Source organism: Pseudoalteromonas sp. L23 (genome assembly GCF_021728455.1).
GTDB lineage: Bacteria > Pseudomonadota > Gammaproteobacteria > Enterobacterales > Alteromonadaceae > Pseudoalteromonas.
The window spans coordinates 173,015-230,685 of sequence record NZ_JAKKCW010000007.1; the positions used below are offsets into that span (position 1 = coordinate 173,015).

The 57,671-nt window shown below is 41.3% G+C and carries 52 protein-coding genes (1 of these 52 cut by a window edge); 8 read left to right on the plus strand and 44 right to left on the minus strand.

The features are described from left to right. Nucleotides 1-60: 60 nt before the first annotated feature. Nucleotides 61-249, plus strand: a complete 189-nt coding sequence (locus tag L3V43_RS13465; RefSeq protein WP_010606994.1) for a hypothetical protein — start codon at nucleotides 61-63, stop codon at nucleotides 247-249. A 35-nt stretch (nucleotides 250-284) separates the two neighbouring features. On the opposite strand, the gene L3V43_RS13470 is transcribed toward L3V43_RS13465, so the two are convergent. The 12 genes from L3V43_RS13470 to L3V43_RS13525 all read right to left on the minus strand — a co-directional run bounded on the left by L3V43_RS13470 (nucleotide 285) and on the right by L3V43_RS13525 (nucleotide 18,153). After that, nucleotides 285-2,429: a peptidase domain-containing ABC transporter gene (locus L3V43_RS13470; RefSeq protein WP_102057807.1), complete on the minus strand. Its 2,145-nt coding sequence runs from the start codon at nucleotides 2,427-2,429 to the stop codon at nucleotides 285-287. 18 nt (nucleotides 2,430-2,447) lie between these two features. After that, nucleotides 2,448-3,692 carry an HlyD family efflux transporter periplasmic adaptor subunit gene (locus L3V43_RS13475; protein WP_010607022.1) on the minus strand — a complete coding sequence of 415 codons (1,245 nt, stop codon included), beginning with the start codon at nucleotides 3,690-3,692 and terminating at the stop codon, nucleotides 2,448-2,450. Between the two features lie 163 nt (nucleotides 3,693-3,855). Beyond that, complete coding sequence (gene glmU, locus L3V43_RS13480) at nucleotides 3,856-5,214, minus strand: bifunctional UDP-N-acetylglucosamine diphosphorylase/glucosamine-1-phosphate N-acetyltransferase GlmU (protein WP_010607024.1); 1,359 nt, start codon at nucleotides 5,212-5,214, stop codon at nucleotides 3,856-3,858. A gap of 963 nt (nucleotides 5,215-6,177) precedes the next feature. Further along, on the minus strand, nucleotides 6,178-6,321 hold the full coding sequence (locus L3V43_RS13485; protein ID WP_157757260.1) for a hypothetical protein: 144 nt from the start codon (nucleotides 6,319-6,321) through the stop codon (nucleotides 6,178-6,180). 78 nt (nucleotides 6,322-6,399) lie between these two features. Beyond that, nucleotides 6,400-7,326, minus strand: a complete 927-nt coding sequence (locus L3V43_RS13490) for an MvdC/MvdD family ATP grasp protein (RefSeq protein WP_010607025.1) — start codon at nucleotides 7,324-7,326, stop codon at nucleotides 6,400-6,402. A 44-nt stretch (nucleotides 7,327-7,370) separates the two neighbouring features. Further along, nucleotides 7,371-10,220 (minus strand): insulinase family protein, encoded by a 2,850-nt coding sequence (locus L3V43_RS13495; protein WP_237116695.1) that lies wholly within the window; start codon nucleotides 10,218-10,220, stop codon nucleotides 7,371-7,373. A 39-nt stretch (nucleotides 10,221-10,259) separates the two neighbouring features. Beyond that, complete coding sequence (locus tag L3V43_RS13500) at nucleotides 10,260-11,675, minus strand: radical SAM protein (RefSeq protein WP_237116694.1); 1,416 nt, start codon at nucleotides 11,673-11,675, stop codon at nucleotides 10,260-10,262. A gap of 81 nt (nucleotides 11,676-11,756) precedes the next feature. Then, nucleotides 11,757-11,939, minus strand: a complete 183-nt coding sequence (locus L3V43_RS13505) for a hypothetical protein (RefSeq protein WP_010607028.1) — start codon at nucleotides 11,937-11,939, stop codon at nucleotides 11,757-11,759. 619 nt (nucleotides 11,940-12,558) lie between these two features. Then, nucleotides 12,559-13,122 carry a hypothetical protein gene (locus tag L3V43_RS13510; protein ID WP_237116693.1) on the minus strand — a complete coding sequence of 188 codons (564 nt, stop codon included), beginning with the start codon at nucleotides 13,120-13,122 and terminating at the stop codon, nucleotides 12,559-12,561. Nucleotides 13,123-13,222: 100 nt separating this feature from the next. Continuing rightward, nucleotides 13,223-16,159, minus strand: a complete 2,937-nt coding sequence (locus L3V43_RS13515; RefSeq protein ID WP_237116692.1) for a S8 family serine peptidase — start codon at nucleotides 16,157-16,159, stop codon at nucleotides 13,223-13,225. A gap of 292 nt (nucleotides 16,160-16,451) precedes the next feature. Then, nucleotides 16,452-16,670, minus strand: coding sequence for a hypothetical protein (locus tag L3V43_RS13520; RefSeq protein WP_010607031.1), 219 nt, complete (start codon nucleotides 16,668-16,670; stop codon nucleotides 16,452-16,454). A 127-nt stretch (nucleotides 16,671-16,797) separates the two neighbouring features. Further along, entirely contained in the window at nucleotides 16,798-18,153 is a 1,356-nt protein-coding gene (locus tag L3V43_RS13525; protein WP_235368518.1) for a radical SAM protein, read from the minus strand. 1,082 nt (nucleotides 18,154-19,235) lie between these two features. On the opposite strand from L3V43_RS13525, the gene L3V43_RS13530 reads away from it, so the two are divergent. From L3V43_RS13530 to L3V43_RS13540, 3 genes are all read left to right on the plus strand, one after another. Then, a complete protein-coding gene (locus L3V43_RS13530; protein WP_237116691.1) occupies nucleotides 19,236-19,406 on the plus strand; it encodes a hypothetical protein in 171 nt (56 codons plus the stop codon). Nucleotides 19,407-19,420: 14 nt separating this feature from the next. Continuing rightward, on the plus strand, nucleotides 19,421-19,600 hold the full coding sequence (locus L3V43_RS13535) for a hypothetical protein (protein ID WP_227386645.1): 180 nt from the start codon (nucleotides 19,421-19,423) through the stop codon (nucleotides 19,598-19,600). 1,079 nt (nucleotides 19,601-20,679) lie between these two features. Then, on the plus strand, nucleotides 20,680-21,072 hold the full coding sequence (locus L3V43_RS13540) for a hypothetical protein (RefSeq protein ID WP_206473574.1): 393 nt from the start codon (nucleotides 20,680-20,682) through the stop codon (nucleotides 21,070-21,072). 129 nt (nucleotides 21,073-21,201) lie between these two features. On the opposite strand, the gene L3V43_RS13545 is transcribed toward L3V43_RS13540, so the two are convergent. The 26 genes from L3V43_RS13545 to L3V43_RS13670 form a co-directional block, all read right to left on the minus strand. Further along, entirely contained in the window at nucleotides 21,202-21,438 is a 237-nt protein-coding gene (locus tag L3V43_RS13545; protein ID WP_237116690.1) for a hypothetical protein, read from the minus strand. A 220-nt stretch (nucleotides 21,439-21,658) separates the two neighbouring features. After that, entirely contained in the window at nucleotides 21,659-21,871 is a 213-nt protein-coding gene (locus L3V43_RS13550) for a hypothetical protein (protein ID WP_102057812.1), read from the minus strand. 14 nt (nucleotides 21,872-21,885) lie between these two features. Beyond that, the gene (locus tag L3V43_RS13555) at nucleotides 21,886-22,089 is read right to left on the minus strand and encodes a bacteriocin-like peptide (protein WP_088532202.1); all 204 of its coding nucleotides are present in this window, start codon (nucleotides 22,087-22,089) and stop codon (nucleotides 21,886-21,888) included. 899 nt (nucleotides 22,090-22,988) lie between these two features. After that, nucleotides 22,989-23,153, minus strand: coding sequence for a hypothetical protein (locus L3V43_RS13560; RefSeq protein ID WP_206473578.1), 165 nt, complete (start codon nucleotides 23,151-23,153; stop codon nucleotides 22,989-22,991). 609 nt (nucleotides 23,154-23,762) lie between these two features. Then, a complete protein-coding gene (locus tag L3V43_RS13565) occupies nucleotides 23,763-23,930 on the minus strand; it encodes a hypothetical protein (protein ID WP_237116689.1) in 168 nt (55 codons plus the stop codon). Nucleotides 23,931-23,987: 57 nt separating this feature from the next. After that, the gene (locus L3V43_RS13570) at nucleotides 23,988-26,216 is read right to left on the minus strand and encodes a peptidase domain-containing ABC transporter (protein ID WP_237116688.1); all 2,229 of its coding nucleotides are present in this window, start codon (nucleotides 26,214-26,216) and stop codon (nucleotides 23,988-23,990) included. Further along, nucleotides 26,216-27,460: an HlyD family efflux transporter periplasmic adaptor subunit gene (locus L3V43_RS13575; RefSeq protein WP_010604134.1), complete on the minus strand. Its 1,245-nt coding sequence runs from the start codon at nucleotides 27,458-27,460 to the stop codon at nucleotides 26,216-26,218. Before L3V43_RS13575 ends, L3V43_RS13570 begins: the two co-directional genes overlap by 1 nt. Then, nucleotides 27,460-27,804, minus strand: a complete 345-nt coding sequence (locus L3V43_RS13580) for a hypothetical protein (RefSeq protein ID WP_010604135.1) — start codon at nucleotides 27,802-27,804, stop codon at nucleotides 27,460-27,462. Before L3V43_RS13580 ends, L3V43_RS13575 begins: the two co-directional genes overlap by 1 nt. A gap of 166 nt (nucleotides 27,805-27,970) precedes the next feature. Continuing rightward, entirely contained in the window at nucleotides 27,971-28,483 is a 513-nt protein-coding gene (locus tag L3V43_RS13585) for a hypothetical protein (protein ID WP_157782773.1), read from the minus strand. Between the two features lie 18 nt (nucleotides 28,484-28,501). Beyond that, complete coding sequence (locus tag L3V43_RS13590; RefSeq protein ID WP_157782774.1) at nucleotides 28,502-28,678, minus strand: hypothetical protein; 177 nt, start codon at nucleotides 28,676-28,678, stop codon at nucleotides 28,502-28,504. A gap of 218 nt (nucleotides 28,679-28,896) precedes the next feature. Next, on the minus strand, nucleotides 28,897-30,984 hold the full coding sequence (locus tag L3V43_RS13595; RefSeq protein WP_237116686.1) for a winged helix-turn-helix domain-containing protein: 2,088 nt from the start codon (nucleotides 30,982-30,984) through the stop codon (nucleotides 28,897-28,899). 718 nt (nucleotides 30,985-31,702) lie between these two features. Beyond that, entirely contained in the window at nucleotides 31,703-32,119 is a 417-nt protein-coding gene (locus L3V43_RS13600; protein WP_010604138.1) for a F0F1 ATP synthase subunit epsilon, read from the minus strand. Between the two features lie 13 nt (nucleotides 32,120-32,132). Further along, a complete protein-coding gene (gene atpD / locus L3V43_RS13605; protein WP_102057817.1) occupies nucleotides 32,133-33,518 on the minus strand; it encodes a F0F1 ATP synthase subunit beta in 1,386 nt (461 codons plus the stop codon). A 32-nt stretch (nucleotides 33,519-33,550) separates the two neighbouring features. After that, nucleotides 33,551-34,411 carry a F0F1 ATP synthase subunit gamma gene (gene atpG, locus L3V43_RS13610; protein ID WP_017218545.1) on the minus strand — a complete coding sequence of 287 codons (861 nt, stop codon included), beginning with the start codon at nucleotides 34,409-34,411 and terminating at the stop codon, nucleotides 33,551-33,553. A 52-nt stretch (nucleotides 34,412-34,463) separates the two neighbouring features. After that, nucleotides 34,464-36,005 carry a F0F1 ATP synthase subunit alpha gene (atpA, locus tag L3V43_RS13615; RefSeq protein WP_010376884.1) on the minus strand — a complete coding sequence of 514 codons (1,542 nt, stop codon included), beginning with the start codon at nucleotides 36,003-36,005 and terminating at the stop codon, nucleotides 34,464-34,466. Between the two features lie 14 nt (nucleotides 36,006-36,019). After that, nucleotides 36,020-36,553, minus strand: coding sequence for a F0F1 ATP synthase subunit delta (atpH, locus tag L3V43_RS13620; protein WP_010604141.1), 534 nt, complete (start codon nucleotides 36,551-36,553; stop codon nucleotides 36,020-36,022). 16 nt (nucleotides 36,554-36,569) lie between these two features. Then, nucleotides 36,570-37,040, minus strand: a complete 471-nt coding sequence (gene atpF, locus L3V43_RS13625) for a F0F1 ATP synthase subunit B (RefSeq protein ID WP_010376882.1) — start codon at nucleotides 37,038-37,040, stop codon at nucleotides 36,570-36,572. A gap of 49 nt (nucleotides 37,041-37,089) precedes the next feature. Continuing rightward, entirely contained in the window at nucleotides 37,090-37,323 is a 234-nt protein-coding gene (gene atpE, locus L3V43_RS13630; protein WP_010376881.1) for a F0F1 ATP synthase subunit C, read from the minus strand. A 78-nt stretch (nucleotides 37,324-37,401) separates the two neighbouring features. Next, a complete protein-coding gene (gene atpB, locus L3V43_RS13635; protein ID WP_010376880.1) occupies nucleotides 37,402-38,259 on the minus strand; it encodes a F0F1 ATP synthase subunit A in 858 nt (285 codons plus the stop codon). A gap of 15 nt (nucleotides 38,260-38,274) precedes the next feature. Then, on the minus strand, nucleotides 38,275-38,655 hold the full coding sequence (locus L3V43_RS13640) for an ATP synthase subunit I (RefSeq protein ID WP_010604145.1): 381 nt from the start codon (nucleotides 38,653-38,655) through the stop codon (nucleotides 38,275-38,277). Between the two features lie 289 nt (nucleotides 38,656-38,944). Continuing rightward, complete coding sequence (locus L3V43_RS13645) at nucleotides 38,945-39,889, minus strand: ParB/RepB/Spo0J family partition protein (RefSeq protein WP_237116685.1); 945 nt, start codon at nucleotides 39,887-39,889, stop codon at nucleotides 38,945-38,947. Between the two features lie 15 nt (nucleotides 39,890-39,904). Continuing rightward, nucleotides 39,905-40,690: a ParA family protein gene (locus L3V43_RS13650; RefSeq protein WP_010376876.1), complete on the minus strand. Its 786-nt coding sequence runs from the start codon at nucleotides 40,688-40,690 to the stop codon at nucleotides 39,905-39,907. Nucleotides 40,691-40,704: 14 nt separating this feature from the next. Then, nucleotides 40,705-41,325 (minus strand): 16S rRNA (guanine(527)-N(7))-methyltransferase RsmG, encoded by a 621-nt coding sequence (gene rsmG / locus L3V43_RS13655; RefSeq protein WP_010376874.1) that lies wholly within the window; start codon nucleotides 41,323-41,325, stop codon nucleotides 40,705-40,707. Nucleotides 41,326-41,340: 15 nt separating this feature from the next. Further along, on the minus strand, nucleotides 41,341-43,230 hold the full coding sequence (gene mnmG, locus L3V43_RS13660) for a tRNA uridine-5-carboxymethylaminomethyl(34) synthesis enzyme MnmG (protein WP_206473587.1): 1,890 nt from the start codon (nucleotides 43,228-43,230) through the stop codon (nucleotides 41,341-41,343). A gap of 422 nt (nucleotides 43,231-43,652) precedes the next feature. Continuing rightward, nucleotides 43,653-44,090 (minus strand): FMN-binding protein MioC, encoded by a 438-nt coding sequence (mioC, locus tag L3V43_RS13665; RefSeq protein ID WP_010604148.1) that lies wholly within the window; start codon nucleotides 44,088-44,090, stop codon nucleotides 43,653-43,655. A 391-nt stretch (nucleotides 44,091-44,481) separates the two neighbouring features. Beyond that, nucleotides 44,482-45,297: an isocitrate lyase/phosphoenolpyruvate mutase family protein gene (locus tag L3V43_RS13670; protein ID WP_237116684.1), complete on the minus strand. Its 816-nt coding sequence runs from the start codon at nucleotides 45,295-45,297 to the stop codon at nucleotides 44,482-44,484. Nucleotides 45,298-45,536: 239 nt separating this feature from the next. Here L3V43_RS13670 and L3V43_RS13675 point away from each other — a divergent pair, with 239 nt between their 5' ends. Together L3V43_RS13675 and L3V43_RS13680 are read left to right on the plus strand one after the other, a co-directional pair. Next, nucleotides 45,537-45,842: a hypothetical protein gene (locus L3V43_RS13675; RefSeq protein ID WP_102057821.1), complete on the plus strand. Its 306-nt coding sequence runs from the start codon at nucleotides 45,537-45,539 to the stop codon at nucleotides 45,840-45,842. 127 nt (nucleotides 45,843-45,969) lie between these two features. Continuing rightward, a complete protein-coding gene (locus L3V43_RS13680; RefSeq protein WP_237116683.1) occupies nucleotides 45,970-49,557 on the plus strand; it encodes a hypothetical protein in 3,588 nt (1,195 codons plus the stop codon). Between the two features lie 50 nt (nucleotides 49,558-49,607). Here L3V43_RS13680 and mnmE read toward each other — a convergent pair whose 3' ends face one another. Then, entirely contained in the window at nucleotides 49,608-50,972 is a 1,365-nt protein-coding gene (gene mnmE / locus L3V43_RS13685) for a tRNA uridine-5-carboxymethylaminomethyl(34) synthesis GTPase MnmE (protein ID WP_095729468.1), read from the minus strand. A 211-nt stretch (nucleotides 50,973-51,183) separates the two neighbouring features. Between mnmE and L3V43_RS13690 the strand changes: the two genes are divergently transcribed. Next, entirely contained in the window at nucleotides 51,184-53,364 is a 2,181-nt protein-coding gene (locus L3V43_RS13690) for a winged helix-turn-helix domain-containing protein (protein WP_237116682.1), read from the plus strand. A gap of 3 nt (nucleotides 53,365-53,367) precedes the next feature. Here the strand turns inward: L3V43_RS13690 and L3V43_RS13695 are convergent, their stop codons facing one another. The 3 genes from L3V43_RS13695 to L3V43_RS13705 are packed head-to-tail and all read right to left on the minus strand — an operon-like array spanning nucleotide 53,368 to nucleotide 55,252. After that, nucleotides 53,368-54,105 (minus strand): hypothetical protein, encoded by a 738-nt coding sequence (locus tag L3V43_RS13695; protein ID WP_235368506.1) that lies wholly within the window; start codon nucleotides 54,103-54,105, stop codon nucleotides 53,368-53,370. Then, nucleotides 54,105-54,563 (minus strand): TlpA disulfide reductase family protein, encoded by a 459-nt coding sequence (locus L3V43_RS13700; protein WP_237116681.1) that lies wholly within the window; start codon nucleotides 54,561-54,563, stop codon nucleotides 54,105-54,107. Before L3V43_RS13700 ends, L3V43_RS13695 begins: the two co-directional genes overlap by 1 nt. Before the next feature lie 17 nt (nucleotides 54,564-54,580). Beyond that, the gene (locus tag L3V43_RS13705; RefSeq protein ID WP_206473595.1) at nucleotides 54,581-55,252 is read right to left on the minus strand and encodes a cytochrome c biogenesis protein CcdA; all 672 of its coding nucleotides are present in this window, start codon (nucleotides 55,250-55,252) and stop codon (nucleotides 54,581-54,583) included. A gap of 228 nt (nucleotides 55,253-55,480) precedes the next feature. Between L3V43_RS13705 and L3V43_RS13710 the strand changes: the two genes are divergently transcribed. Next, nucleotides 55,481-55,696 carry a DUF1496 domain-containing protein gene (locus L3V43_RS13710; RefSeq protein ID WP_237116680.1) on the plus strand — a complete coding sequence of 72 codons (216 nt, stop codon included), beginning with the start codon at nucleotides 55,481-55,483 and terminating at the stop codon, nucleotides 55,694-55,696. Nucleotides 55,697-55,771: 75 nt separating this feature from the next. On the opposite strand, the gene yidC is transcribed toward L3V43_RS13710, so the two are convergent. Together yidC and yidD are read right to left on the minus strand one after the other, a co-directional pair. Continuing rightward, a complete protein-coding gene (gene yidC, locus L3V43_RS13715; protein WP_237116679.1) occupies nucleotides 55,772-57,406 on the minus strand; it encodes a membrane protein insertase YidC in 1,635 nt (544 codons plus the stop codon). An 8-nt stretch (nucleotides 57,407-57,414) separates the two neighbouring features. Beyond that, nucleotides 57,415-57,671, minus strand: partial view of a membrane protein insertion efficiency factor YidD gene (yidD, locus tag L3V43_RS13720; protein WP_010604158.1) — the 3' portion only. Its footprint extends 46 nt past the window's final position; 257 of the gene's 303 nt are visible here — the last part of the coding sequence; the start codon falls outside the window, past its right edge; it ends in the stop codon at nucleotides 57,415-57,417.

The following is a 57,671-nucleotide window of genomic DNA, read 5'->3' on the forward strand; positions in this document are numbered from 1 at the left end:
GGGGGGTTAAAAGGATTGAAATAAAGGATTGTTATTAACCGCAAAAGTAAGGAACAACAAATGAAATTAGCACTAAACAAAAAGTGTATAAAAGCGCTTTCCAACGACAGCAAATCTATTCCAGCGAATATGACACCTCAGATTGCTGGTGGTAAATCTCCTGCAGCAGCCTTATTCACTGATCGCTACGGTGACTGTTGGACAGGTCGTAACCGCTCTTGCCGTGAGCACACCTGTCAGATCCCATAAAGATACATATCAAGCGAGCTCTGTGCTCGCTTTATTTATTCTGAATCAGATGTTGACGTTTGCTCCTCACCCTCACTATGCATCGGCTTTTTGAGCTTGATTTCTCTGTCAGCCGAGGCGATAGTTTCTTTACGGTGCGCAATGATCACACGGGTAATTTTCAACCGCGATACCGCTTCATTGATATCTTCTTCCAGCCCCGTATCAAGGTGGCTTGTTGCTTCATCCATAAACAGAATCTTAGGGTCTTTATACAGAGCACGCGCCAAGATGATCCGCTGCTTTTGACCGCCGGATAAGCTCGACCCCATATCACCAATCAGGCTGTCATAGCCCATTGGCATATCGCTAATATCATCATGGATAGCTGCTAATTGAGCACAATGCACCACTTTTTCCATATTGATTGGTGAATCAAAAAAGGCAATATTATCAGCCACAGTACCGGATAGGAGCTCATCGTCTTGCATCACCGCAGCTATCTGCTGACGATACTGTCTTGCACCAACTTGGCTAAGAGATATGCCATCCACCAAAACTTCACCACTGGATGGTTTATTTAGCCCCAGCATTAACTTAAGTAACGTCGACTTACCACAACCGGAAGGCCCTGTGATTGCTACTGACTCACCCGCATTGATTGTTAAGTTTAGTTTTTCAATAACATTTGGTGTTGCATCAGAATACGCAAAGGAAACATTCTTCACCTCTATTTTGCCTTCAATATTCAGTTTACGATATTGATCAGGTTGCAACTCTTCTTTGTCTGTTAAAGCAATATCGGCAATGCGGTCAAAATGTAGACCCAGCATTTTAAACTCTATGAGTTTCTCGATTAGGTTAGCGGTTTTATCCATAAATTGACGCTTGTAAGACATAAAAGCAAACAGCATCCCTGTGCTAAATCCACCAGCAATAACGAGATGTGCAGCTAAATAAACGACGATGATATTCTCAACACCAAACAGTGCTCGGTTAATCGCGTCATAACCAATTTTAAAATTGCCCAAGCGGATATTGTGGTTAATCGCACTAGCGTAACGATTTTGCCACTGCCCTTCTCGCTTAACCTCTGAACCAAACAATTTAATCGTCTGAATTCCGCGTACCGTTTCCATAAAGTTGGAGTTTTCTTCAGCGCGCGCCATAATTTCCTGCTCACTGATATTGCGAAATGGTTTATACATAGCAATTCGGATAATCGCGTAAGCAATAACGGCGATAACTACGACGGCAGATAGCATGGGGCTATAGAAGAAGATCATCGCTAGAGTGATTATCGCCATTAAACCGTCAATGATGGCTTCGATTACTCCTGTTGTAAGTAGCTGCTTTACTTGCTGAAGAGAGCCAAACCGTGAAACAACATCCCCCATATGGCGCTTTTCAAAATAGGTAATGGGTAGACGTACTAAATGGTGAAAGAGATTAGCTCCCAACTGAATATTCATTTGATTGCCAAAATGCAGTAACGTAAAGCCCCGCAGTGCATTGGTGGCTATCTCAAACAATAGTACTAAAAAGAATCCAACCGCAAGCACAGTAAGTAATGAGGTATCCCCGGTTAGTATGACATCGTCTATCACCAATTGGATATAATATGGTGCAGCAAGCGTAAACACTTGCAGCAAAATAGAAAGCATAAAAATAAGCAGTAACGAACGTTTTAAGCCAGTGATACGGCTCCAGAAGTCAGCAAATCTAAGACTCGCTTTTTGCTCTTTCTTTTCGAACTCCTTTGTTGGAGTCAGCTCCAGTGCCACTCCTGTAAAGTGTTTAGAAGCCTCTTCCATCGTATAGGTTTTTTCACCACTGGCTGGATCATGGATCACAATACGTTTTTCGTTGGCCTTTTTCAGTACCACAAAGTGATTCATGTTCCAATGTAAAATAGCCGGAGTTTGCAGTGCATCAAGATCTTCAAGTTCAATCCGAAGTGGTCTTGAGGTTAAATGAAGTTTTTCAGCAAAGTGCATAATATCGAGCAGCGTACACCCCTCGATTGAAATACTAAAGCGCTGTCTCAGACGCGTTAAGTCAGTATGGTAACCGTGATATCCAGCAACCATAGCAAGGCTCGCAAGACCACACTCAGCAGCCTCCGATTGAATGATCACAGGTAAAGATTTCCGTGACCAAAACTCTAACTTGCTGGCCGCGCCTTCGTGTTCCATTTCCATATCAACCCTTTTTACTTCTTATAACTGGCCTTTAATGCTAAATACTGGGTCAAATAACCAGCGCAACAAGGACCTTTCTTCGACCACAATATCGGCATCCAAAGTCATACCAGCCCGCAAAGCTGTGTCTTTACCATATGCTTTGACAGCTTGTTCGTCTAACTCAACCACGACTCGATAAGCGGGCTCTTGAATAATACCAGGCATATTGGTTTCTTCGGGCAAAATAACGCTGTTACTAAGCTCCACAATTTTCCCTTTGTAAATACCAAACTTTTCGTAGGGAAACGCATGATAGCGCAATTTAGTTTCCTGACCTTCTTTGATAAAACCAAAAGCTGAAGTTGGTATATAAACAATAGCTTGCATATCACTATGCTCAGGGATAAGGGTCAGTAAATGCTGTCCCATGGAAACATTTTTACCAAGCTTAGCAAGCAATCCTGTGACTATACCTGATTGGGTAGCACGGACTTCACCAAGTCGTTCCTGCTCAATGGACGAGATTTGGATCAGTAGATCAGCTTGTTGTGATTGCAGCTGAGAAATTCGGTTTTGGTGTTCAATTGGCAATTTAGCTAATTGATTTTTGATGTTTTTAAGCTGCGATTCTAGCGCTATACGCTCTGAGCGAATTGAAGAAGCTTGCTGCTTTAGTGAAAGCAAAGTGTCTTTTTGGCGCTGTAATTCAAGTTCAGAAATATACCCAGTGCCTTTTAAGGTTGCAATTTGTGATACCAAATCTTGATTGAGTAGCAGCCGCTCTTGGAACGTGGCCGCTTGGCTCTCAAGCTCTTTTAGCTTTTCTCTTGCGGTGGTTTCTTGTTGCTGCAGCTCTTCTATATCAAGTTGGTACTGTCCACGCAGTTGCTCTATCTGCTGTAGCAAGTTCTTTTGTTGAAAGCGATATTGATTCAATAATGCTTGATTTAACTCAGTGGCTTCGGTGCTATGTTTTGCGGATGCAATACGCAGTAAAGGTTGTCCTGCAGCGACCTGCTCCCCTTCTTTGACCAACACTTCGGACACCACACCTTGTTGCATTGCAGCAACGCGCAGTAGCCCACCACTGGGTTCAATAACGCCAGATACTCTTTCCTTTCTGGTATAGCTACCACTTGATAGAAACACGATGCTTAAAATCACAACCGTTAAAATGAGTAACCCCAGCGTTTTAAATACAGGTGGTTGGATTAAGCTAATTGTGCCCTCTAAGCGATGCTGCTTATGCTCAAACACCTCACGGCGAAATAAATTTTCCATAGCACTTATTGGGTAATATTATTGTTAATATTTTTTTATTGAAAATACAATGTACCACGGGCGGTAACAGAAAGGAATGAAATAAGGCAAGTCATAACTTGCCCTACTAAAAGTTAGAGAAATTTAAACCTATCTCTATGAAAGTAATAATGAAATAACATTACTACTTTTTAATTGGGCGTTGCCAGCCATCTAAGTTGCGCTGCTTTCCACGCGCTACTGCTAGCTGCTCATCTTTTACAGTTGACGTAATAACAGAGCCCGCACCAATCGTTGCCGTGCTACCGATCTCAACAGGTGCAACTAGTGATGAATTTGAGCCGATAAAAGCATTGTCTCCAATGATGGTTTTTGACTTATTAACGCCGTCGTAATTACAAGTAATGGTACCAGCACCAATATTCACTTTTTCACCTATTTCGGCATCACCGAGGTAAGTTAAGTGATTAGCTTTTGATCCTTTACCTAGGCGCGACTTCTTCATCTCTACAAAGTTACCAATATGAGAGTCTTCTTCCATTATCGCCCCAGGACGCAGGCGAGCAAATGGACCTAAAGTGCATTTATCAGCGACCAGTGCATCTTCGATAAGGGTATTGGCTTTAATTACAACACCATTACCGATTTTACAGTTTTTAAGTACGCAGTTTGGGCCAATGACGACATCATCGCCAATTTCAACATGACCTTCAAATATCACGTTAACATCAATCTGAACATCTTCGCCGGTCGTTACTTGACCACGGACATCAATACGAGCAGGATCCGCTAGACTTGCACCGTTAACCATCAAAGCTTCTGCTTGCCAAGCCTGATAGGCACGCTCTAAAGCAGCAAGCTGCACACGGTTGTTCGCACCTTCAACTTCCATTTCGTCATCAGGCTGTGCAGAAGTAATCTCTATCCCTTCACTGTGCGCCATAGCAACGATGTCAGTGAGATAGTATTCACCTTGTGCATTATTATTAGATAACTGTCCAAGCCATTTCTTTAGTAGCCCACCATTTGCCGCCATTATGCCTGTATTGATTTCGGTAATAGCAAGTTGCTCAGCAGACGCATCTTTTTGCTCCACAATACCAACTAATTTGCCGTTTTCACGTAACATACGGCCGTAGCCCGTTGGATTTGCTAAATCGACAGTGAGTACAGCAAGGCCATTATCTGGCGTCACATTTAGTAAACGCTGTAACGTGCTCTTTTTTGTCAGTGGAACATCACCATAGAGGATTAAAACTTTATCTTCATCTCCAATATGCTCTTTCGCAACCGCAACCGCGTGACCAGTACCTAATTGCTCAGCTTGATGAACCCAATTTACTTCGTTATGTGCCAAAGCAGTTTTTAATTGCTGCGCACCATGTCCGAATACTAAATTGGTCGATTGCGCCCCAAGAGACACCGCATTATCGATGACATGCTGCACCATTGGCTTTCCTGCAATAGGGTGAAGTACTTTTGGCAGTTTTGAGCGCATGCGGGTACCTTTACCCGCAGCCAGAATAATTGTATTTAATGGCATGAACACAGGATCCTTTTTCTTGTGTCAGTTAAACAGGTGTACTTTTCTATACTTACGCCTTTAACGCCATCACTTCTATGTGCATCGCGATACCTAAAATTAGCAGGCAGATAAGTACTTACTCAGTACAAATTTTGCAATATTGTAGCGGGGATTGTTCAGAAACGTAAGAGAGTATCCGGCTGAAAAAGAAACTATTGATAATGAGAGTGTTTATCCGCACACAGCTTTTTATCCGGTATCGAGAGCGTTCCTTTCAATGGGCAGCGAACAGCTCATCAACCTACACCAGCCACATATAGATGAATCTCAAACACTGTGCGCCAATTATAGTGATCCCATGATATGCATGACAACTAAGCTGACGGAAACACTGAAGATAATGAAAGAGCTCAAAAATAGCTATACAACGGTTTCGTAGGTAGAGTTACCAAAAGCATAGAGCTAATACATTGCCGGATAAGATAAACTTCACAACTCAACGGCAATTTTAGTTTTTGTAAATCTCAGGTTCGTTAAAAACAATTAACTCACTCATCTTCGGATGAAAAAACAAATATCGAGAATAGAATACCAAAACTGCCAAAAATTGAGACATAAAAGTCAAAGTCTCTTTCAAAGAAAAGAGTAAAAAGTAAGTAGAAAACATTAAAAGAGACCACAGAAAATAGAATCTTTAACAAATAACTCGAGTTCAATATCTAACCCCTCGTGTTATAAAGACAGCAAAACTATTGCTGGTCTTGGTCACGGTCTCAATCACCAGAATTTCCACTTGTAGAATGACTTGGGTTTTTATTTTGCTGCGCCATAACAATAATTTATTGATTTATATAAACTTTACCATTTTTAGTCACGCTAACTACGGTTTCATTTAAAAATCCAAAAAATAATAGTTTTAAAGACTGCTTACTTAAAAAGTATAAAAAAAGAGCCAAAGCGTACACTCTGGCTCTTTTTTAATTACATATCTTTAAAGAAATCAGGTGGAATGATACCGCCACCTTCAACACAACCAGCAGGCTGCGTCTCTTTCTTCAGATCTTTAATAGGTAAACCACCGTTTACTTTCTTTTGCTGCGCTTTATTTAATGAAAATGGATGCATAGTTTTCTCCTTATTACATCTACAAGTAAGTTTTGATACGAGAGGGCCGCCACCCGATTTATACCAAAACAGTTAAAATTATTTATTTTTACTTTCTGTCATCGCATCTATCAGCCATTTTGTGATTGGCACTTCAGTGCGTTCTTCTACACCGAGAAACATCGGTGAGGGATTAGCTTCAAGGAAATAGTACTCACCAGTCGCCGTTCGTCTCCAGTCAATCGCGGTCCAGTTAAGTTGCAACGCTTTCGTTACGGCGATCGCTTGGCTCTTTATACTTAAAGGCGTATTGACCAATCGCATACTTGCAAGATCATCTTCTCTAAAATCAACACTGTTGCTGTCAATTGCAACTGAAGCAACTCTGCCATCAACCACAAATGTACGTACATTTGTGCCTTCAATATACTCTTGCACAGTGATGGGTGACTTTTGCAGAGCAACGAGAGCATGCTCTGGGTCAATATGCTGAGCAGTTAGCCATTCCGTATATGCACCGCCATAAACTGGTTTGAATATCGCTTTATCAAAAGCCTTATATGCCGCTTGGATCGCTTGAAGCTCATTACCGATATAAGTACTAGGCACCAGGCAGCCGAGCTCTTTTACTCTGGCCAACTGCCTCGGTTTCTCCAAATGATATTGATATGCCGCCCAGCTATTAAACCAGCGAGTATTATTGTTTAACTGCATCCAAGTGCGGATAGTAGCCATGCTGTCCTGTGCTGCTAAGCTATCCAAACTGCCCACATTCTCACGTGTCGATTCATCACTCACCCCAGAAAAATTTCGCCAGTACACAGCCTCAATATCATCAAGAGAAATCTGTGTTCCACAGGCAAGGCTTATCGAATGTTTATTATCTACGAAATCAAAACTCAACTGACACTTTGACGGAAAATCATGTGATTGAAAATGGTATACCTCATCTCGACAGCGCTTTAACTGTTGAAACATATGCTGGGTATGAGCATCTTCAACTTGTCCCATAACAATAATTGCCATTTTTACTCTAAGCCTCGCAATACTGGCCTGCGTTACAGCAGAATTTATTCTTCAAATTCAAAGTATTCACTATTAGAATTCGGGCCTTTAATTTGAAGCAATTGCACTTCACCCTGATAGTCAATTAATAATTGCTGATAGGCTTGAATAATTTGTGACTTATTCACACGCTTCAGATAATGTATCAGCTCATCTCGAGAACTAAAATCGAGCCTACCACTCAACCAATCTTCGAAGTAACGCTGAGATTCAATAAATACATTTTCAGGCTGCTTTTCTAAACTGACAAGCAATCCATCTTTAACAACCTCAAACTCCTTCTCATCCATTTTTTCAAGTCCTTGATAAAATGACATAATGAAATTATCAAACTCGGACTTAATCTTTGGTAACGAGGTATTTGCACTTTCAATAAATAAACTGAAAGCAGGATAATCATGTACCTTAAACGCTTTACTCCCTACCGCATAAGCCATTTGCTTTTCAGTTCTCAAAGTATTGAATATTGAGCTATTAAAAAACTGGTTCAACACCGTAAGCGCAGCATACGTGGGCGCGGATTGTTCGGCGTAAATATAACTCTCTCTATAATAAACGTTATCCAGTGAAGAGCGCTGTTTATCATTCGTCATATAACCTTTTTGAGGAGCATATTTGGTTGTAATCTGTGGCTTTTGGGTCTGGGATGTTGGACCAAAAGTTTCTCTTACTTTATACGCAAGACTTTGCACATCAGCTTGGTCATAACCACCAAATGCAAATATATCGATGTAAGTGTTACTTACTAACTTATTGTGAAAACTAGCTAATTCCTTGGTATTAACTTGCTTAAGTTGTGCGATAACCTGCTCTGTTGTCCACAACATCGCTTCAGTCTTAACTTGTCGACCAAAATGCAGTTCCGACTGGTACGCAAGCGGCAATTTATCTAGATTTTCTAAAGATTCTAAATACAACTTTTTCGCAGCTTCAAGTCTAGATTCCGAAATTTCCATGCCGGTAATTTCTTTAAAAAGCTGCTCAGCATAATAATCTTGCTTTCCTGTTTTCCCTGAGAGAGTGATCGCTAAATTTCCTTGCGCATTCTGCATCGCCATCAGGTTTATCTGATGCCTTTGTTGAGCACGAGTCCCCAACCTTTGCAGCTCTCTTATCATCATCACATTTAACAAGTTCAGCATTGTGTGATTTTTCACATCTTGATTAAGTATTGCACTTTCAATGGATATACCTAAAACGCCCTGACGCTGTGTAAAATGTTCACTATTTTTCAACCAAGCACTAATACCCTTTGATGCAACAACTTGGCTAGGTAGCTCGTTACTTTGCTTAACAAGCTGTGTAGCAACCTCTTCTTCTACAGAAGGCGAATGCAACTTAAAGTTCAACCCTGAATCTGCATAACTTTTTTTCGCCGAATCGGACAAAGGAGCAACATGGTAGCTACCTTGTGCATATTGCAAAGAAGTGCCCGTTTTTTCATCGTCGCTAATGTGCCATATTCTGGCTTTCTCTAAGGTGAGATTAGATAAACTTTCGCGAATGACTGCTGAATTAAAACCTTTAAAATAAGTATCAAAATGAAGGATATCGCGAGCAGGTACAGTTTGCATCATACGACTAAACTGCATTGCCAAATGAAGCGCGGGAGGCTTTTGGTAGCTCTCAAATTGACCACTAAGCATTTGTTTTAGCTCAGCGGCATATCCTTCAGTTATCCCAGTTTCCTTAATGAGTTCAACGTAATCAAAAAATGCTGCGACTATTTTTTCCTGATGCATCTTGCCTTTTTCAGTCAACATAAATTGTACCAGCGCAGTACCCTCAACGCCGTAGCTATTGGGTATCAACATAGGTAGCATCATTTCAATTAACCCTTGCTCAGTCAGCGTAGCAGCCAAGGACCCCGGTTCTTGAGAAGCCAATAACATTTGAATGTACGCATTTGGCTTAAATTGCCAGTTAGCAAAGTTTGAAGACAATGGAAACTGTAATAGTAATAGATCGGTAGCAACTTTGGTTTGGAGCTTGATTTCTTGGCCTAGTGTAGCTTCTGTAAATACCGGTGTTGAGATAATTGGGGGTTCAACCTGTAAGTTTTTTATTTTTGCAAAGTGCTTTTTTGCTAACGATTTTAATTCGCCAGTCGACTCCCCTCCCACTAGCGTCACTGTCATTAAGTTTGCAGAGTAATACTGCTTGTAAAAGTTAGCCATCGCTGCATAGAGGTCATTCTTATTTGATTTACTCTTTAATGAAGCTTTATTGCCTGCACCGAACTTTCTAATTGGATGCTCTGGATTAACGGTTACGGCGGCCGTACGGTTAATCACGAAGCTATCTTGTTGTCTCAATCGTTGCCACTCTTGATCTACTGCATTGATTTCATTATCAATATTTTCTTTATCAAAAAGAGGATTAACGATTGCATCACTAAGCATCGTCAATGCAGTATCAAATTTATCTTGCGGTAAACTAAAGAAGTAACTCGTCATTTGCAATTCAGTGGCGGCATTATATTGTCCGCCATGCTTGCTAATAAAATCCTTCAATGCATTTGGCTTAGGGTAAGCCTTAGATCCCTGAAAGATCATATGTTCCAGAAAGTGCGCCAGCCCTTGATAAGATTCAGGGTCATGATATTGGCCAACACCAACCGTCAGACTTACAGCAGCTTCTGAAATACTGGGGTCTGAGACAACCACAACTCGTAGGCCATTTTCCAATACGAGCTCATCATAACTTCTGTCATCTTGCACACTTTTGATAAATTGAGACTGTGCAATATCAGATGGTACAGCAGAAGTCAGTTGCGTTATCGTAGTATTTTTTTGTGCTGTAGCATTTAGAGAAAGTAATGCCAAAGCGACTAAAGACAATCTGTTGTTAAACATAACTCACATACCTCTAAAATTTATCGGTGTTATAATTACTTAGGCTGGCACAGCGCTAGACATCAGTGCTTCTCGTTGGGTTTTATCGAACCAAGGAGATTCCTCTTTAGGTACAATACCTGAGTCAACGTATTGCTTCATAACAAGGCCCCTTTCAGTAAACAAACGCCTGACCAAATTGGGGTCCGCTTCAAGCCAATTTTCAGGAAATTGCGCCTGTGCTAAGCTGAATGCAGAAGTATCCTGTGGATCTAAAGGTTTGAAATCTTCAACAACTAAATCAAATACCCCATGATCAAATGGGTCTCCAGACGCTTTTTCTCGAATGAAAAACCTTTCTTGTTTACCTCTTACTGCCATCTTTACAGCTCGGTGGTGGCAATATGGGTTATTTCCACGCTTGCCAAAGAATACATGAGAGGTCCAGTTACAACCGCCACGACAAACCTTTGCAAATTCGCAGGTTGCACACTCTCCCCAAAGGTGTTTGGTCGCATCTTCAGGTTTATTAATATCGTTGAATCTAAGCTCATCAGTATTTTCATAGATATCGCGTAGTGAACGCTCTCTAATGTTACCGCCAGTGTATGCATTTGTTGGTAATGAAGGACAGCCCTTAATGCTCCCATCAGCTTCTATACCGAGTGTATTCTGCCCGGCTCCACAACCTCTATAAAAAGCCCATTCAGAATGAGTGGATTTATTATCTCGAAGCTGACGTTCATAAGGTCCAAAATAACCAATGTTATTGCCTGCTTGCACAGCTAAGCCATCACGCCTACCTCTAACAGATAGAAAGTTAATTAGAGGGAAAACGTCAAGTAATTCATTCGGCTGTAATAGCATTTCATCATTATCTGCAGCATTACCCATAGGTACTGTTAGCTGCAATTGCCATGCTCTAGCCCCCACATCTACAAGTTTCTGGTAAAGCAAAGGCAGTTGCTTTGCCGAATAACGATTTATCTGAGTATTACAACCAACATTAATTCCTACGTTGGTCAATCGTTCAATTGTCAGGAAACATTGCTTCCAAGCTCCAACTTTTCCTCGGAGCAAATCATGTTCTTTTTCTAATCCATCAATAGAAACAGAAACTGTTGAAATACCAGCCTGCTTCATACGTTTAGCTGTTCCTTCAGAAATACCAAAGCCGCCAGTTGTCATTGATGCTTTCATACCCAAGCGGGTAATTTCAGCAGCTATCATCAACCAGTCTGGGCGCATAAAGGCTTCACCACCAATCAGTGAAACTTCCTTAATGCCTAGGTCAGCCATTTGATGGACCAAATCTAATGCTTCTGTTGTGGAGAGTTCATTTACTCTGCTGTCTCCTGCTCGCGAGCCACAATGACTACACGCTAAATTACATTTCAACGTAATTTCCCATACTGCATAAGTTTGGCGTGCTTCTTTTTTTATTTTTATTCCTGCACTATCCATATTGACTGACATATTTTTAACCCCTAGTAGCTCAAGTCTTATTGGTGGCGCATAACGCGCCACCAACACAATCACGATCTATTCGAAACGTTCTTAGAACTTTTCAAATGGAGGATCGATGATTACGCCGTATAACGGCTGAGGGCAAACCCACCAGTCACAAGGTGGTAATTTGTCATCACCAGGGAATTTGATAGGTGATAGACCACCTTCTACTTTTACAAGTAGTTCTTTTGCTTCGGTAACATCTTGCATATTTTGATGTAAGTCTTTCATTTTATTATCCTAATTTATTTTTAAAAAATAACATGTAGTTTGATTACCAAGTTTGAAGCTTCAAATGGAAGGCATCGCTAGATCTTCCAACCAACACAGAACCACTGTCCTTTTGTGGCGCTGAGATTGATACTATCTCGCTTTTTTTGGTAATCGATTTTCAGACAAAGTGGAGAAGTAGAGTTGAGTACAGCCACCTGCCAGACCGACTTAAAGTTGCAAAGTGTGAAAGGTAAATAACACATCTCTTCAATTCGGTATGGCTCAATATTGTTGCTAAAAAAGTTTTAAATCAAACAAAGGAAAAAAACAACTTAACTATAATTATCATAATCTTAAGTACCAACATTATGGCCAAATAAGAGTATATTATTGGTTTGATATTGATATTCAGCTAATGTAAAAATCAAACTAAACACTTTGACAGATGAGAGACAGTTGATGAGCCCCCATTAATCATTCAGTGTCTATAACATGAGCGTACGGCCTAGAGAGATAAAATGATGATGGCCATTCAAAAGTATGACCTACTAAGATCAACAGTCGTGTGATGCGAAAGGAGTTTGGAAAAGTTTATGAATAATCTCGTAAGAGTGATGCTTACTATGTTTGGTACACTTCAATCCCAAGGCGAAACTCCGAGATCTAATCGGTGTTTTTTAATCACTTGAAGAAATGCTGCCAATTGCGATTCTGCTAGTCTCCAACATATACCCTTACTTAGATATTTATCCCTGCGTTGGTCTTTGTCCTGGCAACGTAAGCCAAATAAAGATGGCTCATGTTCATCTTGAAACACCAATAAGCTATCAAGACTTTCAAAATCGATCGTTTTGTCTCGCAAAAACAGATAAGAAATCACAATCGTGCAATTCTTGACATCTAAAACCAACTTATTTTGAATCGTAACCAACAAGTAAAATCCAGCCGAGACCATAAAAGTGACACAGTATAAGCTAAACCAAAAAAGTATTTTAGGGTTACTGAGAAGTTCAGACTTAAACGCCGACGCTGCGCTCTGCGGTGAGTATATCCCCTCCGACATCCAAGCTGATATGCCGAAAAAAACGGCTAATGCAAATAATAGACGAGATACTTTAATTGAAAAGTAAAATTGCGTAGTGTTTACTTCATCTACCAGTGTAGACTCCCCTCGGGGAGAGGTTTGTATGTGATCGTCCACGATTGATGTTCCCTTTACTGCTATTTTTAAGTTGATATTACTGCAAACTATGGAAAATATGCAGCCACAAAATAACTAGCATTCCATGGCTGCTTGCCGATTACTGCTTACTCTTAATTAGTCCTACCGGACCGCTATGAGTTGTCGCTGTAAATTGTAAGCTTGGAGTTTCTAAATGGATTACCAACCCTAAACTAGCGGCAGAGATAGATTCATCCGAATTGACTCGACCATCCGCGTTAAGATCTTGCCAAACCATTAGACGGTCAAAATTGCTATCTAATGCGTCTATCTTCAAGTCGCGATTGCTATCTAATAGCAATAAAGTATCCAACTGAGTATCTGCATGACCAAGATGCACTTCATTAACACTGTCGAGCTCGCCGCTTCCGTTAAAGTCTATGAATAACATTCCGTCACTTTGACCTAAGGAAATCTCTCTGTCTGCTTGCGCGGACTGCCAGCGAACACCATTGTTATCTAGATCAAGCATAACAATGTACGTGTTATCAAGCAGATCGATGCTTCTCAGATGCTCTCGACATAACATATCGGGCCTAGTTACCCGCTGATAACCGCAGCGCATGTCATTGAGTATTTCATTTCCTTTATTCACGACTTTTTGATAATAGCTAGCAGCAGTCATCGCATCCTTGACATACGTATCGTAAACAAAATTTTCAACAGCTGTTTCAACACTATTACCAGCCGCGTAGCTGAACCCAACAGAGACTGCAGCCTTGCCAACAGCAACTACAGGGTTTTTACCTAACATTCGACCAACAGCATCGATCGTTTTACCAGTTTTAACCGCAACCACAAATGCAAGTGCCTCAGCTAACGCTTCTTGACCCTCACCATTCCATGCGTGACTAAAGCCTTGTACGCCACTGTTGAGCCTATCGGCGAGTTTACCTAAGTTTTGAAGCATTCCATTGACTTGTTTATAGGCTGAACTATTTGGGTCTAGGCCATTTAATATTTGCTTTAGCTTCAACTGGAATTGCGCGACAACGTTAGTAATATCGCCTGCATCTTCTTTAAATTGTTTAGCTTCTTTCTCTTTTTGACTATTTTGATTACTTGATGATGAGCCGCCTCCTCCGCCTCCGCCGTCAGAAAAACCTGAACCACCACCATAACCCCAGCTAATGAAGCCACCAAATCCGCCACCAGAATTACCTCCACCACAAGCTAGTGTGTAGCTTTCACATGAATAAACCACTGTGATTCGTTCTATTTCTGATAACTGGTAACCAGAACTGGCATAGTCACTATCGAAGTCTGCGGTATAACTAGGTTGAGTTTTATCGCACTCACCGATATAGCTCCACGCTTCATAATCACCATCGGAGAATAAAGGGTTTTGATTTTTTGACCAATAGCTCGCTTCATAAACAAAGCGGCCAAAAGCAACACGCTCCCCTTGTGTATACGCGCGATTACTATACCAAGAAGCAGGACAGTGATTTACACCTTGCTCCGGTAACTCAATCTCGCCATTTAATACTTGGTTTGCTTTATAAAAGTCGACTAATCCAAAACCAAATTTACCATCTCTGCCCTGTTTTCCCAGGTCTTCGGCACTGCCAAATAACGCTTGAATTAGCGTTTCTCTATCCACATTAGGGTTAGCTGATTTGAGCTTGGCTATACCAGCACTTACAATGGCTGCTGCTTGTGATGTGCCGGATAAAACAGCATACTCAGACTGATTTACATCAACCTGTAAATCGAATGTCTCTGAACTTCCGTGTGTTAACGTCAAGTTTGGAATAAGTAGAGTCGGGAAGCTTGTACTAAAATCGATCTTGCTAATGGTAGTATCTGCAATACCAACATCATAAGTAAATACTAACCCACTACCGTTAGCATCAGCGCATGTGTCTGTAGCATCTTTTAACCACTGCTTGCTTTCAGGGGATAGAGCATATTGTGTATCATGCTCATCCAATAGCGTTTTAGGCAGCGCTACCAAGCAATTTTCCACTAAGCTCAATTCATTTGGAAAGTCCTGAGTACCATTATCAATCTGAACAAAGTGCAGTTTATTTCCTACCTTATTGCTCACCGCAGTCACTCGATTACGATTCGTCATTGTCGAACGAATATTCACACCGGGCGCAACTAGATCAATACTGGCATTCTCAGCGGAAAAATATGCAAGATCCGTATTTTCATCGATCGCGCCAACGGCAATCACATTTCGATAAGCCGCTGGAAACGCTAGGTAGTCACCTTTATCTGATTGAGGTATCCCGTGATTTCCCGCAGCAGCAACAAAAATAATGTCTCTGTCATAGGCAAGTCTATCGATCACATCTCGAGTAGCAGATGAAAAGTATGGACTACTAAGCGACATATTAATCACTTGAGCACCTGAATTTGCACATTGCTCTATGGCACTAATTAGGTCTGAATCGCGGATAATAGAATTCTCACCATTAGCCGATCGTAGTAATTTTCGTACTTCAACGGATATTTCACCGTTCGCAAAAACAGGATCGGTAAGTAGTCCAGCGAGGTGAGTTCCGTGCCCAATCGCATCTTGATACCAGAAGCCTGCATACTCACTACTCAGCCCTGAAAATAACTGTGAGCTCAATTGGGAATGATTAAGTTGAACACCTGAATCGATCAGACATACTTTCGTTGTACCAACGGTCTGAACCTCCAGTTTAGAAAGCTTTGTTAACTGTTGCCAGTTAAGCTGATTTTGCGATTTATCACCCGCATTATGAGAAAGTAATTGAGGGAAATGATACCTATGATTTCCCTCAATCCGCAGTAAACCACCTTGATTAAGTGATTCTACAAGTAGAGAGTCAAGTTCATTCTGGGTAACGGTGAGAGAAGCATAAGTACGGATACCATCTGAAGATAACAGCGTTGACCGCGCAACAAATGCTGAGGGTAAATTTCCCTGAGTGTAGCTCACAACAATAGGTGTTGTATTCTCATCGGCTCCAGATGCATATATGTGCCCTACGGGCAAAAGTGCCAATAATAAACTTTGTGCAAGTTTACTAAATTTCATCTTCTATTCCTTTTTTATTATCTTTTTCAAAGTATTGAAGGGTTTATTCTATTTCCTATTCCACCATATGAAGTATTCAGCTAATAATTGAGAGACGCTTATTGGACAGTCGCTTGTTAAGTAGTCGTTGTGATTAAATCAAAAGACTAGAGCGCACGATTTGTCCAGAGCACTATCAACTAGTTAAGAAAGCCTAATGCTATTGCTGATGAAAATTTGTGACCCTAGTAAACAGTTGGGGTATGAGGTAACAAAGAGGCAAAAGAAATCTCTTCCGCCCCTTAAGCATTGCTTATTTCAAAGAGTACTTAGCTAAATCATATGGTGGGATCCAGATACCGTAAGACATTTGAAACGGAGGCTTTACTGGGTCAATAGGGTCTGGAATAACACGAGGAAAATCCCAAGGAACAGGTGTTAAGCCATTATCATGCAGTGTGCCACCTTCGACTAACTCAAGTAACTCGGCTGCATTATTCAGCTCTTGCATATCGTAGTTTTTATTTCTCATTTTATTTTCCTTATTACATTTATTGATAGAGCTTGTACTCTCGAGAGTATACTTTGCGATAAACCGCTAAGTTTTGGTGCCTCTATCATTTACACCTAGAAGTCTGCCGCCACAGACTTTTATTCACTCACACAGCTTTAGCTAAACCTAACGCTCTGTATTGATGAATTGCATTTAATTTCTCGCTATTTAATCGCTCTCTCAGATTAGAGTCTGTCGCCAACCAAGAAGGAGGAAAATTTATACCCTGAATAGTGAAGCGATTTACGTTGTCATTAGATGTCGCAGAGATTGATTCTTCATAGATTTCAAATACACCGTGATCAAACGGGATACCTGAAGCCGCAACGCGCTGCTGAAAGCGCTCACGTAAACCGCTGGCGGCTAAAGTTAATGCTCGATGATGGCAATAAGGATTATTTCCTCGCTTTCCAAAAAATACATGAGCAGTCCAATTGCAACCAGCTCGGCACAGTTTCGCGTATTTACATCCCTTACAATTACCCCACAAATGTGCAATCGACACATCGTCCATTTCTTGACTATTAAAATTCAGTTCTGGTGCATTTTCATAAATATCCTTCAATGTACGTTCCCTGATGTTACCCCCTGTATATTCTTCGCTCGGCAATGATGGACATCCCTTGATCTTGCCATCAGCTTCAATGCCGATAGCTCCTTGTCCCGCAACGCAACCGGTATAAAACGAATACTTACTCTCTTGCATAAAAGTCCCTCTAAGCAAACGTTCATAAGGACCAAAATAACCAACATTATTACCAGGTTGAATTATGAGATCGTCTTTTCTGCCACGAACTGACAGCAACCCCAATAATGGATACAGATCGAGTAATTCATAAGGCTGCATCAACATCTCATTATTATCAGCCGCATTCCCCATTGGCACGGCCAATTGGATTCGCCAGTTTTTGACGCCGACATCAATTAATTTTTCGTACAATAAAGGAAGGTCCTTTGCGCTTTTTCTTGTTACTGTAGTATTTACTCCAGTATGTACTCCCAAATCTTTAAATTGAGATAATGTGGTGAAGCATTGGCTCCACGAATCAGACTTGCCACGAATACTGTTATGCTCATCTTCAAGACCATCAATAGAAACCGAGACTGCTTCAATGCCCGCTTGAGCCATGCGCTTTGCGGTTCCTCTGGAAATGCCGTAACCTCCAGTCGTCATGGTGACTCTCATACCTTTATTTTTTATTTCTGACGCAATCATCAACCAATCAGGACGTAGATAAGCTTCGCCACCTATTAAGGTCACTTCCTTTACGCCTAGATCAGCCATCTGTTTGATTAAATCAAACGCTTCCGTAGTCGACAGCTCATCAGCTCGTTTATCACCCGCACGAGAACCACAATGACTACAGGCTAAGTTACACTTTAAGGTAATTTCCCACACAGCATAGGTGCTCCGATCATACTCTCGAACCTTCACACCAGCGTTTTCTAATGTATTTGTCATGCCTTATGCCCCATTTCAAACACGCCAAATGTCATAGCGTCTCAAACTTAGGTCCAATCATGTCAGTCAAAAATTTGTAAGGCAAATTACAATAAATAAATTTATTGTTTAAAAACAAAAAGATAAAAATAGCTTCTCAAAAAATAAGAGTTTGATAAAAATTAGCGGGATTTTTAGCTCTGTTTTCATTAAGTAATAATGAAGCAGGTTAACGCTTGAGAGATTAAGCACTCGAATTCAGATGATGGTATACGACCTCTGATGAAGCGGTTAAAAAGCAAACTGCTTACAGGTAATCCCACGGTGGGATCACATCATCTTTCAACAATGCATTGAGTAAAAGCGATTTGTCAGAAAGCAAGCAACAAAATAATGGGTGCAGCCGTGAATAAGTGCATATTACTTATGCATTAAGCGCTGATAAATTACTAAAGAAACCAAACAGAAATGGCCAGAGCTTGCTGACTTAGTTGCAATTGATGGCCAAACAACAAGAATTGATACACACTTTTATCTATCCCCGTCCCTGAAGATGCGCAAATAATGCAACAAGAAGAAATTCTCCACCATTGGTATATAGAAAGTCAGCAATATTAGGTGCTAGGCTTGACGACGAATTCAGAGAGAAACTCTTTTAGAGTTAGTTTTGTTAAAAAAATATGCTCTCACCTCAAGTAATCAATGCCAGAGGAGTGTTCTAACAATGTATCAACTTGCATAAATAGTCTGCCTACCTCAAGAAAATCCTCAAAATCAAAACCTTACATGAAGACAGGTTCTTAATCTTGTCCAGTGTCTAAATAAAACTCTTTGCTTATGCGCCATTCCTCTTTTTTGTTTATTCTAATGAAACGACACAGATTGCTAAACAACATCTTACTAGATGCTTATAGAATATTACTTTTTGATATTTTTTCCTCTAAACCAATGAATTTATTACTTTAATTTAATTTCTTAAAATTTGATTTTTTATTTTTTTATTGTTTTTATAATTTTCGGAGGCGAGCTGAACTCCCTCTAGAACAAGTCATCTTCTTTGGCGGAAGTGATGACTAATTATAATATCAATAAAAGGTAATGAAATGGAAAACATAATTGAGCTAAATGCAGCAGAAATGGCAGAGGTAAATGGTGGGGTAGCGTTTATAATTCCTCCAATGGTTGGTTTTGCTTTTAAAGTAACTGGAATTAGTCTGGGTACTATCGGCGGCTCTCTTGCGGTTTACTCTGCATATCGTACAATTTTCTATTAATTAAGGAATTAAAAATGCAAGAATTAAGCATTCAAAGTATTCAAGAAGTGAATGGTGGCTCGAGCTACCGTTATGCAAGAGCGTTTGGAAGAATCGCAGGTAGAAATCTAGCCAGAGGTATACTGATTGGTGGTCATGTTGGTCTTGTTTTGGGCCTTGGTATGATTGCATATGATCTGTATCATATGGAATAACCTTTGATGAGGCTGAATTCAGCCTCATTTTTCTAGATAACGTAGTAGAGAGAATAGAATGAATAACATCCTAGAAAAGCCATATAAGTTTTCACTATCTATATTATTACTTATATTAATCCCTTTTTTGTTTCATCTTAAATTAGATGCTGCCAGCATCCTAGCATTACTTAGCTTCATATCAAGCTTTCTCATTATAAATTCAATATTTATGAACCGCATTGTGCATTTTAAGATCGCAGAATGGATAATTTACATCATGATCTCATTATTTTATTTGCCTATGATGGATAAGTTTCCTGCATTTTTTATTTTTTGCATGGTTGTTTCTATCTATATCCTAAAAGTAGCTATATCAAAAATAAATGACGAAGAAGGGTGAACCTCTAATTTTATAATGATCAATTCCAACTACGCACTTTCCATTTATAATTTTCAAACTTGTTGGACTGATAATGTACCCATACGACCTCACTGCGAGATTATACCAAGACGAGATCATGAAAGTTTTATTATGTTCATCCTTAAACCAATTGAATTACTTGAAGATCTAAATGTTCTTACCACTCTCAAATTACAGATTTTTTGAATCACACAACCAAAACATCGCAATTTAAGTGTAAAAATGACACCAGAATCAACTAGGCACACACCACAAAAACACCCGTTTTAATTCAAGCTTCTTGATATCGTTTCATCGCATCATGAGCTGGTGAAACTGGCAAAACTCATTGATTAGCAGCGCTTAGAGATCGGATTTAAACAGCGCTATGGCGATAAAGGCGCTGACGCCAAGCCTGTCCCCCTTCTAGCGGGCCTCGAATACCTGAAACAAATTCACAAATTGTCTGACGAAAACACGGTGGTCATGTGGTGCGAAAACCCGTATTGGCAATATTTTTGTGGCATGCAATTTTTCACTCATGAGCGCCTTGCTGCCCAAGTTCAATGACACACTTTCGCAAGCGAATTGGCGAAGATGGGGTTGAATTGAGCTTTCGTTAACTGTTGATACTGGTCTTAAAAGTAATACCATCAAGCCTGTAAGCTTACGAAAGGTGGTTGTAGACAGCACCGTCATGGAGAAAAATATAGCCCACCCAACGGACAGTAAACTACTAGAAAAATGCCGTGATAAACTGGTTGGTTTCGCTAAGCAAGCCGGTATTCGGCTTAGGCAAAGTTATGAACGAATTGGCCCTAGGACCGCGCAAAAAGTAGCGGGCTATGCCCATGCTAAGCAATTTAAACGCATGATGAAAAAACAGAAAAACTATCTCATACGGGTGATGAAAGACATCTTGAGGAAAATCACCGGGCAGCCAAGTCAGGAGTTTATCCATACTCTACAACAGGCCGATCGGCTGTTAAAGCAAGAAAAACGAGTAAAAACAAACTCTATAGCCTACATGGGCCGGGTGTTGAATGTATCGCCAAGAAAAATTAATGAGGAGTTGAAGCGATCTAAGTAGATGTATGAAAATATTATGCCTGCTAAGATAAATAGCCAGCTAGAGCGATATCATAGTTCCAAAGAGGTAATCGTTATTTTTTACAATTATTGAATAAAAAAACCTCCACCCACAACCAATATAAAAAGTTCAACTAAAACTAATAGTCACAAAAAACCCTTTTTCAACTAAGGTATTATCCAACTCACTATTTTTAACTTCACTTTTAATACCAAAAAAGTAATCAACATCAATATCTGCAACCGCACCTTTAAATTCTATATTAACTTTTCTATCAGAAACATCTAAAGATTTTATTTCTCTACACTTAAACTTCCTAACAAAAGGAAATGTATAACAATATAGCTCCTTATTTTTTACTTTCATAGGGACTCTCCCCCTATAAAATACAAACAAGAATATAAAAATGAAAAGAAACAATTGAACAGAGTAATTGATGATACTACTATCCGAAACTGAAAGCCTCAAAATTGGTATTAAGAAAATTGTTAATGTTATTAATAAATTACACAAGAAAAAGCTCAAATTTCTCCCCCTACATAAATTTATAAACGTTGGGGCTTATTAAGCCCCAACACTCAGCTTTTTAGTAGCAAGCATAAGCACCGACGATCATGCCAAATGAACCGCCTAGCGAGCTACCACCAATAGCACCTGGACCAGCTCCAAAACCAAAACCGCCAAAGAATCCAGCAGCACCACCAACAGCACCACCAAGAAGCGCGCCACCAGCAGCAAATTTACCCATGCAGTCGCCGCCTGAAACTTCTTTACACTCGTTAAGTTTAATTTCTAACATTATCATTTTCCCTATTATTTAAGACAAACAGCAGTGCCAAAAGTTACACCGATATTGAATCCCCACATAGCTCCGCCAGCCATACCAACAGGGCCTGAGATACCACCGCCAATAAAGCCACCAAGAGTACCTAAGGCACCAAAGCCAGTAACACATGCAGCCTCAGCAAACCCAGCACCTTTAACTTCAATGATCTGATTTTTATTAATTTCTTTCATCTTTCTTCTCGCGTTAATTAAAACTTAAATTTCCAGCTACCAATTCCGCCAAAGCAGGTAGCCCTTAAAAAGGAGAGAATTAAATATTCAACTCAAATCGAACTTTAGACATAAAAAATAAACAAGTCAAATTATAAAAATACAATTTAACCTTTAAAAACATAAACATAGGTTAAAACTGTAAATTGGTAACATTTAAATAATAAAAAATCAGTAATAAGATACCAGCCGTACCTATAAAGGGTTAGAAAAATCTCCTAAGAACTCTTTGAAACTCTAGATATTCAACTTTTGGAATTTTTCACGATGACCTTTATTACAGTGACACACTGTCGGAATATTAAAAATTCATAGACAAAGTGTCTGATATAGAAATTTGAGGTAAACGAAAATAAGGTGGCATAAATATGGTGAGTTGTATCTTATATCTATTAAAATTTAAGATAGAGTCATACATCGGGCAGCCAATGAGGTTTAAGTCATTTTAAAGTAAAACCTGAGTTGCAAACAGGATCGAGGAACCTCCGAAACAGCTAAGGAATTGTAGGAAGAATAAGATATTTAATATCAGTTACTGAAAACTCGTGGGGAAATATTAAGGTAAAAGTAAATATGTGAGCGCTTAGTTATGACTGGGAGTTCTAAAATTTCCCAACGTTCTACGATGGCATTCAATGTATAGAACGCTTGCTCAGGTGCTATTTATTTTTTCATTGTATGAGTGAAAATTTACGGCCCAACAGAAAAGCCAATTATTAACCAATACAACTTCAACACTGAATAAGAAAGCTAATAACATAAATAGCTAAATAATCAATAATTTTTTCAAAGCCACGGCTAGAAAAATTAAAAAATTGTCACGTCCATAAAACATGGACATGACAAATAAAAAGATATTTTTATAGCAATGGATCTGAACCATCGTTTTCACGAACTAGAACAGGAGTCGGATTTTTTGAATAGTCGATGAAAGCATCGATCGCTTTCCCACCTAAGTATCCAACTACAAAATTCCAGTAACCACCATTAACTTCCTGAATTTGTTTTTTATTAATTTCTTTCATTTTCATCTCACTTTTAAATTTTAAATTATTTCGCCACCATGAAACCTAAGTAGCATTTCGATATAAGAGCAAATCAAAAAATCACCCTGCAACAAAATTTAATTTAAAATAAAACGACAGTCAAACATAGGGTTGAAAAATAAAACCTTATAAAACAACAAGAAGTAGAAATATAATAAATACATAACCTTTAACATCTCTACTTAACAAATAAAACCATTAAAAAACACAAAAAAGCATAAGAACCGTAATTTTATTATTGTAAACATTAAGAAAAAAATAAAAATACAACAAAGACATTGGAAATCCAATAGCAAAACAAAATCACAACCATTAAAAACTTAACAACTTATAAAACAGTCAACCCAAATATTTTTTATTAAACAAAAACTTCAAAACAAAAAAAGAAACAGCATAACAAAACGAATAAATAGAAACATCTAAAAACAACAACCAGAAATTAAAATCATCACTAAAAAAAGAAACCTCCCAATTAAAATATGAAACAACTAAAACATACATAATCGCTGATACCACTATCAACATTTCAAACTCCAAAAGTTCATCAATAGTAAATAAAACCCCATAAAAGGGGTTTTTAGTTTCATCTTAAAAATAAGTCGTAATATCGATAGGCCCTAAGCATGGGTCTGAAGGATAAAACGGCCCTCGATACCTTGGCGCTGTTGTAGGCAGGGAAGTACTGCCGCCATAAATTTTTTCTAATTGATATGTTAATTCAATCATTTCTCGTACCTTTTGATTAGTTTTGTTCATTTTATTTTCCTTATTACCTCAAGCTCCCGAGTGAGAGTGATTACTCGAAATCGTTTACTAGCTCAGAACAAATTCTCCACCAGCAGAAGTATCTGTATAAGGCTCATTTTCAATATTTAACTTACACACAGGTGCTTGTGTTGATTCACCCATAGGCATTTTCCTAGCCTCATAAATATCCTTATCCACCTCAACAGCTTCACCATATCGAAGCTCGATCACACGATCAGCACTGGCTATGGTTTCAGGGCGGTGAGCGATAATGATACGAGTTATATCTAATGACTTAACTGCAGTATTAACTGCATATTCAAGCTTGGTATCAAGATTACTCGTAGCCTCATCCATAAATAAAATTTTAGGTTTGCGATATAACGCACGAGCTAATAGTAGGCGCTGAATTTGACCACCAGATAGTGCAGCTCCCATGTCACCAACCAGCGTGTTATAACCCATAGTCATATTAGCAATATCTTTATCTATAGCTGCAACCTGAGCAGCCCACTCTACTTGCTTCATATCTAACTGCGGATCAAAAAATGAGATGTTATCGGCTATTGATCCAGATAGTAGCTGATCATCTTGCATAACTCCGGCTATTTGAGAGCGATAGCTACCTAAACCTAATTGACGAATATCTTGATTATCAACCAATACCTTTCCATCATCAGGCTCAAAAAGTCCAAGCATAATTTTTGCGAGCGTTGTTTTACCACAACCAGAAGGGCCTATTATTGCAACAGATTCACCAGCTTCAATTTGCAAATTAAGTGATTTAAAAATAGGTGCGTCTTTTTGATTATATTTATAGGCAATATTTTGTAGCTCAATCTTTCCCGTTAATGGAGAGCCTGATATTTTTCGCTCAATATCTTGTTCTTTATCTGTGAGTGTAATATCACCTAAGCGATTGAAGTGCAGGTTCAGCATTTTAAATTCAATGGCTTTCTCAACAAGACCTGCCATTTTTTCTACGAACTGTCTTTTATATGCCATAAAGGCAAATAACATCCCTACCGTTAGGTCGCCATTCATCACTAATAAAGCAGCAAAATAGATAACCAGTACGTTTTCAACGCCAAAAATAACTTTATTTACTGCTTCATACCCGATATTTAAATGTCCAACGCGTATACCTGCGTTCAGACTATCCGCATATTTATTATGCCAAACACTTTGTCTTTGTACTTCACGACCAAATAGCTTTATCGTTTGTATTCCGCGAATGGTTTCCATGAAGTTAGATTGCTCTTTTGCAGAATTCACAATGACTTCTTCCGACATTTGCCTCAATGGTCGGTACATTGCAATTCTGAAAATGGCATATAACACAATGGCAACTAGCACTACGAAGCTCAATTTGGGGCTGTAAATAAAAATCATCACTAGTGTGGCAATTGCCATAATACCATCGATGATAACTTCAATTACTCCCTGAGTTAGTAGGTCTTTCACTTGTTGTAATGAGCCAAAACGCGAAACCACATCACCAATATGGCGCTTTTCAAAGTACTTTAAAGGTAAGCGTATTAAATGATAAAACAGGTTGGAGCCAAGCTGTATACTCATCAAGTTTCCAAAGTGTAATAGCAAAACACTCCGAACGGCACCAGTTATCATTTCAATTAGCATAAGAAGGCCAAAGCCTATCGCCAATATCGCGAGTAAGTTCTTATCGTAGCTGAGCACAACTTCGTCGACAACTAACTGCATATAGTAAGGACTTGCAATCGCGAACGCCTGGAGTAATACCGATAAAATAAACACTTTACCAAGTGTTGATTTCATCCCAGTCACCTTGCTCCAAAAGTCAGATAACTTCAAGTTTACTCTCGTATCCTCAGAGCGAAACTCCTCTGTTGGATTTAGCTCTAAAGCAACACCAGTAAAATGCTTAGAAAACTCGCTTAATGTATATTTTCGTAAACCAACTCCAGGGTCATGTATTTCGACTCCGCGACTTGAAACTTTTTTTAATACCACAAAGTGGTTCATATCCCAATGTAAAATGCAGGGGGTCTTGAGCTTAGGTAGATGCTCTAAGTCTAGCCGTAGTGCTCTTGTGCTAAACTTTAACTTATCAGCAATCTGCATCAACTCTTCTAAATTTGCTCCTTTGAGCGATATTTCGTGTTCACGTCTAAGCGAAGTAAGATCGGTTTTATGACCATGGTATGCCGCTACCATAGCTAAGCTAGCTAAACCACATTCAGCGGCTTCAGTTTGCAAGATCACAGGTAGACGCTTATTGCCACTAAATCTCAATAAATGCATAGGATTTTCCATTATAACGCTCCTTTGATGCTGTAAATTGGTTCAAATAACCACTCAAATAATGAGCGACTATCAACCATAATGTCGGCTTCTAGTAACATTCCAGCTTGGAGCGGAACTGTCGCGCCATAGGCATTAGCAGACTGAGATTTAAGACTTACAACTACTTGATATACCGGTTCTCGCAAAGATACAGGGGCATTTGCTTCATTAGGTAATAAAATTGATTTAGAAACTGTATTAATATGCCCTTCATATATGCCAAAGCGCTGATATGGAAATGCTTGGTAACGGATCCGAGTAAGCTGCTCGGGTTTTACAAAGCCATAAGCTCTCGTTGGCACAAACAAAATAGCCTCCAACTCCGCATTATGCGGCAAGACAGTCATTATGGGAGTTTGTCCATTTGCAACCATCCCCGGTTTAACAAGTAGATTGCTAACTTTGCCATCCATTTGGCTCAGTATATTGTAGCTCTGCTGGCCTTGTGCTTGTCTGATTTGTTGGTTGATACTTGCGAGTTGTGACTGAAGGCTTACTTGTTTTTCTCGATGATCTATAGGTAACTGCGCTAGCTCATATTGAAGTTGACTCATCTGTTCTCTTTGACTGGATAGCCGCGACAACAGCTCTTCTTGCTGCTGAGTAATTGCTAATAAGTTGTCTTTTTGAGTCTTTAAGTCATTACCTGAAGCAAACCCCTTTGTGATAAGTGCTTCTGTATTTTTGACTCGCTCATCGCTAAGCGCTACTCGCTCGGATAGTAGTCGTAACTGGTTTTTAGCCTTTTCTAGCTGAATTGATAAACTTGCGATCTGAGACTCAAGTTTATCCTGATTCATATCTCTCAACTTTATTTGATTCGCAAGATTTTCTTGCAATAGCTGCTTTTGCTTTTCCAACTCAGTGACAATCGCGGCATTCATGTCTGCACCAGAAGTCAGTACCCGCTCCATACGAATCGTTGCGAGCACTTCACCTTTCTTAACAGACTGACCTTCTTCTACCAGGACTCTATCAACTACCCCTGTGCCGAGCGGATAAATTTTACTAACCCCCTGAGTTGGTCTCAGGTAACCAGAAACCACTTCTTTTCTGTGGTACTCTCCTAGGAATAAATAAGCGCAACCTATAACTACGATAAGTACAATTACACCTAGTATCCAGTTGAATGACATATGAGTAGCGAGGGTAACTTCACCATCTAGTTTATGCCCTTGATGTAATAACGCTTCTTTTCTGAATAAGTCAGACATTATGCCACCTTATTGTCAGGCAACGCTGCAGAGTTAAAAATTCTCCATTCGTCGTTATCACGCGTCATCATGTGAACGTTGCTTGATACCTGAACAACTTCATTACCTTCAATTGTCGCTTCAAACCTTAAGCTATCTCGCACAATTAATAGGTCAGGTTGCTTTGAGATAAGCTCTACACCTTGTAATGAAAGTTTGAACTTAAATTGCTGTCTCATACCAGAAAACTGCTGATAATTTGCTTCAATAAGTGGAGAGTTACTACAATAAAATTGCGCTAAGTTATCTAACTCACCATTACATATTAGTTCGTAGTAATTATTAAAGTATTCTTCTAACGTCATTTTTAGTGCCTATTCAAACTAATAAAGTGGTTTGATAATGCCTATAGTTCACTTACATTTCAAACAAGCAAAAAAAACAAAAATAACCATAACTAACAACAAGTTGACTCAAAGCATTATGAAAGGATATGGATATTATTTGATAATATTAGGGTTGTTTTGAAGGCTAGTCGGCAGACGTATTACATGGTGCAAGCGCTAAATAAACTGGTTTTCCACTTAAGCTTGAGTGCATGTTTATTTCATCTTCACTTGATTTCCAAAAAAATATATTCGATCGAGTGTGATAAAACTGAACCGCAAAACCAGTACTTTCATCATCTGTACAAATAAAATAATCTACAGAGATGTCAGGGTACGTATTGGACTGTTCAAATATCATGTACCCGTAACTTGCATTGGGTGTGATCTTGAGTATTCTCTTGCCAGTAGTGAGTTGAGGCGTATCTTTAAGCGCGTACTGTATGATTCCGCTGGAGTGTGAAAAGAAAGGCTTAAAATGGCTATCAGTCGAGAGGTACTCAAATAGTACCTCTTCCTTATGAACGGGTCCTTGTTCAATTTGATTGCGTATTGACTTCACTCCCCCTCCGGCCAAAATGTATTCCACTGGCTGAGGGATAAAAGTTAACTCTTTAATAAGTATAACATTGGTTAAAAGCCAAACAGCACGCATCAATCGAGCGACCCTTTTAGCTTACATAAAATGCTTTGTGGTTTTATCGTCCATACCACAGGCCATGCTGTCCTGATTACACATCACGCTGTAGGTCAATAGCTCCTTTACTATTTCATTAGTACCAGCACCATTAACGCTAGATGCTTGTGATTTAGTTAGTTGCTTTAGTTGCTTTTTTTTAATTGAAAGTTTCATTTTTTTTATTCCGTTTTATTGTAGAGCAAGGTCTAGCATAGCGATAAATCAAAAACTTGCTATTAGCAAAACCTTAGGAAAGCTAATTTGAATATTAGGATAAGTATCTCAATAAGTTTGACTGGATAAATTAGATCCCCTAGACTAAGTTTTCCTTATTACATCTGCATTTCTCGCATATGTACCAGCCCGAGGCACCGCCATGCTCTCGGGCTTTTTTATTTGGTCTCAAAGACCGTGATTGCATTTTGCTTACGTGTGATAGCAAAAGTTAGATAACTGCCATCATTATCGATTAGCCTCATATTTAACAGATTTCCTTGTTCACTAGGATCGTAGGACTTTAGTTCATTTTGCGATAAAGCTTCGGGGTCAAACTCCATTAGCTTTTTACCGTCAAAGTAAATTAACTCTGCTCCAAATAATGTAAAGTTGGGGAAAAATGGTTCAACGTAGGTGCTTTGCCCAGTAAATGCTCCCTCTTCGAGATCGTATAGCCGTACCTCTCTGAAAAAATTCTGCGTAATACACTTTGACTCTGTAAAGCAGGTAAACCAAAGAACATCTCTTATCGGCAGTAGGCGTTGCTTTCCAGTCATACTGTCTATAAGAAGCGCTCTATTTATCTTGCCCTTTTGTACCACTACAGCTATCTGAGAATCATTAGACGCTTCAATCTCAACCACTTTCTCATCAAATGAGAATTCATTGACTAACTTACCAGTGAGGTCAAACACCTTGATATCTTTATCTAACCTTATATAAATCAATGATTTACTCTTATTCACCTTAACCCGATAAGCAAACTCATCTAACTGTACTTGGCGAATAACACGGCCTTGCTTGTCTAAAAAACTAAGTAAATGCTCATTAATATGATCAACATTGGAAATAACAACAAATTGATCCATATTTTCCAATGCAGCGGCATCTCTGGCCCCTACAATATCCAGCTGCTTGACAAGATCTTTTGAATACAGTGTTGTTACCACTTCAAAGTCTTTTTGTTGCGCCAAATATTTATCTTTTGCTACACGCCAAATATTCCTATACTCGACTGATGAGTTATTTTTGATGTTCTCAACTTCAACTCCCTGATCGATGTCAAATGCTTTGACACTTTGGGACAGTAAATCAAACCAATATAACTGGTTATCAACAATCGTAAAGTTGTTTACGACTCCTGTAATGGTTGCTACCTGGACTAGGTTACTGCCTTCAACATCGGTATAAAAAACTTCTGTAAACTCACTTTGCATCCGTTTGAAATACACTCGTCCGTTACTGGAGTCATAATGCAGTAATTGATCGCCAAATGAACTTGCGTTTGGAGAAGATATTCTAAACTCAAGCTCTCTTTTTCTATCGAAAATATAAAGTGCAGCAGTATGGCTCTTTTCACGAAAGCCTAGCTTGTCGTAGAGTAGATAACGATTATCAACTTCTAATAGGTTGCGAATTTGCTTATCACATCCCATTACTTTTTGCGCATCAGTTTCCTTCAAATAATCAATACGCCATATGGCACAAGCACCATCTGCAGTTTTCTCTCTGTAGAATAGGTGCGAAAGAGAAGTAGAAAAACCTAAAGGCTCTACACTGCTGTCAGGAAAAGTAAATTTCTTTGCATCATCGTGTTTCATCGAACGAACAACAATAGATTTACTCGTGTCAGATTCCGACAAATAAGCATAATAATTGCTGTCAGGGTGCAATATTAAATAACTGTAATATGCCTCTTGCCAAGTGATAGCTCGCTCCTCAAAACTATCAAATGAATGCTCTTTAAAAGCGCTGAGCGCTTGATTCTCATTTTTTTTAGTAGGGAGGAAATAAAGCATTGATAGCGTGATTGCTACAACAAGAAGCATTAAGCCAATAAGTATTGTGGAGTAATTTTTTTTAGATTTTTTAGTGGGTGGTGGGGTTACTTCTGGATTACTAGATTGGCCGCCATCTTCAAAAAGAACAATTTCTCTATCTACCGCTAAGCTATAACCTTTACGGTAGTGAGTCTTAATAATAACGCCTTTGAACTTTTCTGACTTTAGCAGTTTTCTGAGTTCAGAGATCGCTCTATTTATTGCGTTATCATCAACATAATGCTGACACCAAACGTCATCAATTAAGTCTTGTCTAGTTATAATCTGATCGATGTTAAGTAACAAATAGCAAAGAATCTTATAAAGCAGTGGCTCTAATTCTCTACTTTCGTCACCATCAGTGATTGTTTGCTTTTTGGGATCTAAAGTCCATTGAGCAAACTTAACAAATTGGACTGTTCTAGTGAAATTTACTTCTTTCATCACTTTTCCGTGCTTTACCTCATCCATGAAGCCTGCGAGTTTCCATTATCGAGAAGACAATACCTATTCTAAGATAACAAAGTTATTTTTCAATAAATACGAACAATTAAAGTAGCATAAAATATAACTTTACCAACCACATTTAACCTAAAACTTAACGTTAAAAACAATAAGTTCAAGGGAATACGCTCACTTATACCCATTACAAATACAAAAGACAATATCGAACCATTATTTCTTTTTTATCATGTAAAAAATGTTATTTTTCCTGGATATTTCAAAGTTCAGAGTACCAATAAAAAATAGAATATAAAAACAGAAAGTTACAGCCCATTCTATATAAAAAGAAGCAAGTGATGCTGTTCAATGCTTGAACAACTCTCGATACCTATTTGCATCGATGCATGCATAACAAATCTTCCTAGTATGGGAATGTCTATAAAGCTTTACACGTTGTCAGCTAAAAATAGTGTGAAGAAATAACTTAGCAGATCCGCTCTCACACCCGACTACTACCTCAGTATCTACGTACCGCAAGGCAAAATTAAGCCATTTAATTGATTTAAATTGCATGGTATATCCGCCCTAAAATTTAATGCAATGGCTCTAATAGCTAGATAGCAAGCCCTTAGCTCTTTACCTGTACGCATAAATTTACCTGTACGCATAAAAAAACCCACGCGATGCGTGGGTTTCCAATAACCAGATAGGTGGTTGCTTATTTGCGCAGCTGGCGAATAACGCGTAGTTGAGCAAGGGCTTCTTCTAGTTGTACTGCAGCTTGTTGGTAATCCAACTCACCGCTAGTACCAGAAGCCATTTGCGCTTGCGCTTCACGTTTAGCTTCTTCAGCAGCTTGCTCGTCAAGCTCTTCCGCACGAATAGCAACGTCCGCTAGAACAGTTACTGTTTGTGGTTGAACTTCAAGCGTACCGCCTGCAACGTAGATAACTTCTTCTGAGCTATCCGCTTTAACCAAACGTACCATACCAGGTTTTAGGCCAGTCAGTAGTGGCGCGTGGCCTGGATGAATACCAAGCTCGCCTTCACTACCTGTCACTTGGATAGTAGTCACAGCGCCAGAGAACAAGCTCTGCTCTGCACTTACTACATCAAGGTGTACTGTCATTGCCATAACAACCTCCTAATTACATGTTTTTAGCTTTATCAACTGCTTCGTCGATTGAGCCAACCATGTAGAATGCCTGCTCAGGCATATCATCGAAATCACCGTTTAGGATGCCCTTAAAGCCAGAGATTGTGTCTTTAAGAGATACGTATTTACCAGGTGCACCTGTAAATACCTCAGCAACGAAGAACGGCTGAGATAGGAAACGCTGGATCTTACGTGCACGAGATACAACTTGCTTATCTTCGTCAGATAGCTCGTCCATACCTAGAATTGCGATGATGTCTTTCAGCTCTTTATAACGCTGTAGAACTGTTTGAACGCCACGTGCAGTGTCGTAGTGCTCTTGACCGATAACTTGTGGGTCAAGCTGACGTGAAGTTGAATCTAGAGGGTCTACCGCAGGGTAGATACCTAGAGACGCGATATCACGAGAAAGTACTACTGTCGCATCTAAGTGAGCAAACGTTGTTGCTGGAGATGGGTCCGTCAAGTCATCCGCAGGTACGTATACCGCTTGGATTGAAGTGATTGAACCTGTCTTAGTTGATGCGATACGCTCCTGTAGAACACCCATTTCTTCAGCTAGTGTAGGCTGGTAACCTACTGCTGAAGGCATACGACCTAGAAGTGCTGATACTTCAGTACCTGCTAGTGTATAACGGTAGATGTTATCTACGAAGAATAGTACGTCACGACCTTCGTCACGGAACTTCTCAGCCATTGTTAGACCAGTTAGTGCAACACGTAGACGGTTACCCGGTGGCTCGTTCATCTGACCATATACTAGTGATACTTTGTCTAGTACGTTTGAGTCATTCATCTCATGGTAGAAGTCATTACCCTCACGAGTACGCTCACCAACACCTGCGAATACTGAGTAACCGCTGTGCTCGATTGCGATGTTACGGATAAGTTCCATCATGTTTACGGTTTTACCTACACCCGCACCACCGAATAGACCAACTTTACCACCTTTAGCGAATGGACATACAAGGTCGATAACCTTGATACCAGTCTCTAGAAGTTCAACTGAGCTGCTCTGCTCTTCGTATGATGGTGCTGCACGGTGAATAGACCAACGCTCTTCTTCACCGATAGGACCCGCTTCGTCAATCGCGTCACCAAGTACGTTCATGATACGACCTAGTGTTGCTGTACCAACTGGAACCTTAATTGGCTCAGCTGTACCTTGTACTGGAGTACCACGACGTAGACCGTCAGTACTACCTAGTGCGATACCACGTACCACACCGCCACCTAGCTGCTGTTGCACTTCTAGTGTCAAACCAGCTAAGTCGCCTTCTGTAACTTTTAGTGCGTCATATACGGCTGGCACGTTGTCTTGTGGAAACTCGATGTCCACAACGGCGCCGATAATTTGGACGACCTTACCTAAACTCATGTCTATTCCTCTTATTAAACTTTGCCGAAGCGTTACACGGCAGCCGAACCGCTCACAATCTCACTGATTTCTTGTGTGATTGCGGCTTGACGTGCCTTGTTGTATACCAGCTGTAGCTCATCAATCAGGCCACCTGCGTTATCAGTTGCGGCTTTCATCGCAACCATACGGGCAGCTTGCTCAGAGGCAGCATTCTCAACTACGCCTTGGTAAACCTGAGACTCAATAAAGCGCACAATTAGTGTCTCTAAAATCGCCTCTGGGCTTGGCTCATATAAGTAATCCCAAGCGTGAGCTGATACTTCTTCTTCAGCTTTTGGCAAAGGTAATAACTGATCGATAACAGGCTCTTGTTTCATTGTGTTGACAAACTTGTTGTACACAACGAATAAGCGGTCAATTTTGCCTTCTTCGTATGCATCTAGCATTACTTTTACAGGACCAATTACGTCCTGTATTGAAGGTGTATCTCCCAGCCCTGCCTTTTTGGCTTCAAGCGAACCACCAAAACGTTTAAAGAAACCAGCAGCTTTGCTACCTAGTGTTGCGAACGACGCCTCAACACCCTTTTCTTTCCACGCTTTCACGTCTTTCGCTACACGCTTAAACTCGTTTGAGTTTAAGCCACCACAAAGACCACGGTCTGTAGAGATAACGATATAACCAACTCGTTTCACATCACGTTCTTCTAGGAACGGGTGATGGAAATCAAGATTAGCCTGAGCAACACGACCGATCACTTTGCGTAAGTTTTCAGCGTATGGACGACTAGACGCTACGCGTTCTTGTGCCTTCTTCATTTTAGAAGCGGCAACCATCTCCATTGCGCTGGTGATCTTTTGAGTATTCTTGATACTCCCGATCTTGCTTTTTATCTCTTTTCCGCTGGCCATGACTCTCTCTCCGAATCTCGGTGAGTAGTTACCTACTCACCTTAATAACACATTACCAAGTTTGCGTAGACTTGAACTTCTCAAGAAGCTCTTTAAGCTGCGCTTCGATCTCGGCGTTGTAGTTACCAGTTTCATTGATTTGAGCCATTAGCTCTGCGTACTCGCTCTTAGCAAATGCGATTAGGCTTGCTTCGAAATCAAGGATCTTGTTGATTTCGATATCTTTTAGGAAGCCTTTCTCTACTGCAAATAGCGATAATGACATATCAGCAACAGACATCGGTGCGTACTGTTTCTGCTTCATTAGCTCTGTTACACGCTCACCGTGTTCAAGCTGTGCACGTGTTGCATCATCAAGGTCAGAAGCGAACTGAGAGAACGCCGCTAGTTCACGGTACTGAGCTAGCGCTAGACGGATACCACCACCTAGTTTCTTAACAATCTTAGTTTGAGCTGCACCACCTACACGAGATACCGAGATACCAGCGTTAACCGCTGGACGGATACCTGCGTTGAACAAGTCAGTTTCTAAGAAGATCTGACCGTCAGTGATTGAGATAACGTTAGTAGGTACGAATGCAGAAACGTCACCACCTTGAGTTTCAATGATTGGCAATGCCGTCAATGAACCTGTTTTACCTTTCACTTCACCATTTGTGAACTTCTCAACGTAGTCAGCGTTTACACGAGACGCACGCTCTAGAAGACGTGAGTGAAGATAGAAAACGTCACCAGGGTATGCTTCACGGCCTGGTGGACGCTTAAGTAGTAGTGAGATTTGACGGTAAGCAACAGCTTGCTTAGACAAATCATCATATACGATTAGTGCATCTTCACCGCGGTCACGGAAGTATTCACCCATAGTACAACCAGAGAACGGCGCTAGGAATTGTAGCGCTGCAGATTCTGATGCAGAAGCAACTACTACGATAGTGTTTGCAAGTGCACCGTGCTCTTCTAGTTTACGTACTACGTTAGCAATTGTTGATGCTTTTTGACCAACCGCTACGTACACACACTTAACGCCTGTGTCTTTTTGGTTGATGATAGCATCGATTGCTAGTGCTGTTTTACCAGTCTGACGGTCACCGATCACAAGCTCACGCTGACCACGACCAACTGGGATCATCGCATCGATAGACTTATAACCAGTTTGTACTGGCTCATCTACTGATTGACGCTCGATTACGCCCGGTGCGATTTTTTCAACTGGTTCAAAACCATCGTTATCAACAGCGCCTTTACCGTCGATTGGTTCACCTAGCGTGTTAACAACACGACCTAGTAGACCACGGCCTACCGGTACTTCAAGGATACGACCAGTTGATTTAACTTTTACGCCTTCTTTAAGGTCAGCGTATGGACCCATTACTACAGCACCTACTGAGTCACGCTCAAGGTTTAGTGCGATAGCATAACGGTTGCCAGGAAGCTCGATCATCTCACCCTGCATACAGTCAGCAAGACCGTGGATACGGATGATACCGTCGGTAACAGATACGATAGTACCTTCGTTACGCGCTTCACTTACAACTTCAAACTGCTCAATGCGTTGCTTGATCAGTGCAGAAATTTCTGTGGAATTAAGTTGCATGCTCTTTTTCCCAATTACGATTGTAGCGACGTCGCAAGACGATCTAACTTGCCGCGAACAGAACCGTCGATTACGGTGTCACCGGCTTTAATCACTAGGCCACTTACAATGGCTTCGTCGATGCTACAATTCAGCTTAACTTTGCGTGCGAAACGTTTCTCAAGTGCCGCGACCAATTTTGCTTGCGTATCATCTGCAAGCACTGTTGCTGAAACCACATCTACTTCGATTTCTTTGTCATAGTCTGCTTTTAATTCAGCAAACAATTCTGCAACAGCTGGGATGGCGGCTAAACGCTCATTTTCGGCCATCAGCTTGATAAGATTTTGACCTTGTTCGTTGAGTTGCTCAGCACATAACTTGATAATGATTTCAGACTGCTGTGATTCAGTAGCAATGCTACCAAGTAGCGCCTGAACCTGCTCGTCGCTGGTAACTTGACCAGCGAAGAACAGCATTTCATTCCAAGCTTCAACTGTGCCTTTTTCAACGGCAAGTTCAAAAGCCGCTTTAGCGTATGGGCGAGCGATAGTAGTCAATTCAGACATGCTCATACCCTCCTACTTAAAGCTCAGCGACAAGTTTTTCAACGATGTCACTGTGTGTGGCTTGATTGATTTCACGCTCTAAAATCTTCTCAGCGCCTGCGATAGAAAGTGCAGCGACTTGTGAACGCAGCTCTTCTTTCACACGGTTGCGCTCAGACTCAATTTCAGAGTGTCCCTGAGCAATGATTTTTTCACGCTCTTGCTGACCACGAGTAGTCTCTTCGTCAACAATTAGCGCAGCACGCTTCTTAGCTTGTTCGATGATTTCAGCCGCTTGTGCTTTCGCTTCTTTCAACTGTTCAGCACCTTGTGCACGTACGCGCTCAAGTTCTTTCTCAGCTTCATCAGATGCCGCTAAACCATCTTCGATTTTCTTCTGGCGAGCTTCAATCGCACCATTTAGTGGTGGCCATACGAACTTCATACAGAACCATACGAAGACCACAAATGCGATTAATTCACCTATTAGAGTGGCGTTTAAGTTCACGACCGCTCCTCCTTACTTGACAGTTGTTCGTTTCAGGTATTTTGCAATATTAAAGAGCGAACAACATGTACATAGCGATACCTACACCGATCATTGCAACGGCATCGATAAGACCAGCTAGGATGAACATTTTAACTTGTAGTGAAGGCGCAAGCTCAGGTTGACGAGCACATGCTTCTAGGAACTTACCACCCATGTTACCGAAGCCTAGTGCAGTACCGATAGCACCAAAACCGATTAGTAGTGCAACAGCGATAAGTTTAATAGCAACTGCGATTTCCATTTTTATCTCCAAAGTTTTAATAGTAAATTAAAGTTTAAGTTTAAATTTAAGTTGTAAAAATCTTTATTATTCAGCTGATTAGTGACTTTCTGTACTAGCCATGCTGAGGTAAACGATAGTCAGCATCATAAATACGAATGCCTGAAGTACGATTACCATAATGTGGAATACTGCCCACACGAAGTGCAGTGGTAACTGCATCAAACCAATTGCACCGATAAGGATGAAGATCATCTCACCTGCGTATAAGTTACCGAACAAACGAAGTGCTAGCGAGAACGGCTTAGCAACCAATGCGATTGTTTCAAGTAGTAAGTTAAACGGGATCAACACTGCCATCATTAGTTTGTTTTTAGAGCTAAATGGGTGCAATGTTAATTCTGCAATAAAGCCACCGATGCCTTTGATTTTAATTGAATAACCGATCATCAGAATAAACACGCCTAGCGCCAGTGCTGCAGTCATGTTTAAGTCTGTTGTAGGTACAATCTTCATGTACACATCGTGTGAATCCATACCAAATGCTTGTTCACCAACAAAGCCAGCGAATGCAGGTAGGAAGTCAACAGGAACTAAGTCCATCAAGTTCATTAGGAATACCCAAACGAAGATCGTTAGGGCTAAAGGTGCAACTAACTTGCTGTTACCATGATAAGTGTCACGTACGTTGGCACCAACGAACTCAACAACCATCTCGATAAAGCACTGGAATTTACCAGGAACACCTATAGTGGATTTTTTAGCGGCACTTCGGAAGATCCATAAAAATATCAGACCTAAACCGATTGACCATGCGAGGGTATCTACATGCCATGTCCAGAAACCACTATCCGCACATGCTTTGTTGAAGGCAAGACCGGCATCGGTCGAGCACATCTTGGCATTGGTCAAGTGGTGCTGAATATGGCTTGATAGAGTAACTTCTTCTGCAGCCATGTTTTATCCCAAAAGTTAATGATTAAAAAAAATCAGGACCAACCATTGTGTCAGCATCACGAGCATATACGCGCCAAAGAAAGGCAGCATCATTACTGAAAAATGCTTAAAAATCAGTGCAAAGAGCACAACAGTTAGCAAAAATTTTAATCCATTTCCTCGTTTTATCGAGGAATATACTTGATTTGCTTTGCTTGCACCCATAAATCGAAAGGCGTAAGCAGCAAATACAAAATTAGGGAGTACCAACACAGCGCCGCCAGCTAATGCTGAAACTCCGGCTTGTACTCCCCAACCTATAAAAACGATTACTGCAGCGACTAATGCTACGATACCCTGAATCAAAACACCTTGTAATGCGGCTCGCCTATATGGACGGGCTAACGAATGAGTCACTTTATATTAACCTTAATGACGTTAAATTTTATCAGGGTATGAAAACTGGCGAAATTATACTTGTTTCTGCTTAATTTGCAACTTGACGAGGCGAAATGTGACGTTTTTTGGACGCCAAATAGGTCAAAATTTGTTAGGGAGGAAGGCTTAAATTAAAGCCTGTACAAGAGTGGCTATTTTTCCATCAAAGTTCTTAGTATTCTCGCTATTTCGCAGCATATCGGTGAGGAAATAGCGGCGCAAAATAAAGCACCGCATTCACGGATTAGTCAATTGGTTAAGTTTACAGTTAGTCAGCTTCATTCATTTCAGGGTTAATACGCCCCAAAATACCATCAAGCTCATCCAAACTAGCATAGGAAATAACCAGTTTACCTTTGCCTTTTTGGTTGTAGTTGATCTCAACTTTTGCGCCTAAGTTTTCCTGTAATTGCTGTTCAAGCAGCTTCACATCAGGATCTTTTTGCTTCGCTTCTTTTTTCTCAACAGGCTCTAAAATGGTGCGAACCAGTTTTTCGGTTTCTCTTACGGTTAATCCCTTGGCCACAGCAGTTCTTGCTGCTTCAGATTGCGCTTCACCAGTTAGGGCAAGTAAACAACGAGCATGACCCATTTCTATGTCGCCATGTTCCAACAAGATTTTTACATCATCGTTGAGATTGTTGAGACGAAGTAAATTGGTGACCGTCGTACGCGATTTACCCACCGCATCAGCAACCTGCTGATGCGTGAGTTCAAATTCATTAAGCAATCGATCTAGAGCAATTGCTTCTTCCATCGCATTGAGGTCTTCACGCTGAATGTTTTCAATAAGGGCAATAGCAACAGCCGCTTCATCCGGCACATCTTTGATTAAACAAGGAACGGTATCTTGCTTTGCTAGTTGTGCCGCACGCCAACGTCTCTCACCGGCAATAATTTCAAAGCTTTGCGTGGTAACTTTACGCACCACAATAGGCTGTAAAATCCCCTGTGAACGGATCGAACTCGCCAGTTCCTCAAGTGCCTGTTCAGACATATCTTTACGCGGCTGATATTTACCCGGCTTTAGCCACTCAATAGGTAATCGTTGTAACTCTTGTTCAACCGCCGATTCGGCAGGTGCTTCACAGACTGTCGCAACCGCTTCTTGTTGATTAGGCACAGGTGCCGCAGCACTTGGATTAGGATTAGGTTTAGCTGAGCTGAGTAGGGCATCCAACCCTCGGCCTAAACCACGTTTTTTAACCGACATGTTCTTTTTATCCTCTTAGGCAACCGCAGCTGCTTGCTTTTCTTTGCGTCTTAGCATTTCACCCGCTAGCGCTAGATAAGCTTTCGCACCGCTTGATGCTCTATCATAATACATCGCAGGCGCTCCAAAACTTGGCGCCTCCGCTAATCGCACATTACGAGGGATCACAGTCCGGTACACTTTATCGCCAAAGTGTTGTTTTAACTGCTCAGATACGTCGTTAGCTAGACGATTACGCGGGTCGTACATAGTGCGCAAAATGCCTTCAATTTGCAATCCTGGATTCACCAACTTACCGAGTTGGGTAATGGTGTCCATTAAAGCTGTTAATCCCTCCAGTGCATAATATTCACACTGCATCGGAACTAAAACCGCATCGGCGGCAGCCATGGCATTTACCGTTAGCATATTTAATGAAGGTGGACAGTCGATGAATATATACTCATATTTATCTTTTATCGTCTCAAGGGCGTTGCGTAGTCTCACTTCGCGCGCAAACAACTCCATCAGTTTGACTTCTGCCGCGGTTACATCCCCATTGGCTGCGATCAAATGATACTCACCACTGGTTTCTGTGGTGATCACTTGATCCATTGGCGCTTCTTCGATCAATAGATCATAAACCGTTGCGACATCGGCGTATTTATCAACACCACTGCCCATGGTTGCATTGCCTTGAGGATCGAGATCGATCAACAGAACTTTACGTTTAGTCGCCGCCATGGACGCGGCTAAATTCACCGCAGTGGTTGTTTTACCAACACCACCTTTTTGGTTTGCTATTGCAATGACTCTTGCCACATTGTCCTCGACAATTAATCTTTAGAAAGAATGATTAAATGGCGCTCACCTTCAAGCTTGGGCACCACTAAACTAATATCTTGCGATAAACTCACGCCGTTTGGTAGTTGTTCTAGCTCATCCGCAGGGTATTGACCCTTTAGTGCTAAGAATACACCTTGGTTATCGATTAAATGTGAACACCACTGGATCATATCTTGTAGTGATGCAAAAGCACGGCTGAGTACACCGTCTAATTTAACACTTGGCTGATATTCTTCAACTCGAGACTGCACTGGGGTAACATTCTCAATGCCAAGCCCATGTTTTACCTGCATTAAAAATCGAACTCTTTTACCAAGGCTATCAAGAAGAACAAAATTGATGTCCGGTCTAGCTATCGCTAAAACCATACCCGGTAAACCCGGTCCGGTGCCAACATCAATATAGTTACTGCCCGTTAAGTGTGGCGCAACAACCAAAGAATCCATGATGTGTTTTACCATCATTTCTTTTGGGTCACGAACGGAAGTGAGGTTGTAGGCTTTGTTCCATTTATCCAGCAGCTGGACATATTCGACCAACTGCTGCTTTTGTTGTTCGCTGAGCTCGATAGAGGTATCAGCGAGTAATTCATTCAATTGTTCTAGTAACACAGTGTTCCACTGCTATTACGCCGACTTACGTAATAGCCCTTGCTTTTTCAGATACACTAATAATAGCGAAATAGCAGCAGGGGTGATACCAGAAATACGTGAAGCTTGGCCAATCGTTTGTGGACGAGCATCACTCAGCTTTGCCACAACCTCATTTGACAGGCCGCTTACCAGACTATAATCAAACTCGGCAGGCAGTAATGCCTCTTCATGACGAAGCTGTTTATTAATCTCATCTTGTTGACGCGCAATGTAACCGGCGTACTTAGTTTGGATCTCAACCTGTTCAAGGGCTGGAATATTATCAAACTCAGATCCTAATCCTTCGATTGCCATCAGGTCGTGATAATTAACCTCTGGACGGCGGATCAGATCTTCAAGACTGGCTTCGCGTACCAGTGGTTTTTTCAATAATCCATTTACCGCTTCAAGTGCAGGGTGATCTTTATGGATCCAAGTATTGCGCAGACGCTGTGCTTCTTGTTCCATAACTTCAAGCTTGTCGTTGTATGCAGCCCAGCGTTCATCGTCAACTAAACCTAATTCGCGACCTTTTTCCGTTAGACGTAAATCCGCATTGTCTTCACGTAGTAACAAACGGTATTCAGCACGAGAGGTAAACATACGATAAGGTTCTTTTGTACCAAGCGTTGCTAAGTCGTCAATCAACACACCGGCATAAGCTTCATCACGGCGCGGTGTCCATGCTTCACGGCCTTGAACTTGAAGAGCTGCGTTCATACCCGCAATCAAACCTTGGGCCCCAGCTTCTTCATAACCGGTTGTACCGTTTATTTGACCTGCAAAGAATAAGCCATTGATAAACTTAGTTTCTAATGATTGCTTTAGGTCTCGAGGATCGAAGAAGTCGTACTCAATTGCATAACCAGGACGACAAATATGCGCATTCTCAAAGCCTTTAATAGAACGCACGATCTCCAGTTGGATATCAAATGGTAAGCTGGTGGAAATACCATTTGGATACAGCTCGTATGACGTTAAGCCTTCAGGTTCTACGAAGATCTGATGCTTTTCTTTATCAGCAAAACGCACAATTTTATCTTCGATGGAAGGACAGTAACGCGGACCAATCCCCTCAATCACGCCAGCATACATCGGCGAGCGATGTAAGTTATTACGGATCACATCATGGGTTTTTTCATTGGTATAGGTGATATAACAAGGGATCTGTTTTGGATGATCAGACACTTTGCCCATAAACGAGAAAACCGGAGTAGGGGTATCGCCTGGTTGCTCTTGCATCACTGAAAAATCAACTGTTCTTGCATCGATACGTGGTGGTGTACCCGTTTTTAGTCGATCAACTCTAAAAGGCATTTCACGTAAACGCTCAGCCAAAGCGATAGAAGGAGGATCGCCAGCACGGCCGCCTTTGAAGTTTTCTAAACCAATATGGATCTGGCCACCCAAGAAAGTACCAACCGTTAGCACCACTGAAGAAGCGCTAAAGCGTAAACCCATTTGAGTTACGACACCTTTGACCTGATCACTTTCAACAATCAGATCATCACAAGATTGTTGGAAGATCTTTAAGTTTTCTTGATGTTGCAAAATGTCTTGGATCGCCGCTTTATACAATGCGCGATCTGCCTGAGCACGAGTCGCTCGTACCGCAGGGCCTTTCGATGAATTAAGCGTTCGAAATTGGATCCCACCTTTATCGATTGCTTTGGCCATTGCACCACCAAGCGCATCGATCTCTTTAACCAAATGACCTTTACCAATCCCACCAATAGCTGGGTTACACGACATTTGACCTAAGGTATCCATATTGTGTGTTAACAATAAGGTATTCATACCCATACGTGCAGCTGCAAGTGCAGCTTCAGTGCCTGCGTGTCCACCACCAACAACGATGACATCAAAATGTTCATGATAAATCATTTACGGGATCCTACTTAAAACAACCGAGCAAATTTAGAAAGGATGCGTATTCTACCTAGAATTAACCAGAAGTGAAATGGTTAAACTTTGCACAACGCAAAAAAGAGATCACTTAAAATATATAAGGATCTTTTTAAAGATCTTTATTGATCTTACTACTACTGATCCTTTGATCTGTGAATAGTTTTGTATTCCTGTTTAGATCCAACTGCTTAACTAAGATCAATTGGTGTGAATTAGATCGGATCAATGGGCTTAAAACCTTTGATCAACTTGCCACTTTATTCACAGGGCTAGATCTGAATTATTTTATCCAATGGATAAGTAAGCGTAGATCAGCAGTTAGATCATAGGTTATCCACAATACGATCTAAAATAGACTGAATTTGTGAATAACTTCTGTGTATTTCAGTGTCGCGCCGTTAAGCGACACATTCAACAAACTTAGGTAACCAAGCAATAGCGGTATCTTCTGGTAGATCTGGGTGTAAAACATCGATCTTTTCTATGTCTAACAGCTGTGTTGCACCTTTTTCTTTAAGTAGATCAGCAAGATTAATAGCTGCATGATTAAAGGTGTCATAACTTGAATCACCAATTCCTACTACCGCAAAGCGTAACTGGCTTAGATCCGAGCTCGCTTTTAATGCTGATATAAAAGGTAATAAGTTTTCTGGATAGTCACCGGCCCCATAAGTTGATGTCACCACCAGCCAAAGTGCTTGCTGACAAGCTTCAAGCTCGGGTTTTTCATGCAAATTCACGGTATAACCTTGAGATTCAAGCGATTCCATTAGCTGTTCAGCAACGTATTCTGCTGATCCCATTTGGCTGCCTACAATAAGATCTAAAGTTTGCATTGTTACCCTTACCTAAGTCGTATTGCGCGCCATCTTAGCGTTTAACGTGAATATGTAAAGAGGGCTTTGAGGTTATTGGATAAAAATATTTGCACAAATAGTGTGTAATTTTTAGTGTTTTTACTTATCTATATGAAATAAAAACAGAAAATAAAATATTCCCAAGCTTAACTCGGTGATTTATTTGTGGATAATCTATGGGATAGCTGAGCCTAAAAATACTTTTTTAAGCCAAAGCGCATGCTTGAAACGGTAAGATCTCCGCTGTTTTTGAACAAATTTTGAGGTTGTGGATGAGGTGTTGTGGATAACGATCTAAAAGCTGGAAGTCGATCCAGTCTTTTAGATCTATATAGTTAGATCCATATAATAAAAGAATCTAAAAAAGCGATCAGATCTTGTGATTTATTTGGTTTGACAGCCAAGTTGTGCGGACTGATTGCTCAAATAAGAAGTCTACAGTATGTTCTTCGAGCAGCCTTCTGGTGGCTGATTCTTGTAGTGCTATCAGATGATCGCTGAGAGCGTTACCCGATGAGATACGTTTGACTCCTAACTCTGCTAACGCCTGTTTATCACTAAATCCGGGCAACAGCATCACATTGACTGGAATTGAAAGCAGGGCTGTTAGGCGTTTTATCATCGTGGTGTTGGTTAAACCGGGAATAAAAAAGCCATCGCAACCTGCTGCTTGATAGGCGAGTGCACGCTCATGCAGTGCCGCTTCAGTCCACTGTGGTTGTAAGCAAAGATCGCAACGGGCATTAATAAAAAAATGATCGAAACCGCCATGACGTAAAGCTTGTTTGATTGCCTGCAATAACGCTTGGTGTGCCTTTATATCGCGTAAGCTGTTCTGGTGACTGGGTTTGTCTTCAATATTGATACCTGCAACGCCAAGGTCGGCCAATTGGATAATATGGTTGATGATCTGATTTTGATCCGCGCTGTAGCCTGCCTCAATATCAACACTCAATGGAATAGTGATCACCTTAAGGATGGCACTTACTGTTTGTAGTACACGGTCAAATGTGAGTTGTTCTCCATCTTTGTAGCCCTGATGATTAGACATGCCCCAGCTTGTTGTCGCAACGGCCTGACCACCAGCCTGTTCGATGATAAGCGCTGATGATGGATCCCAGCAGTTAGCTAGAAAAAGCGGGGCTGATTGTTGGTGTAGTGCATTGAAAGTTGTAAAAAGAGCCATTTTATTTCTCCTAAGTTGAAACGCTTAGGATACGCAGTGTACGGATGTTGGACTGGCCAGATTTAGCACTTAACGTGATTGGGTAGATTTGCGGTTATCGCTCAGATCCTTATTATAAGTGTGCTGCTCTTTACTTTTTATTAATGTTTATCAAAAGCTTAACGATAAGTTTGATGTTGACCTAGTTATATGGATTCGAAATAATAGTGTTGATATTAAGGAACTACAAAAGGTAAAACATGGATAAGGATCTGCACATTAGTGCTGCTGAAAATTGGTACTCATTTCGTATTAATGCATCTGGAGAGTTGGAATTTAAACGCGTCGCACTGTGGGCTGCTGATAAACAGGGTTCTGTAAGAGGGTTAGTCTCTGGTACTGCCAACAAAAAATTCGCCAACTATTTATACAATGCGCCATACGCACACGGTGGTTATATTCATTGGGATGATATGGCACCCGATCAACAGAAAAAAGCAAAGCAGGACTGTCAAATAGATATCGACAGGTTAAAGGAGCTGCAAGCTGAGGATACGAACGCGTAGCTGCCACTCGCTGTGTTTAGCATTTGCTTGAAATTGCCGCAGTTCACAAAGCTGCGCTTCATTATCTTTTTCTTCTCTATAGCCCGATTAGTGCGGCTATACGTCAAATTCAATTAGAAATAACGACATGAACCAATTCGATAAAAACCAGATAATCACGCTGGATATCCAAAACCCGCAACAAATCAAATTAGCATTAGCTCAGTATATGGCTTTGTTGGACAGCGATAAGGCCTGTTTTAACAGTCAGTTTGATGTTGAGTTTAAGCAACTTGATGAAGCGGGGATGCGCCGTTTGCAACCGCAAGATAGTGGCAACAACCTAAAGTTGCTTCAATCTGCATTAGATTTAGGCCAAGAAGGCGGTGCTCACCACTATGACCACACCATACTTGATGACACTGAAAACTATATTTCAGAGGTCATTTTATTTGCAGCAGCGCTGCAATACCCTGAGATCAAACAAGCCGTTGTAGAAGCCGCCAAGGCAATAGTGGCCTATAGTCGCCGCCAAAATGACACTGATGAAATGTGGCTTGATGATATGCGGGTATTTGGCGTTGAAGCTTTGTATATGCTTGCAAAGACGGATATACAGTACGCCTATTTGCTAGCACAATACTTTGTGCCTTATTGGGATGATGAACATGCATGTGGTTATGAAAGCTATTTAAGTGTATTGCTACACGAGCACGGTTGGCATCGTGAAATGATCAAAGCATTTATTTGGTGTGACAACGATAACTTTAGATCTGGCATGTTCAAAAATGATCAATACAGTGAAGAATGTGACTACCAGCCGCTTGGGGAATATTTACGCGAAAATCCTGAGAGTTATGAGCAATTTAAAGCATTAGTCATTGCACGTTTTCAAGCTGAACCTGTATTGCTTGCCCATGTCGATACCATGTGTGATGAGGATGAAGAAGAAGACCTTAGTGGTCATCAGCCTGTGATCTCTTTGTATCAATCGCTATTCCCCCATAGCTGTTTTTATGACGATGAAGAGGCTAAAGACAGCTTTATGGCAATGTCATTTTTTGGCAGTACCCTCGAAAATGAAGCGTATGATTTACAGCAAAAAGTCCAATCACAGGTTGCAGGCCCATTAGTTAAAATTGCACAGAGTGCCATTGCTGCTCGCGCAAATTATCGTGCCTATCTAGCCAGAGGTGAGCGTAAATATGAGCTTAACTATGGTACTAATTTGCTGAAACCTTTAGTGCTGGCTATGCCCCAAGGCGAAGTATTGTGGCGCTACATTGAAACTGGGGAACCACAAACAGTATTGGAAACAGTCTGTGAAGTAGATGTGCTTGAATTAGCGAAAGTGCATGCCAGTGACATGGCTGAGCATCTTATTGATCAATTGAGTAGTTTTGAGCGCAATAATCAAGGCATAGTCGAGGAGCTGGAGTCGGTGCTCAGCCTTGTGCGAGGCGATCTACTTACAGATCACTTCAGTGAAGAAGCTGAATATACACAACCAAATGGCATGGTGTTGACGCTTGCGGTACGCAACGATGCAGAAAATAACTTACTACAAGCTCGTGCTGAGCAGTACCTTCGCGTGATTGATGTATTTTACCATGCCCTAGGCAAGCGTGAGTTTTGCAAATATATGATGGCATCACTTACCGAAGGTGATGAAGCACTACTCTCCAGAGAAGCCTATTATCAGCGTTATACTCAACTCTCCGTGTCTGATATCAAGAGCGCGGCTGAAAATGCTAAAGCCAAAAATATCCAGTCGATATTTCGTCACTTCACCAACCAAGATGAATTACTGTGTCGCAAGCATCTTAAGTTGGTCGATGAGCATTTCCGCTCATCGCGTGCGCTGTGCCACCCAAAGCAATGGCCGCAATTGGATATGGGATTAATTACACTGGCCAGCTATCACCTGCACAGTGATTATAATCAGCATATTGGCGACGATATTACTGAGGAACTAGCAAATTATCTTAACGACAATCATATTTGGCAACTCGCTGCCCAGCACATAATTCAGAAATGTCATAAAAAGTCCGATCATTATAACCCTGATAACTTAGGATTGTCTGAGGCACAAATAACGTGGATCTGTGATTACTTTACTGCAGACACACCGCAAGATGATTTAAGCAGTTTATTGGCATTAGTGCAGCCGCAGTTGTATCGAGATGAGTGTTGTCGCGGCGATCTTTACCTAAACAAGTTTAGTGAAAAGCAGTCAAGCTATCAGCTCTTTAAAGATTTTGATGATGATTTCCAACGCTTTACCCTAACGGCATTTTGGTTGCGACAGCTACCTTTACCCCTGCAATACAAAGCAGATCGTTTATGGCAATTTATTATTGCACTAGCGCCAGTTAGGGCTGCACGCAATGTGCTTCGTGCTTTTTCGGATGATCATTGGAGCATAGAGTTTGACACTATACTCGATGAAATTGAGGTCTACGAACAGTTAAGTAAAGCTGGAATAGATAGCGGTATACTGAATGCCTATGAAATGAGCAACCAACGTTATAACTCCGAACGCTATTTGAATTGGATAGAGATTTACAGCGAAATAGCCAGTGATGATACCAGCATGTTTGGCAGCATGGGACGTAACAAAGCCAAAGCTATGGAGCAGGGACTCGCATATATCAATGAGCGCACGAAAGTTGAGTTTTTACATCATGTGTCGCTTAAACACCCGGAAGTTGAGCTTGATTTCAGCCATGATTTACAACGCGCGATTGATATTTTTGTGCAATTAAACCTGCACTCTTGGGAGCATGCGTTAGCACAGGAATTAGGTCGTGATTGTCTATATTTCGGTGAAGGTGAAAAGCTACCAAAGAAGCTGCATAAAGCCATTGTAGCGGATAGCCTATCAATACACGATAAACCTTGCCATGTTGATGGTCGAAGTTGGGAAGCGTGCACTGTGTTACAACAGCAAGGAGACAATTACGTTATTGTGATGGCCGATCATGAGGTGCCGCTTGCTTGGTATGAAGAAAGGCTGCCATCTGGGCCGTTACTGATATTTTCAGAGCAGCTTGAGCGTGCGGCTATTATAAAACGCGTGGCTGAGCTGCAAGTGCAGTCCAATCGCATTAACGCGATTGTTGAGCAAACGATGGCTTATCTACATGACGAAGTCGAGTTTGATGTCATGGCTGCGCTGTTTAAAGGGCAAATCTCCACCGAGTTTATGCGTATCGATGCCGATGAATATCAAATGTATAGTCTCCGTCAGTTTGTGTGGATGTTAGATGCTAAGCGTCGCAACAAACTGGTACGTCTGCTTCTTAATCATGACTATCGGGGCTTTAAATTAATTGAAGCGCAAATGGAACAACCTTGGCTATTACATCAATTGGCACACAATGAGATAGATTTTGAAACTTACCTATCGAAAAGCGGTGAATATGAAGGCGAAGCGTCTGAAACCGGCATGGCATTTTTGCTCACCTGGTTATTTGATATCGGCGTTAAACCCGAACATTTGGTGCTGTTTTGTATTAAGCGCAGTCACTTTGACGTATGTCGTGAATTTATCGTGGCACATGCTCGTGGCCAATATGGCAGTTTTAAACAGAGTTTGAGCTATTTATATGCTGATCGCCGCGCTGAACTTCCTGAAATATTCAGCCAAGCAGCAGACGCTGAAGCATTGCTAGCTCCATTAAGAAAAGACAAATCTCGCAAGGTAAAAGAAGCGGTAAACCAATACGTTGGTTAGTGTGTAGTCATACGCCCAAAAAAGGGCGTATAACGACTCAGATATTTAGGTTATTTACCGATACAAAATGAGCTAAATATTTTGCCCAGCAAGTCGTCGGAGGTGAATTCACCAGTGATCTCATTGAGGTATTGCTGGGTAAGGCGCAGCTCTTCTGCCAAAATTTCACCGGCAATATGCATTTCTAGCTGAGTTTGACCTATTTCTAGGTGCTCAGCAGCGCGCTCTAGGGCGTCTAAGTGACGACGGCGAGCCATAAAGCCACCTTCAGTTGCACCAGTAAATCCAATACAGGCTTTTAGGTGTTCCCTCAATAAATCAATGCCTTGAATATCTTTAGCACTTAGACGGATAAGGGTATGGCCATCACTCGTTGTTGCGCCAACCGCTTCACCGCTTAAATCGACTTTATTGCGGATCACGGTAATTTCCATGCCTTGTGGTAATTGCTCGATAAAATCAGGCCAGATCTTCGCAGGATCGGTTTCGTGGGTTTCGGTGCCATCCACCATAAATAGTACGTGATCAGCGCCGCGGATCTCTTCCCAAGCACGCTCAATACCTATTTGTTCTACTTTGTCTGGACTATCACGAAGTCCTGCGGTGTCGATAATATGAAGCGGCATGCCATCAATATGAATATGTTCGCGTAGTACGTCTCTTGTGGTACCTGCGATGTCTGTAACAATCGCGGCTTCACGGCCTGCTAAGGCATTGAGTAGTGAAGATTTTCCGGCGTTAGGGCGGCCTGCAATCACCACGCGCATGCCTTCACGCATGATGCTGCCTTGCTTGGCTTGTTTACGTACTTCTGCGAGTTGCTGAATAATGGCTTCTAGGTCACCCGAGACTTTACCATCAGAAAGAAAATCGATTTCTTCGTCGGGGAAGTCAATTGCGGCTTCTACGTACATGCGCAGATGAATTACTTTCTCAACCAATGTATTGATATGTTTAGAAAAGTCACCTTGTAGTGAATGTAGCGCACTTTTTGCAGCTTGCTCGCTGGTGGCGTTGATCAAGTCTGCGATAGCTTCTGCTTGCGTTAAGTCTAGCTTGTCGTTCATAAAAGCACGTTCTGAGAACTCACCAGGCTTTGCCAAGCGCACTTGCTCAATTTGGCTGATTTCCTTTAACAGCATATCAAGTACCACTGGGCCACCGTGGCCTTGTAACTCAAGGACATCTTCACCGGTGAATGAGTTCGGCCCTTGGAAGAACAACGCAATACCTTGGTCGAGTTGTTCACCTGCTAGGGTATTGAATGGCAGGTATTCGGCATAGCGAGTTTTTGGGCATTTACCTAAGATTAGCTCTGCGACCTCTCGGGCTTTACTGCCTGAAACTCGAATAATACCAACGCCACCGCGACCCGGTGCGGTAGCCTGTGCTGCTATGGTGTCTTGTGCGATCATGATGACTCTTTAGACTGTCTGGTTAATAGCCATAATTGTACAGCAATTGATATATCTCAGGTATAGCTGGTGGGTAATATCTGAGTATGCTCATTGTGTTTTGGGTGGTTGATGACCTTAATGATACGGTTATGCGCTTTTGTCAGGTATAATTATGGTCACAGTTTTTACTGTTCTTACTAGCAAAGGTTGTATAAGGGAAACTAACGCTGTGCTGCACTTTCTTCAATTCCGCTTCGATCCAAATGTCTCGTGTTTATATCGTGATGCTGAGCAAGTGCCACTGAGGCCGAGAGTCGCGCAATTGTTGGCTTATTTTTTAGCCCACCCAAATCAGATTGTTACACGTGAAACATTGCTCAGTACGTTGTGGCAACACGGTGAGTTTAGAGAAGCTGCACTAACACAAAGTATCACTGAGCTAAGACAAGCCCTCAAAGATAACGCCCAGCAACCCACCTTTATTAAAACCATACCACAGCAAGGTTATCAGTGGATTTGTCCTGTTGAGAGCCGCACATTTACCACATTCAAACTCACTACAACAATGAAAACGATGCTTGTCGTTGGCGCTATTGCGTTAAGTGGAGTCGCAGCGAGTGTTTACCTCGTTTCTAGCTCAGTTCCCGTTGTCACTCGTGTACAAGCTGAGCAAGACTCGTTAATCATTGTGCCTATGGTGAATGAGACGGGTGTGCAAGCCAATGCGTGGTGGGGTTATGCGCTTGAAGCAGCATTGAGACAACATTTACAGTCTCATTATCAATTAGTACCGCGAAGCCAATATCCTGAGCTTGCAGAGAATAGTGGGATTAATCAGCTCACGCTTTCATTAAAGCCGATACAACAGCGTTTTTTACTCAGTGTTACTTATGGAGATAAGCAAAGCGAGATAATTGTTGAACAGTTAGATGAGAGCTTTGAAGCGATTGCAACAGAGGTTATTGCGCAGTTAGCGCTAGATATTGACACTAAAACCACCAAAAAATCATCCTTAAATCTAGCAATGAATGACTATTACCGCGGTGTACAAGCATTAAATGAACAGGGACCTCAACTGGCAAAGGCATATTTTGAGGCGGCTGTGGCACAAATGCCGGAACATCTAGAAAGTCAGTTGGAGCTTGCGCAAATTTGTTGGCAGCTCGGTGATATTGATTCTGCCACCCATCGATTCGAACAGATTTCACTTAGTTCAGCTTCAATCGCGACTCGTGCTCGCTACCACCTCTATTACGGAGAGTTTTTCAAGGCACAAGGCTTACATCAGCAAGCGTTGCAACAAGCTCAGCTTGCCCTCGATGCTGCTGAGCAAAGCCAGCAAGTTGAATTGATTGCGATGGCATATCAACTCAAAGCAGATGCTTTTTGGGTGTTACAACGTTGGGATGAATACCAGCAAGCGATGAGTTCAGCGCATGTTTTGATTGGCAGTCGATCGTTTGCCTATAGTGAAGCACAGCGGAGTTTCTATCTTGCCAATCCACCAGCGGCTGGTCCCGCTGAAAAAACGTTACTGAACTTAGAGAAGAGTAAACCTGTGCTCGCGCAAGCCATTGCCTATTATGAGCAAACAGAGCAGACCATGAATCTAATAAAAGCTTTGTTTGCTTATGGTCAAAATTACTTAGTGCCAGTGGTTGAAAGTGAGCCTAGTTTATTAAAAGCCCTCGCTTTAGCTCAGAAAAATGGTTATCACTATTTAGAAAAGCAAATACTCACTTACCTAGGGTTCTACTATATTCAGCTACATCAGGGAGAAAAGGCGCTACGTTATTTGAAAGACATTAACGGCGAGCCGCGTTTTATTCCAAGTTATGAACAACAGCAATTACTGATTGGCATGGCGCATATGGATATCGCATTGCAAACGGGTGATACGGATGCAATACAAAGTGCAATTAAGCAATATCAAATGCTGTTAGAAAGCGATTATATTTCTTTGGTGACGCGTGCCAACGTTAAATTGTTACTGGGTTGGACCTGGATCAAAGCGGGCAAGCTCGAATTAGCAGAGCCGTTGACGATTGAAGCAATGCAAGACTATCAAACGTTACAGCTACAAGAAGTTGAGACCTATGCGCTCTATACGCAAATGTATATCCACCTTTTGAGAAACGAGCCTCAACAAGCGCTTGAAATCATTACTGCACATCAACATACCAATTCACACCTCTTGTTGCTTTACGGTGTTGTTGCGGCTGATATGTTAAAAGAAGAAGCGCTGCAAAAACGCTTTTCAGATAAATTGGCCGGACTCGAAAACAGCCAATTATTACAGCAACAGTTGCTGCAAATACGCCAGCAAAGCAGCATCGATAAGCATTTTATAGCTGAACTTATCGATGCCCCTTACAGCGTCTATTGTCAGAGTAAATGGACGATAAATTAGGCTCTAGTCTATGTTGGGTGGCTGATTACCGCGATAAACGACTTCACCATGTTTGTCTTGTACCACCCAGTAAGGTAGCTCTCTAATCTCAAACTGGCTAAATACTTCGTTGTGGTGATCGAACACAATATCGTGTTTGACCTCAAAGCGTTGTTGGTAGTCTCGAGCACTTTGTTCTTCCACATAAAAGGGTTTAATCACAGTAACGACCGGATACGCACTCGAGTCAGCGAGTTGATTGTTTTGCTTTATTCTCATTTCACAGGCAGGAATATGTTGAAACGGACACAAACTATCGCTGAAAAATAACACTCTGTATTGGCTGTTTATAGTCGCTATCGAAAATGGCGCACCGGTGAGTGTTTGCAATGGGATCTGTGTTTCTTTCTCTGTGCTTGGTGCACTGTTAGTCATCAACAACTCTCGTTTGATAACTTTGTCGTCTTTAACAATAACACGAACAGGTGTTTGCCTTATTGCAAACCGTTGCAGCAACTGGTTTTGCTTATCAATGGCTAACTCAGCATAGCTTGGGTAGGCCGTTTTAAACTGCGCTAAGCTTGCCTCATCAATATTAATATCGGGCTGTAGCAATCTCCTTGGTGCTAGTGGCGTTGGTAGAGTTGTGGGCTGTACATACTCATCCCAAATATTAATAAACACATACTCTTGCGTGTTGGCGTGCACAAACACGCTGAGACACACAGCGGCGAACATAAGTAGGGCTTTAATTGATGACATTAGTTTGCTCCTTGGAGTGTGCTCAGATGTTGTTGCAGCTCATCTGTAAACAATGCGCTGCGATAGATTTCTTTGCCGTTTTCATCAATGAGGATGTGTTGTGGCGTGCCTAACACTTGAAACTGCTGAGTTATCTTGCCACTACCATCAAATACCGTTGGAAACTGGTAATCATGTTTATCAAGGTAAGTTTGCACGCCTTTTTTCGACTGATTGAAGCCAATATTGACGGCGATAACCTGATAGTGGTTATTGGCTTGCTGAAAGCTTTGCTCAAGCAGTGGCATTTCTTCCACACAGTAGGAGCACCACGTTGCCCAAAACTTCAAGTAAGTGACTTTGCCTTGGCTGGTTACGGTATTGTTTGCAAGCGTAATGGCGGTCAGTACGGGATAGTCCTTTGCTGCAGACATTGTGCTGAGTAACATAAAGAGTGAATAAAAAATGATTTTTTTCATGGTGGTTCCTTTGCGTTTTATAGCCAACTTTTGCCAGCTTGAATAAGAAAATATTGCGCCATCGCGACTAAGATAAGTGCGGTTGCTGTAGTGATGTGATTTAGCCAAGCTCCAGATCTTGGTAATGTATGCAAAAAGCGCGTGCTTAGCCCTGCTAGCAGTAACAGGGTGCTCATACCGAGCGCAAAACTAAACAGCAGCGCGCCTCCTAATAGAGGTTGCTGGGCATTAGCAACGAAGAGCAATAAGCCGCCTAGAATTGGAGACGTACAAGGAGCCGCAACAAGAGCGCTGGCCATGCCCATTAGAAGAGGTGCTGGTGAGCCTGTTGCAATCGTATTTGGCAAGCGTGGCAGCGAGATTAAGCCTTTTGATACCGCAGCAAAGTAGAGTAATAGATTGGCAAAAATAAGCAGCACCCAAGGGTTTGTTGCTACCTGGCCAAAGAAGCTACCGGTTAATGCTGCAATAAATCCAAGCGCGGCGTACACAGCTGCAAAGCCTAGCGCATACAAAATAGGGGCAAGGCGAATATGGCGTTGTTGGCTAAGAGTCGCAACAGTTATGGGAAGTATGGGATATACGCAGGGCGTAAAGCTGGTGAGTACACCTACTAAGAGTGCAATAGGCACTAACCACCAATCAGTTTCGGCACTGGAGAGTGCCTGTAGTAACGTAGATTCAAGCATCGTCTTCTCTTTGCATTTTTTAACTGCAAAAGAGCATGACGGATAGCCCAGATTTGACCTATCAAATCGTCATAAAATCGCTATCAAATTTTATCAAGCGTTTGCTTTTATTTGATATTTTAATTGTTATGAGTTTAAAAGAAAAAGTGCTTGTTGCTCGTTGTGTTTATAAGATAAGGTAAGTTACCTAGTTTAGGTAACTTAAAATTATGCGTAAAGGGAGATATTATGAATAGACTAACACTAGCGGTTGTATCTGCAGCATTTGCGGTATCTGGTTCTGCACTAAGCGGTGAGAATGTAAAACCAGACTACGACCCTTCAAAATATTGTTATTTTGCCGATCAGGCATATTCTAAGGGATCGGTAGAAAAGCAAAATAACAAATGGAAAGTCTGTGTTGACGGCGGTCCAAATGGTGAGCTCCAGTGGATTGATCAATAACGACAACTTCATATGATACGCAAATAAAAAACGCCAGCTGTGAAGCTGGCGTTTTTTATTCAAGGTGTACGAGCGTTAACCGCGTACTTTCATGCCTTTTTTCTCCATGCCACGGTAGATGATAAGCATCTGAGCGATAGAGATAAGGTTTGAAACCAACCAGTAAAGTACCAGACCTGATGGGAACCAAATAAAGAAAATTGAGAACACGACTGGCATGTAAGTCATCATCTTTTGTTGCATTGGGTCTGTAACTGTCATTGGCTGTAGTTTTTGGGTTAGGAACATACTTGCGCCAAATAGCACTGGTAGTACGTAGTACGGGTCCATTGATGATAGATCCGTTAGCCACAACATAAACTCAGCATGACGTAGTTCCGTTGATTCAAGGAATACGTAGAACAAGGCTAGGAAGATTGGCATTTGTAGTAGTAGTGGGAAACAGCCACCCATTGGGTTCACTTTTTCCTTACGGTACATTTCCATCATCGCTTGGCCGAACTTCTGGCGGTCATCGCCATAACGCTCTTTTAGTGCCTGCATCTTAGGCTGTAGCATGCGCATTTTAGCCATTGAGGTGTATTGCGCTTTAGTTAGTGGGTATAACGCTGTTTTCACAATCAAAGTGATAGCAATAATCGCCAGACCCCAGTTACCTAAAATACCGTAAAGGAACTTAAGCAGAGTCAGTAAAGGTTGTGAAATAAACCATAACCAGCCGTAGTCTACAGTGAGATCTAGGTCTTCTTGAATTGCTTCAAGCGCTTCTGTGTCTTTAGGACCCATGTAGTACACCGCATGGATAGTTGCCGTGCTATTTGCTTGAACATTGGTTGGCTCGCTCTTCATACCAACAATACCATTACCATTTCTAAGCGCGGTATAAATCGTATTATTGATTTGCTGATCTGGCACCCATGCACTGACGAAGTAGTGCTGTAGGAAAGCAACGTAGCCGCCTTGGGTATTTTTATTCAGGTTCGCATCCGCCATATCAGAGAAGCTGTATTTCTCATAAGGTTCTTCAGCGGTACCATAGGCTGCGCCTAAGTAGGTCTGATCAACCATGCTGCCTTTATCTTGGCGTGTACGTTTGATTTGTGTGTATAGTTGTACTTGAACAGGTGATGAGGTGGTGTTGTTAACTTGGTATTCTAAGTCAACGTCATACTTACCTGCTTTAAATACATAAGTTTTTGTGTACTGTACACCTTTCTCATCAGTAAAAGTCAGTGGTACACGTAATGTATCGCCATTGAGCTCATATTGCTGTTGTGCCGACTCATAGACTGGGCGACCAGCTTTGTTCGCGTCAGGGCCGTTTAAACCAATTAAACCACTCTGTGAAACATACTGTTTGCCTTCAAATTCACCAAGTAACATGAAAGGCGTGTCGCTGCCATGGGTTTCTGCGTGTTGTAGTAAGCTGGCTTCAACGATGTCACCGCCTTTAGTATCAATTTTTACCGAAAGTACATCGGTAGTGATACTAATGACAGAACGTGTTGCCTGAGTTGCTACAACTGGGACATCGGATTGGCTTGATGCTGGTACATCAGCTTGCTCTTCTGTTGGGGTTGAGTTCGCCACTTGTTGTGTGACGGCACTGGTATCAGCTTGTGGCGGGTTTTGTTCTTGTGTCCACTCTTGGAACAGTAGGAACGAAACCAGCAACAAACCGATAAATAAAAACGTGCGTTGCGATTCCATAACAGCTCTTATTTCTCGTGTTGTTTAACTTTAGTCGACTTCACAGGTACAGGATCATCTCCACCTGCGCTCAAAGGGTGACATTTTAATATGCGTTTAACCGCTAACCAACTCCCTTTTGCAATTCCATGTAAATTAATTGCTTGAATTGCATAACTAGAACAGGTCGGGTTAAAACGACAATGAGGCCCGAGTAGGGGGCTAATCCATTGTTGATAACCGCGGATCAGCAATATAAGCAGGTGCTTGGGAAGCGAACAAACTG

Coding starts and splice junctions, on each gene's coding strand:
- L3V43_RS13465 (WP_010606994.1), top strand. CDS start 61: ATGAAATTAGCACTAAACAAAAAGTGTATAAAAGCGCTTTCCAACGAC.
- L3V43_RS13470 (WP_102057807.1), bottom strand. CDS start 2,429: ATGGAAATGGAACACGAAGGCGCGGCCAGCAAGTTAGAGTTTTGGTCA.
- L3V43_RS13475 (WP_010607022.1), bottom strand. CDS start 3,692: ATGGAAAATTTATTTCGCCGTGAGGTGTTTGAGCATAAGCAGCATCGC.
- glmU (WP_010607024.1), bottom strand. CDS start 5,214: ATGCCATTAAATACAATTATTCTGGCTGCGGGTAAAGGTACCCGCATG.
- L3V43_RS13485 (WP_157757260.1), bottom strand. CDS start 6,321: ATGCATCCATTTTCATTAAATAAAGCGCAGCAAAAGAAAGTAAACGGT.
- L3V43_RS13490 (WP_010607025.1), bottom strand. CDS start 7,326: ATGGCAATTATTGTTATGGGACAAGTTGAAGATGCTCATACCCAGCAT.
- L3V43_RS13495 (WP_237116695.1), bottom strand. CDS start 10,220: ATGTTTAACAACAGATTGTCTTTAGTCGCTTTGGCATTACTTTCTCTA.
- L3V43_RS13500 (WP_237116694.1), bottom strand. CDS start 11,675: ATGTCAGTCAATATGGATAGTGCAGGAATAAAAATAAAAAAAGAAGCA.
- L3V43_RS13505 (WP_010607028.1), bottom strand. CDS start 11,939: ATGAAAGACTTACATCAAAATATGCAAGATGTTACCGAAGCAAAAGAA.
- L3V43_RS13515 (WP_237116692.1), bottom strand. CDS start 16,159: ATGAAATTTAGTAAACTTGCACAAAGTTTATTATTGGCACTTTTGCCC.
- L3V43_RS13520 (WP_010607031.1), bottom strand. CDS start 16,670: ATGAGAAATAAAAACTACGATATGCAAGAGCTGAATAATGCAGCCGAG.
- L3V43_RS13525 (WP_235368518.1), bottom strand. CDS start 18,153: ATGACAAATACATTAGAAAACGCTGGTGTGAAGGTTCGAGAGTATGAT.
- L3V43_RS13530 (WP_237116691.1), top strand. CDS start 19,236: ATGGAAAACATAATTGAGCTAAATGCAGCAGAAATGGCAGAGGTAAAT.
- L3V43_RS13535 (WP_227386645.1), top strand. CDS start 19,421: ATGCAAGAATTAAGCATTCAAAGTATTCAAGAAGTGAATGGTGGCTCG.
- L3V43_RS13540 (WP_206473574.1), top strand. CDS start 20,680: ATGGAGAAAAATATAGCCCACCCAACGGACAGTAAACTACTAGAAAAA.
- L3V43_RS13545 (WP_237116690.1), bottom strand. CDS start 21,438: ATGAAAGTAAAAAATAAGGAGCTATATTGTTATACATTTCCTTTTGTT.
- L3V43_RS13550 (WP_102057812.1), bottom strand. CDS start 21,871: ATGTTAGAAATTAAACTTAACGAGTGTAAAGAAGTTTCAGGCGGCGAC.
- L3V43_RS13555 (WP_088532202.1), bottom strand. CDS start 22,089: ATGAAAGAAATTAATAAAAATCAGATCATTGAAGTTAAAGGTGCTGGG.
- L3V43_RS13560 (WP_206473578.1), bottom strand. CDS start 23,153: ATGAAAGAAATTAATAAAAAACAAATTCAGGAAGTTAATGGTGGTTAC.
- L3V43_RS13565 (WP_237116689.1), bottom strand. CDS start 23,930: ATGAACAAAACTAATCAAAAGGTACGAGAAATGATTGAATTAACATAT.
- L3V43_RS13570 (WP_237116688.1), bottom strand. CDS start 26,216: ATGGAAAATCCTATGCATTTATTGAGATTTAGTGGCAATAAGCGTCTA.
- L3V43_RS13575 (WP_010604134.1), bottom strand. CDS start 27,460: ATGTCTGACTTATTCAGAAAAGAAGCGTTATTACATCAAGGGCATAAA.
- L3V43_RS13580 (WP_010604135.1), bottom strand. CDS start 27,804: ATGACGTTAGAAGAATACTTTAATAATTACTACGAACTAATATGTAAT.
- L3V43_RS13590 (WP_157782774.1), bottom strand. CDS start 28,678: ATGAAACTTTCAATTAAAAAAAAGCAACTAAAGCAACTAACTAAATCA.
- L3V43_RS13595 (WP_237116686.1), bottom strand. CDS start 30,984: ATGAAAGAAGTAAATTTCACTAGAACAGTCCAATTTGTTAAGTTTGCT.
- L3V43_RS13600 (WP_010604138.1), bottom strand. CDS start 32,119: ATGGCAATGACAGTACACCTTGATGTAGTAAGTGCAGAGCAGAGCTTG.
- atpD (WP_102057817.1), bottom strand. CDS start 33,518: ATGAGTTTAGGTAAGGTCGTCCAAATTATCGGCGCCGTTGTGGACATC.
- atpG (WP_017218545.1), bottom strand. CDS start 34,411: ATGGCCAGCGGAAAAGAGATAAAAAGCAAGATCGGGAGTATCAAGAAT.
- atpA (WP_010376884.1), bottom strand. CDS start 36,005: ATGCAACTTAATTCCACAGAAATTTCTGCACTGATCAAGCAACGCATT.
- atpH (WP_010604141.1), bottom strand. CDS start 36,553: ATGTCTGAATTGACTACTATCGCTCGCCCATACGCTAAAGCGGCTTTT.
- atpE (WP_010376881.1), bottom strand. CDS start 37,323: ATGGAAATCGCAGTTGCTATTAAACTTATCGCTGTTGCACTACTAATC.
- atpB (WP_010376880.1), bottom strand. CDS start 38,259: ATGGCTGCAGAAGAAGTTACTCTATCAAGCCATATTCAGCACCACTTG.
- L3V43_RS13645 (WP_237116685.1), bottom strand. CDS start 39,889: ATGTCGGTTAAAAAACGTGGTTTAGGCCGAGGGTTGGATGCCCTACTC.
- mnmG (WP_206473587.1), bottom strand. CDS start 43,230: ATGATTTATCATGAACATTTTGATGTCATCGTTGTTGGTGGTGGACAC.
- mioC (WP_010604148.1), bottom strand. CDS start 44,090: ATGCAAACTTTAGATCTTATTGTAGGCAGCCAAATGGGATCAGCAGAA.
- L3V43_RS13670 (WP_237116684.1), bottom strand. CDS start 45,297: ATGGCTCTTTTTACAACTTTCAATGCACTACACCAACAATCAGCCCCG.
- L3V43_RS13675 (WP_102057821.1), top strand. CDS start 45,537: ATGGATAAGGATCTGCACATTAGTGCTGCTGAAAATTGGTACTCATTT.
- L3V43_RS13680 (WP_237116683.1), top strand. CDS start 45,970: ATGAACCAATTCGATAAAAACCAGATAATCACGCTGGATATCCAAAAC.
- mnmE (WP_095729468.1), bottom strand. CDS start 50,972: ATGATCGCACAAGACACCATAGCAGCACAGGCTACCGCACCGGGTCGC.
- L3V43_RS13695 (WP_235368506.1), bottom strand. CDS start 54,105: ATGTCATCAATTAAAGCCCTACTTATGTTCGCCGCTGTGTGTCTCAGC.
- L3V43_RS13700 (WP_237116681.1), bottom strand. CDS start 54,563: ATGAAAAAAATCATTTTTTATTCACTCTTTATGTTACTCAGCACAATG.
- L3V43_RS13705 (WP_206473595.1), bottom strand. CDS start 55,252: ATGCTTGAATCTACGTTACTACAGGCACTCTCCAGTGCCGAAACTGAT.
- L3V43_RS13710 (WP_237116680.1), top strand. CDS start 55,481: ATGAATAGACTAACACTAGCGGTTGTATCTGCAGCATTTGCGGTATCT.
- yidC (WP_237116679.1), bottom strand. CDS start 57,406: ATGGAATCGCAACGCACGTTTTTATTTATCGGTTTGTTGCTGGTTTCG.